At 56.5% G+C, this 57,075-nt stretch carries 57 protein-coding genes (2 of these 57 running past the window's edge); 36 read left to right on the top strand and 21 right to left on the bottom strand.

Features of this window, described 5'->3' with window-relative positions:
* Window positions 1-45, top strand: partial view of a methyl-accepting chemotaxis protein gene (locus tag ASF29_RS04435; protein WP_062449040.1) — the 3' portion only. Its footprint begins 2,037 nt before the window's first position; only the last 45 of its 2,082 coding nucleotides appear in the window; its start codon lies beyond the left edge, outside the window; the stop codon is at window positions 43-45.
* Window positions 46-280: 235 nt separating this feature from the next.
* Window positions 281-763: a DUF2938 domain-containing protein gene (locus ASF29_RS04430; protein ID WP_062448964.1), complete on the top strand. Its 483-nt coding sequence runs from the start codon at window positions 281-283 to the stop codon at window positions 761-763.
* Window positions 764-841: 78 nt separating this feature from the next.
* Here the strand turns inward: ASF29_RS04430 and ASF29_RS04425 are convergent, their stop codons facing one another.
* Both ASF29_RS04425 and ASF29_RS04420 read right to left on the bottom strand, forming a co-directional pair.
* Window positions 842-1,735 carry a neutral zinc metallopeptidase gene (locus ASF29_RS04425; protein WP_062448963.1) on the bottom strand — a complete coding sequence of 298 codons (894 nt, stop codon included), beginning with the start codon at window positions 1,733-1,735 and terminating at the stop codon, window positions 842-844.
* Between the two features lie 59 nt (window positions 1,736-1,794).
* The gene (locus ASF29_RS04420) at window positions 1,795-2,463 is read right to left on the bottom strand and encodes a glutathione S-transferase (RefSeq protein ID WP_062449038.1); all 669 of its coding nucleotides are present in this window, start codon (window positions 2,461-2,463) and stop codon (window positions 1,795-1,797) included.
* A gap of 258 nt (window positions 2,464-2,721) precedes the next feature.
* Here ASF29_RS04420 and carB point away from each other — a divergent pair, with 258 nt between their 5' ends.
* Both carB and ASF29_RS04410 read left to right on the top strand, forming a co-directional pair.
* Window positions 2,722-6,207 (top strand): carbamoyl-phosphate synthase large subunit, encoded by a 3,486-nt coding sequence (gene carB / locus ASF29_RS04415; RefSeq protein ID WP_062448961.1) that lies wholly within the window; start codon window positions 2,722-2,724, stop codon window positions 6,205-6,207.
* 102 nt (window positions 6,208-6,309) lie between these two features.
* Window positions 6,310-6,756 (top strand): SRPBCC domain-containing protein, encoded by a 447-nt coding sequence (locus ASF29_RS04410; protein WP_062448959.1) that lies wholly within the window; start codon window positions 6,310-6,312, stop codon window positions 6,754-6,756.
* Here ASF29_RS04410 and ASF29_RS04405 read toward each other — a convergent pair.
* Both ASF29_RS04405 and ASF29_RS04400 read right to left on the bottom strand, forming a co-directional pair.
* Entirely contained in the window at window positions 6,748-8,232 is a 1,485-nt protein-coding gene (locus tag ASF29_RS04405; RefSeq protein WP_062448957.1) for a UdgX family uracil-DNA binding protein, read from the bottom strand. The genes ASF29_RS04410 and ASF29_RS04405 overlap by 9 nt on opposite strands.
* Window positions 8,232-9,464, bottom strand: coding sequence for a putative DNA modification/repair radical SAM protein (locus tag ASF29_RS04400; RefSeq protein WP_062448955.1), 1,233 nt, complete (start codon window positions 9,462-9,464; stop codon window positions 8,232-8,234). Before ASF29_RS04400 ends, ASF29_RS04405 begins: the two co-directional genes overlap by 1 nt.
* 221 nt (window positions 9,465-9,685) lie before the next feature.
* Between ASF29_RS04400 and greA the strand changes: the two genes are divergently transcribed.
* The gene (gene greA / locus ASF29_RS04395) at window positions 9,686-10,162 is read left to right on the top strand and encodes a transcription elongation factor GreA (protein ID WP_062448953.1); all 477 of its coding nucleotides are present in this window, start codon (window positions 9,686-9,688) and stop codon (window positions 10,160-10,162) included.
* Window positions 10,163-10,193: 31 nt separating this feature from the next.
* A complete protein-coding gene (locus tag ASF29_RS04390) occupies window positions 10,194-11,252 on the top strand; it encodes a glycosyltransferase family 4 protein (RefSeq protein WP_244473484.1) in 1,059 nt (352 codons plus the stop codon).
* Here the strand turns inward: ASF29_RS04390 and ASF29_RS04385 are convergent.
* Together ASF29_RS04385 and ASF29_RS04380 are read right to left on the bottom strand one after the other, a co-directional pair.
* Entirely contained in the window at window positions 11,236-12,258 is a 1,023-nt protein-coding gene (locus ASF29_RS04385) for a glycosyltransferase (protein WP_062448951.1), read from the bottom strand. The genes ASF29_RS04390 and ASF29_RS04385 overlap by 17 nt on opposite strands.
* Window positions 12,255-13,076 (bottom strand): glycosyltransferase family 2 protein, encoded by an 822-nt coding sequence (locus tag ASF29_RS04380; protein WP_062448949.1) that lies wholly within the window; start codon window positions 13,074-13,076, stop codon window positions 12,255-12,257. Before ASF29_RS04380 ends, ASF29_RS04385 begins: the two co-directional genes overlap by 4 nt.
* A 286-nt stretch (window positions 13,077-13,362) precedes the next feature.
* Here ASF29_RS04380 and gmd point away from each other — a divergent pair, with 286 nt between their 5' ends.
* From gmd to ASF29_RS04355, 5 genes are all read left to right on the top strand, one after another.
* Window positions 13,363-14,415 carry a GDP-mannose 4,6-dehydratase gene (gene gmd, locus ASF29_RS04375; protein ID WP_062448947.1) on the top strand — a complete coding sequence of 351 codons (1,053 nt, stop codon included), beginning with the start codon at window positions 13,363-13,365 and terminating at the stop codon, window positions 14,413-14,415.
* Window positions 14,416-14,455: 40 nt separating this feature from the next.
* Window positions 14,456-15,376, top strand: a complete 921-nt coding sequence (locus ASF29_RS04370) for a GDP-L-fucose synthase (RefSeq protein WP_062448946.1) — start codon at window positions 14,456-14,458, stop codon at window positions 15,374-15,376.
* A gap of 1 nt (window position 15,377) precedes the next feature.
* Window positions 15,378-16,562: a DegT/DnrJ/EryC1/StrS family aminotransferase gene (locus ASF29_RS04365; RefSeq protein ID WP_062448944.1), complete on the top strand. Its 1,185-nt coding sequence runs from the start codon at window positions 15,378-15,380 to the stop codon at window positions 16,560-16,562.
* A gap of 70 nt (window positions 16,563-16,632) precedes the next feature.
* Window positions 16,633-17,580: a hypothetical protein gene (locus tag ASF29_RS04360; protein ID WP_062448942.1), complete on the top strand. Its 948-nt coding sequence runs from the start codon at window positions 16,633-16,635 to the stop codon at window positions 17,578-17,580.
* A gap of 26 nt (window positions 17,581-17,606) precedes the next feature.
* Complete coding sequence (locus tag ASF29_RS04355) at window positions 17,607-18,395, top strand: FkbM family methyltransferase (protein ID WP_082453374.1); 789 nt, start codon at window positions 17,607-17,609, stop codon at window positions 18,393-18,395.
* Window positions 18,396-18,438: 43 nt separating this feature from the next.
* On the opposite strand, the gene ASF29_RS04350 is transcribed toward ASF29_RS04355, so the two are convergent.
* On the bottom strand, window positions 18,439-18,906 hold the full coding sequence (locus ASF29_RS04350) for an Lrp/AsnC family transcriptional regulator (RefSeq protein WP_062448939.1): 468 nt from the start codon (window positions 18,904-18,906) through the stop codon (window positions 18,439-18,441).
* Between the two features lie 241 nt (window positions 18,907-19,147).
* On the opposite strand from ASF29_RS04350, the gene trxB reads away from it, so the two are divergent.
* Window positions 19,148-20,122 (top strand): thioredoxin-disulfide reductase, encoded by a 975-nt coding sequence (gene trxB, locus ASF29_RS04345; RefSeq protein ID WP_062448937.1) that lies wholly within the window; start codon window positions 19,148-19,150, stop codon window positions 20,120-20,122.
* A 23-nt stretch (window positions 20,123-20,145) separates the two neighbouring features.
* Complete coding sequence (locus ASF29_RS04340) at window positions 20,146-21,042, top strand: LysR family transcriptional regulator VtlR (protein WP_062448936.1); 897 nt, start codon at window positions 20,146-20,148, stop codon at window positions 21,040-21,042.
* A 28-nt stretch (window positions 21,043-21,070) separates the two neighbouring features.
* On the opposite strand, the gene ASF29_RS04335 is transcribed toward ASF29_RS04340, so the two are convergent.
* Window positions 21,071-21,490 (bottom strand): hypothetical protein, encoded by a 420-nt coding sequence (locus ASF29_RS04335; protein ID WP_062448934.1) that lies wholly within the window; start codon window positions 21,488-21,490, stop codon window positions 21,071-21,073.
* A gap of 130 nt (window positions 21,491-21,620) precedes the next feature.
* Between ASF29_RS04335 and ASF29_RS04330 the strand changes: the two genes are divergently transcribed.
* Entirely contained in the window at window positions 21,621-21,911 is a 291-nt protein-coding gene (locus tag ASF29_RS04330) for a metalloregulator ArsR/SmtB family transcription factor (protein WP_062448933.1), read from the top strand.
* 45 nt (window positions 21,912-21,956) lie between these two features.
* On the top strand, window positions 21,957-23,069 hold the full coding sequence (locus ASF29_RS04325; protein ID WP_062448931.1) for an alkene reductase: 1,113 nt from the start codon (window positions 21,957-21,959) through the stop codon (window positions 23,067-23,069).
* A 51-nt stretch (window positions 23,070-23,120) separates the two neighbouring features.
* Here ASF29_RS04325 and ASF29_RS04320 read toward each other — a convergent pair whose 3' ends face one another.
* A complete protein-coding gene (locus ASF29_RS04320; RefSeq protein WP_062448929.1) occupies window positions 23,121-24,131 on the bottom strand; it encodes an NAD(P)H-binding protein in 1,011 nt (336 codons plus the stop codon).
* 95 nt (window positions 24,132-24,226) lie between these two features.
* Between ASF29_RS04320 and ASF29_RS04315 the strand changes: the two genes are divergently transcribed.
* A complete protein-coding gene (locus ASF29_RS04315; RefSeq protein ID WP_062448928.1) occupies window positions 24,227-25,171 on the top strand; it encodes a LysR family transcriptional regulator in 945 nt (314 codons plus the stop codon).
* 12 nt (window positions 25,172-25,183) lie between these two features.
* Here the strand turns inward: ASF29_RS04315 and ASF29_RS04310 are convergent, their stop codons facing one another.
* A complete protein-coding gene (locus ASF29_RS04310) occupies window positions 25,184-25,459 on the bottom strand; it encodes a DUF2188 domain-containing protein (protein ID WP_062448926.1) in 276 nt (91 codons plus the stop codon).
* 188 nt (window positions 25,460-25,647) lie between these two features.
* Between ASF29_RS04310 and ASF29_RS04305 the strand changes: the two genes are divergently transcribed.
* On the top strand, window positions 25,648-26,763 hold the full coding sequence (locus ASF29_RS04305) for a calcium:proton antiporter (RefSeq protein WP_062448924.1): 1,116 nt from the start codon (window positions 25,648-25,650) through the stop codon (window positions 26,761-26,763).
* Window positions 26,764-26,814: 51 nt separating this feature from the next.
* On the opposite strand, the gene ASF29_RS04300 is transcribed toward ASF29_RS04305, so the two are convergent.
* Window positions 26,815-28,017: a pyridoxal phosphate-dependent aminotransferase gene (locus ASF29_RS04300; protein ID WP_062448923.1), complete on the bottom strand. Its 1,203-nt coding sequence runs from the start codon at window positions 28,015-28,017 to the stop codon at window positions 26,815-26,817.
* 269 nt (window positions 28,018-28,286) lie between these two features.
* On the opposite strand from ASF29_RS04300, the gene ASF29_RS04295 reads away from it, so the two are divergent.
* Complete coding sequence (locus ASF29_RS04295; protein ID WP_062448921.1) at window positions 28,287-29,204, top strand: EAL domain-containing protein; 918 nt, start codon at window positions 28,287-28,289, stop codon at window positions 29,202-29,204.
* Window positions 29,205-29,434: 230 nt separating this feature from the next.
* Window positions 29,435-29,698: a hypothetical protein gene (locus tag ASF29_RS04290; protein WP_244473483.1), complete on the top strand. Its 264-nt coding sequence runs from the start codon at window positions 29,435-29,437 to the stop codon at window positions 29,696-29,698.
* 35 nt (window positions 29,699-29,733) lie between these two features.
* Here ASF29_RS04290 and ASF29_RS04285 read toward each other — a convergent pair whose 3' ends face one another.
* Entirely contained in the window at window positions 29,734-30,747 is a 1,014-nt protein-coding gene (locus ASF29_RS04285; RefSeq protein ID WP_062448917.1) for a flagellin, read from the bottom strand.
* A gap of 335 nt (window positions 30,748-31,082) precedes the next feature.
* Here ASF29_RS04285 and ASF29_RS04280 point away from each other — a divergent pair, with 335 nt between their 5' ends.
* Both ASF29_RS04280 and ASF29_RS04275 read left to right on the top strand, forming a co-directional pair.
* The gene (locus ASF29_RS04280; RefSeq protein WP_062448915.1) at window positions 31,083-31,985 is read left to right on the top strand and encodes a DMT family transporter; all 903 of its coding nucleotides are present in this window, start codon (window positions 31,083-31,085) and stop codon (window positions 31,983-31,985) included.
* A 439-nt stretch (window positions 31,986-32,424) separates the two neighbouring features.
* Window positions 32,425-32,640: a cold-shock protein gene (locus ASF29_RS04275; protein WP_042617292.1), complete on the top strand. Its 216-nt coding sequence runs from the start codon at window positions 32,425-32,427 to the stop codon at window positions 32,638-32,640.
* Here the strand turns inward: ASF29_RS04275 and ASF29_RS24790 are convergent.
* A complete protein-coding gene (locus tag ASF29_RS24790) occupies window positions 32,618-33,082 on the bottom strand; it encodes a hypothetical protein (RefSeq protein ID WP_156462525.1) in 465 nt (154 codons plus the stop codon). The two genes, ASF29_RS04275 and ASF29_RS24790, sit on opposite strands and share 23 nt — an antisense overlap.
* An 87-nt stretch (window positions 33,083-33,169) precedes the next feature.
* The gene (locus ASF29_RS04265) at window positions 33,170-33,829 is read right to left on the bottom strand and encodes an MBL fold metallo-hydrolase (protein ID WP_062448912.1); all 660 of its coding nucleotides are present in this window, start codon (window positions 33,827-33,829) and stop codon (window positions 33,170-33,172) included.
* A 212-nt stretch (window positions 33,830-34,041) separates the two neighbouring features.
* Between ASF29_RS04265 and ASF29_RS04260 the strand changes: the two genes are divergently transcribed.
* The 4 genes from ASF29_RS04260 to ASF29_RS04245 all read left to right on the top strand — a co-directional run bounded on the left by ASF29_RS04260 (window position 34,042) and on the right by ASF29_RS04245 (window position 37,602).
* Window positions 34,042-34,641, top strand: a complete 600-nt coding sequence (locus ASF29_RS04260) for a DUF1236 domain-containing protein (RefSeq protein ID WP_062448910.1) — start codon at window positions 34,042-34,044, stop codon at window positions 34,639-34,641.
* Between the two features lie 296 nt (window positions 34,642-34,937).
* Complete coding sequence (locus ASF29_RS04255) at window positions 34,938-35,465, top strand: MarR family transcriptional regulator (protein WP_156462524.1); 528 nt, start codon at window positions 34,938-34,940, stop codon at window positions 35,463-35,465.
* Between the two features lie 2 nt (window positions 35,466-35,467).
* Entirely contained in the window at window positions 35,468-36,181 is a 714-nt protein-coding gene (locus ASF29_RS04250; RefSeq protein WP_062448906.1) for a response regulator transcription factor, read from the top strand.
* 41 nt (window positions 36,182-36,222) lie between these two features.
* Window positions 36,223-37,602 carry an ATP-binding protein gene (locus ASF29_RS04245; RefSeq protein WP_062448905.1) on the top strand — a complete coding sequence of 460 codons (1,380 nt, stop codon included), beginning with the start codon at window positions 36,223-36,225 and terminating at the stop codon, window positions 37,600-37,602.
* Window positions 37,603-37,631: 29 nt separating this feature from the next.
* Here ASF29_RS04245 and ASF29_RS04240 read toward each other — a convergent pair whose 3' ends face one another.
* From ASF29_RS04240 to ASF29_RS04225, 4 genes are all read right to left on the bottom strand, one after another.
* On the bottom strand, window positions 37,632-37,973 hold the full coding sequence (locus tag ASF29_RS04240) for a tRNA-binding protein (RefSeq protein ID WP_062449035.1): 342 nt from the start codon (window positions 37,971-37,973) through the stop codon (window positions 37,632-37,634).
* A gap of 12 nt (window positions 37,974-37,985) precedes the next feature.
* On the bottom strand, window positions 37,986-38,804 hold the full coding sequence (proC, locus tag ASF29_RS04235; protein ID WP_062448903.1) for a pyrroline-5-carboxylate reductase: 819 nt from the start codon (window positions 38,802-38,804) through the stop codon (window positions 37,986-37,988).
* A 4-nt stretch (window positions 38,805-38,808) separates the two neighbouring features.
* Complete coding sequence (locus ASF29_RS04230) at window positions 38,809-39,309, bottom strand: YbjN domain-containing protein (RefSeq protein ID WP_062448901.1); 501 nt, start codon at window positions 39,307-39,309, stop codon at window positions 38,809-38,811.
* A 450-nt stretch (window positions 39,310-39,759) separates the two neighbouring features.
* Window positions 39,760-40,023, bottom strand: a complete 264-nt coding sequence (locus tag ASF29_RS04225; RefSeq protein ID WP_062448900.1) for an accessory factor UbiK family protein — start codon at window positions 40,021-40,023, stop codon at window positions 39,760-39,762.
* Between the two features lie 307 nt (window positions 40,024-40,330).
* On the opposite strand from ASF29_RS04225, the gene lgt reads away from it, so the two are divergent.
* The 6 genes from lgt (at window position 40,331) to ASF29_RS04195 (ending at window position 46,314) form a co-directional block, all read left to right on the top strand.
* The gene (gene lgt / locus ASF29_RS04220; RefSeq protein WP_062449033.1) at window positions 40,331-41,140 is read left to right on the top strand and encodes a prolipoprotein diacylglyceryl transferase; all 810 of its coding nucleotides are present in this window, start codon (window positions 40,331-40,333) and stop codon (window positions 41,138-41,140) included.
* A 15-nt stretch (window positions 41,141-41,155) separates the two neighbouring features.
* Window positions 41,156-42,256 carry a class I SAM-dependent methyltransferase gene (locus tag ASF29_RS04215; RefSeq protein WP_062448898.1) on the top strand — a complete coding sequence of 367 codons (1,101 nt, stop codon included), beginning with the start codon at window positions 41,156-41,158 and terminating at the stop codon, window positions 42,254-42,256.
* A 146-nt stretch (window positions 42,257-42,402) separates the two neighbouring features.
* Window positions 42,403-43,197: a peptidoglycan editing factor PgeF gene (gene pgeF / locus ASF29_RS04210; RefSeq protein ID WP_062448896.1), complete on the top strand. Its 795-nt coding sequence runs from the start codon at window positions 42,403-42,405 to the stop codon at window positions 43,195-43,197.
* A gap of 1 nt (window position 43,198) precedes the next feature.
* Window positions 43,199-44,350: a Xaa-Pro peptidase family protein gene (locus tag ASF29_RS04205; RefSeq protein ID WP_062448895.1), complete on the top strand. Its 1,152-nt coding sequence runs from the start codon at window positions 43,199-43,201 to the stop codon at window positions 44,348-44,350.
* 84 nt (window positions 44,351-44,434) lie between these two features.
* Window positions 44,435-45,139, top strand: a complete 705-nt coding sequence (locus ASF29_RS04200) for a hypothetical protein (RefSeq protein ID WP_062448893.1) — start codon at window positions 44,435-44,437, stop codon at window positions 45,137-45,139.
* Window positions 45,140-45,381: 242 nt separating this feature from the next.
* Window positions 45,382-46,314, top strand: coding sequence for a ribose-phosphate pyrophosphokinase (locus ASF29_RS04195; RefSeq protein ID WP_062448891.1), 933 nt, complete (start codon window positions 45,382-45,384; stop codon window positions 46,312-46,314).
* 90 nt (window positions 46,315-46,404) lie between these two features.
* Here the strand turns inward: ASF29_RS04195 and adh are convergent, their stop codons facing one another.
* The 3 genes from adh to ASF29_RS04180 form a co-directional block, all read right to left on the bottom strand.
* Window positions 46,405-47,922, bottom strand: coding sequence for an aldehyde dehydrogenase (gene adh / locus ASF29_RS04190; RefSeq protein WP_062448890.1), 1,518 nt, complete (start codon window positions 47,920-47,922; stop codon window positions 46,405-46,407).
* A gap of 221 nt (window positions 47,923-48,143) precedes the next feature.
* A complete protein-coding gene (locus ASF29_RS04185) occupies window positions 48,144-49,103 on the bottom strand; it encodes a helix-turn-helix domain-containing protein (RefSeq protein WP_062448888.1) in 960 nt (319 codons plus the stop codon).
* 83 nt (window positions 49,104-49,186) lie between these two features.
* On the bottom strand, window positions 49,187-51,259 hold the full coding sequence (locus ASF29_RS04180; RefSeq protein ID WP_062448886.1) for an EAL domain-containing protein: 2,073 nt from the start codon (window positions 51,257-51,259) through the stop codon (window positions 49,187-49,189).
* Window positions 51,260-51,580: 321 nt separating this feature from the next.
* Here ASF29_RS04180 and ASF29_RS04175 point away from each other — a divergent pair, with 321 nt between their 5' ends.
* The 5 genes from ASF29_RS04175 to ASF29_RS04155 all read left to right on the top strand — a co-directional run.
* Complete coding sequence (locus tag ASF29_RS04175) at window positions 51,581-52,204, top strand: 50S ribosomal protein L25/general stress protein Ctc (RefSeq protein WP_062448884.1); 624 nt, start codon at window positions 51,581-51,583, stop codon at window positions 52,202-52,204.
* A gap of 305 nt (window positions 52,205-52,509) precedes the next feature.
* The gene (locus ASF29_RS04170) at window positions 52,510-54,900 is read left to right on the top strand and encodes an EAL domain-containing protein (RefSeq protein ID WP_062448883.1); all 2,391 of its coding nucleotides are present in this window, start codon (window positions 52,510-52,512) and stop codon (window positions 54,898-54,900) included.
* A 23-nt stretch (window positions 54,901-54,923) separates the two neighbouring features.
* A complete protein-coding gene (locus ASF29_RS04165; protein ID WP_244473482.1) occupies window positions 54,924-55,640 on the top strand; it encodes a transporter substrate-binding domain-containing protein in 717 nt (238 codons plus the stop codon).
* Between the two features lie 86 nt (window positions 55,641-55,726).
* On the top strand, window positions 55,727-56,440 hold the full coding sequence (gene pth / locus ASF29_RS04160) for an aminoacyl-tRNA hydrolase (protein ID WP_062449031.1): 714 nt from the start codon (window positions 55,727-55,729) through the stop codon (window positions 56,438-56,440).
* A gap of 118 nt (window positions 56,441-56,558) precedes the next feature.
* A protein-coding gene (locus ASF29_RS04155; protein WP_082453373.1) for an exopolysaccharide biosynthesis protein crosses the window boundary here: on the top strand, window positions 56,559-57,075 show its 5' portion. It continues 110 nt past the right edge of the window; only the first 517 of its 627 coding nucleotides appear in the window; the start codon lies at window positions 56,559-56,561; its stop codon lies beyond the right edge, outside the window.

Genomic DNA, 57,075 nt, shown 5'->3' with positions numbered 1-57,075 from the left:
AAGCTGGCCAATGAACAGGCGCAACGCTATAGCCGCGCTGCCTGATCTGGCGACATTATGAAAAGCCCAGAGGCGTGACCGGGATAACGGTCACGCCTTTTTTGTTTGGAGGCGTGCGTGGCGGTTATGGCCTGGCGACAGCACCACACCCACTATCGTCATCCTTGGGCTTGTCCCAAGGATGACGGCGGCGAGTTTGCGGCCCTCAAAGCCATCTTGTAGACACGATCAAAAGCCGACACCTTACCGGGAAGCAATTGTGAGTCGGATGGAGAACGTCATGCTTTGGGAAATCGTTTGGCGTGGGACGGTGATGGGCATTGGCGGCACCGTGTTCATGGATATCTGGGCGATCATCCTGCACCGCCTTTTCCGGCAGCCCGCGCCAAACTGGGGGCCGGTCGGGCGCTGGTTCTGGCATCTGCCCAAGGGAAAGGTCTTCCACGACAGCATCGCGACCGCCAGCCCTTACGAACATGAGGTGGCACTCGGCTGGATCTCGCACTATGCCGTGGGCATTCTCTATGGGATCATTCTGGCGATGATCGTACCGCAAGGCTGGTTTGCCGCGCCGTCGTTCATTCTGCCCTGGATCGTCGGCATTGTCACGGTCGGCGCAGGCTGGTTCCTGCTCCAACCCGGTCTCGGCATCGGATGGGCTGCATCCAGAACGCCAAACCCGACAAAGGTGCGGGTGCTCAATCTTGTTGCGCACACGATATTTGCGTTGGGGATGTTCGTGGCGGCGCTGGTCATTCGTTAAGAACTGTCACGCCGAGCACCTCCGACGATCACTCAAGCAAGGGGAGAGGCCATCTCCCCTCACTGCGTTCGGACTGCCTCAAATGTCCGCAGAAAACGTATCGCAATCTTCGATACGACCGCTCTCGAAGCCGCGGCGGAACCATTCGGCGCGTTGTGCCGAGGTGCCGTGGTTGAAGCTGTCAGGCACGACGTAGCCCTGCGTCTGCTTCTGGAGCGTGTCGTCGCCGATCTGGTGCGCCGCATTCAGCGCTTCTTCCAGATCACCCGCTTCCAGTATGCCCTTCTGCTGTGTGGACTTGCCCCAGATGCCGGCATAACAATCCGCCTGCAACTCGACGCGAACCGACATCTTGTTGGCATCCGTCTCGCTCATGCCCTGACGCTGACGGTTGAACTCCGGCAGGACGCCGGTGAGATTCTGAATGTGATGACCCACTTCATGCGCGATCACGTATGCCTGGGCGAAATCGCCCGATGCGCCGAAGCGTTGATCGAGTTCGCGGAAGAAGTTGGTATCCAGATAGACCTTGCGATCCTGCGGGCAATAAAACGGCCCGCTGGCCGAAGAGGCTGTGCCGCATCCCGACCGAACCTGACCGGCAAAGAGGACCAGCGTCGGCTTTTCGTAGGTTTCATTGGAAGCGGCGAAAATCTTGCCCCAGGTATCTTCCGTTTCGGCAAGCACGGTGCGGACGAAAGCTGTGGTCTCGTCGCTCGATTGGCCCTGAGGACGCGTGCCTGTGGTCTGCTGGGACCCGCCATCCATGGACACGTCGCCGCCTGACAGAAGTGTTAGGGGGTTGATGCCCAGCGCCCAGCTGATCAGCAGGATAACGACGAGGCCGCCAATACCGATGCCGCCGCCACGACCGCCACCGGTGGGCAGGCGAAAGCCGCCGCCACCGCCGCCCGCTGACATGCCACGTCTGTCTTCAATATTGTCGGATTGTCGCCGTCCACGCCACTGCATGCCATTCTCCCCATAAATGCGATGCTATAACGCAAACGAGAGCAGTCCGTTCCGCCTCATCAACTTTGCGAGAACACATAGGCGCCGCCTTTTTCAAGCGCGCGCTGATAGGCAGGTCTCGCGCGAATGGTTTCGAGGAAGCGGCGAATGGCCGGCCGATCCGCTGCACCTGCCGCGCGGCTCATCGCCGCCTCGACCGGAAAGCTCATGGCGATATCTGCGCCCGTCAACTCAGGTCCGGCAAAAAGCCCGTCCCTGGCAAGTTCGGCCTCCCAATAGGCTGAATGGTCTTTCAGTTGCGGATCAACCAGCTTGCCCAGCACACCCTTGGAAATCATCTGCGCCACAGGCCGCAGGAAAAACGGAACCTGTTCGGGAATGCGCGAAAACAGAAGCTTCAACAGCAGAAGCGGCATGGCCGACCCTTCGGCATAATGCAGCCAGTAGACATAACGCCTGTAGGCATCCGCCCCCTGCTCCGGCCTGAAGCCTCCTTTTCCATAAGTATCGAGCAAGTATTCAATGATCGCACCGCTTTCGGCGTAAATCTTCCCGCCATCTTCGATGACAGGCGATTTGCCGAGCGGATGCACGGCCTTGAGCTCTTTTGGCGCACGCATGTCCGGTCCGCGCTTATAGGTCTTCACCTGATAATCGAGGCCGAGTTCTTCGAGCAGCCAGAGAATGCGGTGAGCGCGGGAATTTTCGAGATAATGGACGGTGATCATAATGCCCTGTTCTGTCGTTTTGAGAACGACCATAATTCATTCAAATATCACTACGTTTCTGCGAGACGAAAGGATCAGCCTGCAACACAGTTATATATGCCGCCAACTTTCCTGTCGGAAAGCGAAGATTCGGGGTTCCGTTATCAAAAACATTTGCCTATAAGCCGCTTCTAGCCTGAAAAGATTGAAATTGCGCCCGCGGCCGGTGAGTTTCACCATGGCCGTTTTTTGCGCAACACGAAAAGCGGAACGAGAGCCATGCCGAAGCGCCAAGATATCAAGTCCATCCTTATCATCGGCGCTGGACCGATTGTCATCGGTCAGGCATGTGAATTTGATTACTCCGGCACGCAGGCCTGCAAGGCGCTGAAAGAGGAAGGCTACCGCGTCATCCTTGTCAACTCCAATCCGGCAACCATCATGACCGACCCCGGTCTGGCCGACGCGACCTATGTCGAGCCGATCACCCCGGAAGTCGTCGCCAAGATCATCGCCAAGGAGCGTCCGAACGCACTGCTGCCCACCATGGGCGGCCAGACGGCACTGAACACTGCCCTTTCGCTCAAGCGCATGGGCGTGCTGGATCGCTACAATGTCGAGATGATCGGCGCAAAGCCCGAGGCCATCGACATGGCCGAAGACCGCGCCCTGTTCCGCGAAGCCATGAAGCGCATTGGCCTGGAAACTCCGAAGTCGATGCTGGCCAACGCCACCGACATCAAGGACGCCGACCGCAAGACGCATGAAGCCGCCCGTGCAGACCTTAAGTCGAAGCTTTCGGGTGCTGAACTCGACAAGGCGCTCGACAACCTCGAAAACCAGTGGAACCTCGGCGAGACGGACCGCAAGCAGCGCTACATCAGCCACGCCATGGCCATTGCCGCACAGGCCATCGATGTCGTCGGCCTGCCCGCCATCATTCGCCCGTCCTTCACCATGGGCGGCACCGGCGGCGGCATTGCTTACAATCGCTCGGAATTCTTCGAAATCATCGGCGGCGGTCTCGACGCATCGCCCACCACCGAAGTGCTGATCGAAGAATCGGTTCTCGGCTGGAAGGAATATGAAATGGAAGTGGTCCGCGACAAGGCGGACAACTGCATCATCATCTGCTCCATCGAAAACATCGATCCGATGGGCGTGCACACCGGCGACTCGATCACCGTTGCCCCTGCCCTGACGCTGACCGACAAAGAATACCAGATGATGCGCAACGCATCGATTGCGGTTCTGCGTGAAATCGGCGTCGAGACCGGCGGCTCGAACGTTCAGTTCGCCGTCAACCCGAAGGATGGCCGTCTGGTCGTCATCGAAATGAACCCACGCGTGTCGCGCTCATCAGCGCTCGCTTCCAAGGCCACCGGCTTTCCGATTGCCAAGGTCGCGGCCAAGCTCGCCGTCGGCTACACGCTGGACGAACTGGACAACGACATCACCGGCGGTGCAACACCTGCGTCCTTCGAACCGTCCATCGACTACGTGGTCACGAAGATCCCGCGTTTCGCCTTCGAGAAGTTCCCCGGCGCATCGCCAATCCTCACCACGGCCATGAAGTCGGTCGGTGAAGTCATGGCGATTGGCCGTACCTTTGCTGAATCACTCCAGAAGGCGCTGCGTGGTCTCGAAACCGGCCTCACCGGTCTCGATGAGATCGAAATCCCCGGTTACGAAGAGGGCGAAGGCTCCAAGAACGCCATCCGCGCCGCTATCGGCACACCGACGCCGGATCGTCTGCGCATGGTCGCACAGGCGCTGCGCATGGGCATGTCCGAAGCCGAAGTGCACGAGAACAGCAAGATCGATCCATGGTTCATCGCCCAGTTCAAGGCCATCGTGGACATGGAAGCCCGCGTGCGCGAACACGGCCTGCCGCAGGATGCTGAAAACCTGCGCTCGCTGAAGGCCATGGGCTTCTCCGACGCCCGCCTTGCGAGCCTCACCAAGAAGCGTCCGAAGGAAGTGGCGGAGCTGCGCAACAGCCTCAACGTTCGCCCCGTCTTCAAGCGCATCGACACCTGCGCTGCCGAATTCGCTTCGCCAACCGCTTACATGTACTCCACCTACGAGACGCCATTCGTCGGCCAGCTGCGCTCGGAAGCGCAGGTATCCGACCGCAAGAAGGTCGTCATTCTGGGCGGTGGCCCGAACCGTATCGGCCAGGGCATCGAGTTCGACTATTGCTGCTGCCACGCCGCCTTCGCGTTGAAGGATGCGGGCTTTGAAGCCATCATGATCAACTGCAACCCGGAAACCGTCTCCACCGACTACGACACGTCCGACCGCCTCTATTTCGAGCCGCTGACGGCGGAAGACGTGATCGAGATCATGCGTGCGGAGCAGGAAAAGGGCGAACTGGTCGGCGTTATCGTGCAGTTCGGCGGCCAGACACCGCTGAAGCTCGCCGAAGCCTTGGAAAAGAACGGTATCCCGATCCTCGGCACAGCACCCGATATGATCGACCTTGCCGAAGACCGCGACCGGTTCCAGAAGCTGTTGATGAAGCTCGACCTGAACCAGCCGAACAACGGCATCGCCTATTCCGTCGAACAGGCTCGCCTCGTGGCCTCCGAAATCGGTTTCCCGCTGGTCGTTCGCCCGTCCTATGTTCTGGGTGGCCGCGCCATGCAGATCATTCATTCCGAAGGACAGTTGCAGACCTACTTGCTGGATACAGTTCCGGGCCTCGTGCCCGAAGACATCAAGCAGCGTTACCCCAACGACAAGACCGGCCAGATCAACACGTTGCTGGGCAAGAACCCGCTGCTGTTCGATAGCTACCTGACCAACGCCGTCGAAGTGGACGTGGATGCGCTGTGCGATGGCGAAAACGTCTTCGTCTCCGGCATCATGGAACACATCGAAGAAGCCGGCATTCACTCTGGCGACAGCGCCTGCTCGCTGCCATCCCGTTCGCTTTCCAAGGACGTTCTGGACGAGCTGGAACGCCAGACGACGGCCATGGCCAAGGCGCTCAACGTTGGCGGCCTGATGAACGTGCAATATGCCATCAAGGACGGCACGATCTACGTTCTGGAAGTCAACCCGCGCGCCTCGCGTACTGTGCCCTTCGTGGCCAAGACCATCGGCGCGCCGATTGCCAAGATCGCAGCCCGTATCATGACCGGCGAAAAGCTGGATGCAGCGATTGCCGCTTACGGCGAAAAGCCCGATCCGCGCAACCTCAAGCACATCGCCGTCAAGGAAGCCGTGTTCCCGTTTGCCCGCTTCCCCGGCGTCGATATTCTGCTGGGACCAGAAATGCGCTCTACAGGCGAGGTCATCGGCCTCGACAGCGATTTCGCTCTGGCCTTCGCCAAGTCGCAGCTGGGTGCTGGCGTCGATCTGCCCCGCTCCGGCGCGGTGTTCGTTTCCGTGCGCGATGAAGACAAGGAACGCGTTCTGCCCGCCATCCGCCATCTGGTCGAAATCGGCTTCAAGGTTCTGGCAACCGGCGGAACCCAGCGCTTCCTTGCCGAACAGGGCATCAACGCCGAAAAGATCAACAAGGTACAGGAAGGCCGTCCGCACATCGAAGACGCCATCCGCAACCGTCAGGTCCAGTTGGTCATCAACACCACGGATAGCAACAAGGCGATCTCGGACTCCAAATCGCTGCGCCGCGCCACGCTGATGCAGAAGGTGCCATACTACACCACCATGTCCGGCGCAGAATCTGCAGCACTCGCCATCAAGGCGCTGAAGGCGGGCAGCCTGGATGTGAAGCCGCTGCAGAGTTATTTCTGATCCCAGCAGACCATAGGCAACCCAATAAACCGGCCTGCAAACTTGCAGGCCGGTTTTGCTTTATCTGGACGTCATCATTCGGCACAGTGCATGGAGGGGAACATGACGGAAAAAATGAAAGTCTTTAACGAGCGGCTGTTCTCAGTCGATCGCGAAACGCTGTTCCAGGCATTTGCCGATCCGAAAACATTGGAACAATGGTGGGGACCGCACGGCTTTACCAACACGATCACCGCATTCGACTTTCGCCCCGGTGGCACATGGAACATCACCATGACGGCCTCGGATGGCACCGACTTCCACAATGTCTCGACGTTTCGCCATATCACAGCACCGGAAACCATTGTTTTCGAGCACCATGAGCCGATGCACGTCTACACGATGGACATGAACTTCGTCCGGGATCCTGCCGGTACGACGTTGCGCTGGCGCATGGTGTTTGATGCAACGGAGGAAAATCTGCATCTCAAGAAATTCATCGCCGCCGCCAACGAGCAGAACTTCGACCGTCTTGACGCCGTTTTGAATGAGCTGGCGAAATCAAGCTGATACGGCGGAAGCGGACGCAGGTGCCACCTCCATCAGCTTGCGAACCGCCTGCATATCCTCGCGAAACCGCTGAAACTCCTCTACCTTTCTTTGCTCATCCGGTATGCGCAGCAAATAAGATGGATGCACCGTTACGAAGAGCATTCTGTCACCATCCATGGGCATGGGCCTGCCGCGCAGCTCCGACAGCTTTTCCTTCAAGCCCGTCAACGCAAACATTGCCGTCGCGCCCATCGCAACGATGAGCTTGGGCTGGACCAGGTCGATTTCCCGCGTCAGCCACCAGCGGCAGCGCTGCACCTCGCCTGCGTCAGGCCGCTGGTGGATGCGCTTCTTGCCGCGCGATTCATATTTGAAATGTTTGACGGCATTGGTGACATAGAGCTTCTGGCGCTCCATGCCGGTTTCACCCAAGACCTGATCGAACACCTTGCCCGCCGGACCGACAAAGGGACGCCCTGCCAGGTCCTCGAAGTCGCCGGGCTGTTCGCCAACAATCATCACATCCGCATTGTCCGGCCCCTCACCGAACACCGTTTGCGTGGCCTTGCAGTGCAGAGGACAGAGCGTGCAGTCTTTCGCCTCATGTCTCAACCCTTCCAAAGTATCGGCATAGGGCAGCGCAGGCGCTGGCCTGCTTTCCGCCGCGGCCTGAATACGGTGGTGGAAAAGCTGCGGTTCGGTCGCCGCCTTCGCGCCCATCTCCAGCACCCGTCGCTCGGCGTTGAGAATGAGGTCTGGAATAAGATCGGCCTCGGGGAGGTTCTTCCAGTATTTCTTCGGCATCTCCGCCGTCATCGCCTTGATCTTCAAACGAGCGGGATTGAAAATATTGGCATAATAGGTGCGCCAAAGCTCATCCGTCTCATCGGATAAATCCGGCTGTTCTGCCGCCAGCCGAGATGTTTCGAGCGCCTCACCATCCCAGCGAGCCGAGCCTTTCGGCGTCAGAATCAGCCAGTCCATATCCGTAAAACGCCGCTGGAAAAACGCAGCCTTTCGCTCCACGATGAAATGATCCGGCTCGAACCAAGCGATGAACCGCCGCCGACCCGCCTCACCCGTGGCCAGCGGCATTTCCTTGAACCGCACGAAAGCCGTCATCTTGTGGCTATCGCGACGCACGGATTTCTCCAGTTTGCGCGCCTCCGCCACATCGGGATCGGACTTGAATTGCAGCAGAGCCCTGTCCTGCCCCAAACGCCACAAGAGACGATAAAGCAGTGCAAACCGCTTCGGATCACTATGACAGATAATGGTCTGCGCCAGCGGCATAAAGGCCGAGGGCACGTGCACGCCGGTGGCATTATCTACGGCAGCGGGAAGGTTCTCCTCCTCAAAACCAAGCAGACCGGCCTCTTCGCCGCGGCACCGCCACTCGATCTCATGCGGAGAGACATTGGCGGAAAGAAACGTGCGGGCAGCATCCCGCCACTCGGTAAAATCGCCCCGTCCCTCCAGCGACACCCTGTACATCACAGCAACGATAGTTGTTCAGGCTGAGGTGCGAACATGGCGCGCAAATCCGGTCGCTCCGTCAGCTTGCCCGGTGACCACCCGCCCGCCACGACGAAGGCCTTGACCTTTTTCAGCGACACGCCGAAGCGGGCCAAATCCTCCAGCCGCAACTGCCTGAACCGGCGCGATGACAGGATGGAGTTGACCGTTTTCGTACCGAACCCTGGAACCCGCAGCAAGGTTTCACGCTCGGCCTTGTTCACATCGACAGGAAAGCTCTGCCGGTTCGCCAGCGCCCAAGCCAGCTTCGGATCGATATCCAGATCCAGCATGCCGTCCTTCTGGGTGGAGGCGATTTCTGCAATATCGAAGCCATAGAATCGATAGAGCCAATCGGCCTGATAAAGCCGATGCTCCCGCATCAACGGCGGCTTGATGAGCGGCAGGTTTTTGGACGAATCAGGAATGGGGCTGAAAGCGGAATAATAGACACGCCGCAAACCGTAGCTGCCATAAAGGCGCGCACTGGTGTTGAGGATGGTGCTGTCATTGGCGCCATCCGCACCCACGATCATCTGCGTGCTTTGGCCCGCAGGCGCAAACTTCCTGACCCGCTTCGTCTGAACCGTCGGCTCGCCCGCCTCTTCGATCTTCAGCCGAATATCAGCCATGGATTTGCGGATGTTTCCCGGCTGCTTTTCCGGTGCGAACTGTCCGATACCGCTATCCGTCGGCAACTCTATGTTGATCGACAGGCGGTCCGCATAAAGCCCCGCCTCCTCCACCAGCCGCGCCGAAGCTTCGGGAATCGACTTGAGGTGAATATAGCCCCGAAAGCCGTGGGTGACGCGCAACTCCCTCGCCACCCGCACCAATTCTTCCATCGTATGATCCGACGAGCGAATGATGCCGGAAGATAGAAACAGGCCCTCGATATAATTGCGCCGGTAAAACTCCAGCGTCAGCCACACCACTTCTTCCACCGTAAAACGCGCCCGCTCCACATTGCTGGAGGACCGGTTGATGCAGTAGGCGCAGTCATAAATGCAGAAATTGGTGAGCAAGATTTTCAAAAGCGAAATGCACCGGCCATCCGGTGCATAGGCGTGGCAAATGCCCGAACCTTCCGTCGAACCCAGCCCTCCCGATGCGGACGAATTACGTTTCGTCGTGCCACTGGAGGCGCAGGACGCATCATACTTCGCCGCATCGGAAAGGACTGCCAAACGCTCTTTTATTGACTTTTTCATAGGTATGTTCACTATATGTTCTTGCAATTAAAGTCAATCTTGGAATATGATGATCAGGTAATTTTACGAGAAGTTGAGTGCTTCAAATTCTCTGGCAATTCACTTGTGTCTTCTGATATAGTGACGGAAATTGTGATTTTGACTGGTTCCGTAGTTTTGCTCCGGAACCTGTTTCTTTTTGTGTCTGCGGGTACCGCGGTTAGAATGCGAAGGAAGAAAAAATGGTAGAAAAAGTACCGATGACTCAGGGCGGATTCGTCAAGCTACAGGAAGAACTTCGCTGGCGCCAGCAGGAAGAGCGCCCCCGCATCATCGAGGCCATTTCGGAAGCGCGCGCCCATGGCGACCTCTCCGAAAACGCCGAGTACCATGCCGCCAAGGAAGCACAGAGCCACAATGAAGGCCGCGTTGCCGAGCTGGAAGACCTGACGGCGCGTGCCGAGGTCATCGACCTCTCGAAAATGTCCGGCACCACCATCAAGTTCGGCGCCACCATCAAGCTCGTGGATGAAGATTCCAACGAGGAAAAGACTTACCAGATCGTTGGCGATCAGGAAGCCGACGTCAAGCAGGGCCGCATTTCCATCTCCTCGCCCATCGCCCGTGCGCTGATCGGCAAGGAAGTCGGCGACAGCATCGAAGTGAACGCCCCTGGCGGTTCGCGCGGTTACGAGATTCTCTCCGTCAACTGGGGCTGATTGCCAGCACCTCTCTCACGAGATCCCGATTTTGCCCCATATCGACTTGGCTGATGTCCGGGTGCTTGCGCCGAATTTCAAGCGCAGGCTTTCCGGCGTGACATCCACGATCATCCAGCTCGTGCCGGTCCAAAATCGGCTCGGGCAAAAGGTTGCCGTTATAGGGCCGGGTTTGCCGCAAAGCCTGCCACATGTCCGCTTTCGTGACCTGTGGCGGCTGTGGCAATTGGGACCGGATAAAAGGCCGCGCGTCTGGCACGCGCGCCGCAATATCGAAATGCTGCCCGCCATCATCCTGCGCGATATCCTGCGCATGAAGCTGAAGCTCGTCTTCACTTCCGCCTCGCAGCGAAAACACAGCGGCTGGACGAAATTCCTGATTTCCCGCATGGATGCGATCATCGCAACCAGCGCCAAGACGGCCTCCTATATGGATGTGCCGAGTACCGTCATCATGCACGGCATCGATACCGAACGCTTTTCCCCGCCCGCCGATAAGGCTGAGGCAAAACGTGCGGTTGGTCTCGACCCGAACCAAAAATACGCCGGCTGCTTCGGTAGAGTGCGCCATCAGAAAGGCACGGACCTCTTCGTCGATGCCATGATCGCCGTGCTGCCGCAGAACCCCGACTGGTCAGCCATCATCGCCGGCCGCGCCACCGGGCCGCATGTGGAATTTGAAAACGGCCTGAAGGAAAAGGTCCGTGCTGCTGGCCTTGCAGACCGCATCATCTTCGTCGGCGAACACACCAACATCAACGAATGGTACCGCACCCTCGACCTCTTCATCGCCCCGCAGCGTTGGGAGGGCTTCGGCCTGACACCACTCGAAGCAATGGCAACAGCTGTGCCGGTCATCGCGACAGATGTAGGGGCGTTTCCAGAGTTGGTTGAGGGGGAGACCGGGGAGGTTATGGCTCGAGGTGATCTGCAAGCCATGAGCGATTCTGCCTCGAAATGGCTGAAAAACGATGGGAAGCGTTTGGAAGCGGCAATGGCCGCTCGCCAACACGTGGCCGAGAACTTCACCATCGCGGGTGAAGCGGAAAATCTCGGCAGGGTTTATGACGCGGTCAAGGCTTCCGCTTGAAAAGGTCGATATAGGCAGAGGCGACGGCCTCTTCAGAGAACTGGCCCATCAGCGTTTCATGTCCGCCTGCGGCTACACGCTGCGATAGCGCCTGATCGCTCAGCAGATTGCCGATGGCAGCAGCAAAGCTCTCCGCTTCGCCGATCTCTGCCAGAAGGCCGTTCTCTCCATCTCGCATGAACCACATCGGCCCCTCGGATTTGGAGGAAACCACTGGTTTCTTTTGCGCCCAAGCTTCGAGGATGACATTGCCTAGCGGTTCATGACTGGATGGCATGACGAAGATGTCGGCAGCCGACACGTAAGGTCGCGTCTCATCTTTCCAGCCAATGAAGCGAACCCGGTCCCGCATGCCACGCGCATCGACCTGCACCTCCAGACTTTCCCGTTCTTCCCCATCGCCCGCCAGCCACAGATAAACACCCGGCAAGCCAGCGACGGCATCGATCAGGGTATGAAACCCCTTCCGCTTCACAAAACGCCCCATGGACATGACCACCGACGCATCCTGCGGAGTATCCAGCTCAGCCCTCGCGATCGGCGCAATCGCCTGCGTGCTGGTGAAGTTGGAAATGACCTCGACACCACGCGTCCAACCGATGGCTTTGACATGCTCGGCAATGCCAGGCGTATTGCAGACCAGAATATCCGTATTCTTGAAGTAATCCAGCTTGGTGGGGTAATCGCCAAGACGCGAAAGCTTGATGCAGCCTTTGTAATTCGGCATCAGCCGGCTGGGCCTCGTTGCCCAGGACATCAAGGCGTCTGGCTTTTCCTGACGCGCCATGCTCATTACTTTGAGGGGAAGCAGCAGCCTGTCAGGCGAAAGATTGCGAAAATTGCTTTCGATGATGCCGCAAACGCCGTCGATATTCTTCTTCCAAAGGCGGTTGGGCCGGATGACGGCCTTCTGTTCAACACCTCTGCGCGCAAGCGCATTGACGAGATGCACGAAAAACCGCTCGGCCCCACCATCCTTGCCGAGATGATAATGCATGACTTTCATAGATGTTTCCTTCCACGCTCCATATCATCGACATTGGGCCGACGTTTCAGCGCGTGACGCTGATGGATTTTCGCCTGGGTGAGAAATGCGTAAATGCTGCCTGTTGCCGCTTCGATAAAGCCGGGCATACCGCAGCGCCACAGACCGTTTTTGAAATAGAGCCGCAGAAAATAGAGCCAGGGCGACAACAGAAGTTTTGAGAGCTTGGCTTTGCGGCCTTCCGCAAATTGCTGATCAGCCTTCAGGGTGGAATATTTGTTTTCTTTCAGAATTTGCTCATCGATGATGAGCGGCCGATAGTGCAAGAAGCTGCCCTTTTCAGATGACCTCACCTCACCAGTCGGGACGATGCCTTCATGCACCTTCTGCGCAAGATCATAGCCACCCTTGCCGTTCCGGATGAGCCGAAGATTCTTCCGCTCACGCACGTTTTCCGGCGTATAGCCGTAGCCAATAAGATAAGGCCTGCGCGCCACTTTCCAGCCGACAACACTCTCCGGCGCAGAAAGCAACTCAGGCAAAGCCGCGCGCAAAGCCGCATCCAGCCGCTCATCGGCATCGATATTCAGGCACCAAGCCTGGCTGCACTGCTCCAGCGCAAACTGTTTCTGCCCGGCGTACCCGCGCCAAGTCTCATGCATGAACCGGATCGGCCAGCCCTTCTCTATGTATGATTGCACCAAAGCAGGCGTCCCATCCACGGAGCCGGAATCGACAATCACGATCTCGGCAAAACCTTCAAGGCTTTCAATGCAGTTGCCAAGATAGGCCTCTTCATTGAGGCAGATGATGAATGCGGAGGCGCCAAGTTTCGTCATTCGTTCTCTTACACAAAAAAGTCCGACACCATACCCGTGTCCACCGTTGCAGCCATTAGTCTATAGGGTTGCGCCGCACGCAAATGCAAGCATTTGAGATGGCTTTACAGTGAATGGACGCTTGATAGACCGTGAGCCACGCAAATCGGAGGTTTATTTTGAATCTCACTTGAGATATCGCACAATGAACCAACGCACCCTGACAGTTACCGCATTCATCTTCGATAATCTGTTCGAAGCCAGTGCAGAGTTTTCAGGCGCGAGAGCAAGATGAAAGCGGATCAAAATGGCAGACAAAGCGAAAGTGGCTCTCATTACCGGCGTAACCGGTCAGGATGGAGCCTATTTGGCCCAATTGTTGCTTGATAAGGGCTATATCGTCCACGGCATCAAGCGCCGCTCGTCGTCTTTCAATACTGGCCGTATCGAAAACATCTACCAGGACCCGCATGAGGAAAACGCGCGATTTTTCCTGCATTATGGCGACATGACCGATGCCACCAATCTCATCCGCATCGTTCAGGAAACGCAGCCGGACGAGATTTATAACCTCGCGGCGCAGAGCCATGTGCAGGTTTCGTTCGAAACGCCGGAATATACGGCAAACGCAGACGGCATCGGCACGCTTCGCCTGCTGGAAGCCATCCGCATCCTTGGCCTTGAGAAGAAAACCCGCTTCTACCAAGCCTCGACATCGGAGCTTTATGGATTGGTGCAGGAAGTCCCGCAGCGCGAAACGACACCTTTCTACCCGCGCAGTCCATACGCGGCGGCGAAGCTCTACGCCTACTGGATCGTCGTAAACTACCGTGAAGCTTACGGCCTTCACGCCTCGAACGGCATTCTCTTCAACCACGAAAGCCCGTTGCGTGGCGAAACCTTCGTTACGCGCAAGATTACCCGTGCGGCAGCCGCCATCAGACTCGGGCGGCAGGATAAGCTTTATCTCGGCAATCTGGATGCCAAACGCGACTGGGGCCACGCCAGGGAATATGTGCGTGGTATGTGGCTGATACTGCAGCAGGATGAGGCGGAAGACTACGTGCTGGCAACAGGCCAAACGACGCCGGTGCGAACCTTCGTGGAATGGGCTTTTGCCGATGTCGGCTTCACCCTGAAATGGGAAGGCCATGGCGTGGACGAAAAAGGCATCGACACCACTACCGGCAAGGTTCTGGTCGAAGTCGACCCCCGCTATTTCCGACCAACCGAAGTTGACCTCCTCATCGGCGACCCCTCGAAAGCGCACCAGAAACTTGGCTGGAAGCACGAGACGAGCGTGCGGGAACTTGTACGCGAAATGGTAAAGAGTGATCTTAGCGTCATGGCTGAAGAATAATGCCATCCCAATTCACGATATTACTGGTGAAGGTAACCCAATGAAGATTCTACTGACCGGCGGACGTGGAATGGTGGGACGCAACATAGTGTCCCACGCAAAGACGTTACAGCTTGAGATCATTGCGCCCGCCAGCCATGACGTTAATCTGCTTGATGCAGAGCGGACAGAAGCCTTCGTTAAAGAAACTAAGCCTGACCTCATCATTCACGCAGCGGGTCGCGTCGGCGGAATACAGGCGAACATAAGGGAACCGGTTAAATTTCTTTCTGAAAACTGGATGATGGGTCAGAATGTTGTATCTGCCGCGAAATCAGCGGGAGTAAAACAGCTCATCAATCTGGGTAGTTCTTGCATGTATCCGCGCGATCAAGAAGAACCGCTCCGCGAAGAGCAGGTTTTAGGCGGCATGCTCGAGCCCACGAATGAGGGATATGCGATCGCGAAATGTGCAATCGCCCGTCTATGCGAGTACGTTTCCCGCGAAGATTCCGCGTATCAATATAAAACCATCATTCCTTGTAATTTATATGGTCGCTTTGACAAATTCGACCCTTCAGTTTCTCACATGATTCCAGCCGTTATCCAAAAGCTTCATGTCGCGCGTGCAGATAACGCCCCTTTTGTGGACATCTGGGGCGACGGCACTGCACGTCGGGAGTTCATGTTCGCAGAAGATCTGGCAGAGGCCATTTTCTTCGCAATTGACCGTTTTGACGCTATGCCATCACTCATCAATATGGGCCTGGGATACGATTACAGCATCAACGAATATTACGGAGCGGCGGCAGAGGTCATTGGTTATGCTGGTCAGTTCAAGCACGATCTTTCCAAGCCAGTTGGTATGAAGCGAAAGCTTCTGGATGTCACGAGACAGACCGAATTTGGCTGGCGCGCCAAGACCAACCTTAAAGACGGCATTCGCGCCACCTATGAATATTATCTCTCGAAGGAAGCATGACATGTCCTATCCTCTCGCCAATTCTGCTTGGGACCACGAGGAATATGAGGCTCTTCAGTCTGTTATTCAGTCTGGAATGTTTACGATGGGGCAGAAAGTTGCCGAATTCGAAAAAGCATTCGCCGAATATCTTGGCAGCAAATACTGTGTCATGGTCAACTCCGGCTCGTCAGCCAACCTCATCATGATCGCCGCGTTGCGTTACAAATCGCAATCTCCGCTGCTGCCGGGTGCAGAAGTTATTGTCCCTGCTGTTTCGTGGAGCACAACCTATTACCCCCTCTATCAGTATGGGCTGAAGCTCCGATTCGTTGATATCGACCGTGACACCTTGAACTATGATCTGGAAAAGCTGCGCGAAGCGATAACGCCAGAAACCAAAGCCATTATGGCCGTTAATCTTCTTGGAAATCCAAATGATTTCAAAAAGATAAATGAAATTATTGGTGAGCGGGATATCTTGCTTCTGGAAGATAATTGCGAATCGATGGGCGCGACTTACGAAGGGCAACAGACAGGTACCTTTGGCCTCATGGGAACCTTCAGTTCATTTTTCAGCCACCATATTTCGACGATGGAGGGCGGAATGGTGTCAACAGATGACGAGGAAATCTATCACATTCTCTTGGCTTTGCGTGCTCACGGATGGACCCGTAATCTTCCCAAAAAAAACCGCATAACTTCCGAAAAAAGCGACGATCCATTTACAGAAGCATTCCGCTTTATCTTACCGGGATATAATCTTCGTCCGCTGGAAATGAGCGGAGCACTTGGATTGGCTCAACTTCGAAAATTACCAATGATTGTAGAAGAGCGCCGTAAAAACGCTGAACGTTTTCTGGATTTGATGCAGAAATATCCATATCTGCGAACACAAAAAGAGATCGGTAAAAGTAGCTGGTTCGGGTTTAGCCTTATCTTGGAGCCAGACGCCGGGATAACTCGTGCTAGCCTAGTCGCGGCACTCAGCGATGCAAAAATCGATACCCGTCCAGTCGTTGCTGGAAACTTCGCCAAAAACGAAGTGTTGAAATGGTTTGACTATTCAATCGCCGGGAGCATTGAGAATGCTGAAATGATTGATACTGATGGATTTTTTATAGGAAATCATCACTTCCCACTCGATCAAGAGTTTGCTCTATTGTCTACCAAGTTAACTCAACACCAGAATAAACGATGCGAATAGGGTGTCTGACACTTAGCCGATCTCCAAAACCCATCATGAAGTTATAAAATGTAATACTTGGATACAATACATGAACCCATGCTTGCGTATAGAGCCCCGTGGCGGGACTGCAAATCAGTTGTTGCAGTTTTTTTTTGCAGCTAATATCCAGCGACTTTGTGAAAATCTTGAGGTCACTGGTTACGACGTGCCCGAGTGGGGGCTTATTTCAAAAAAAATGGATGGCAAGCCTAAGCAGGAACTTGTTCTTAAAGGAAACTACTTATTCTGTGACGATATAGTCAAAATAATAAAAAGAAAACTATCCAAAAACATAGTGCTAAAAGGGCAAGCATTTCGCTTATCTAATTACGCGCAACCAGAATTTTATCGCCCTCTCATAAAAAGTAATATCAGAACAGTTCCGGTATACGGTGAAGGACACGTCGTTTTCCATATTCGTGGTGGCGATATTTTACAGCCCGCGCATAGAGACTACTACCCCATCCCATTCTCCTATATCGATGCTGTACTGAAAAAATCAGACGCATTGCCAGTTTTTTTGGGTCAGATGGGTGAAAGTTACTACACAGAAAAGCTGCGACAACGTTACCCTGAAGCCGTTTTTTCTCCACCAAAGACAGCGATTGAAGACTTTGAAACTCTGCGGCATTCCCGTCAAATAGCAGTTTCAATTAGTTCATTCTCTTGGACAGCAGCTTGGTTATCGCACGCGAAGACCATCCATCTACCGGTGGCTGGCTTTTTACATCCTATTCAAAGACCTGATATCGATCTCCTTCCAGTTAATGATGCTCGCTACAAATTCTACCAATTTGAGCCGTTCAAATGGAATGCGACACAATCCGATATAAATAGCCTTTGGCAAGAACGAGAGCACGTAGTGTGGGACACAAAAGCTTTGCTAGACTTGAAAAAAATAGCTAACGAAAAAATAAAAATAAATGCTCAGTTCGCTCGCACCAAGCTACATGCCCAAGCTTACCTACGCGCAACAGCTGACAAGTTCTTCCTCTAGCACAACATCCTTTTTGAGAGCGACACATGCAAGACATTACGGATATTTTCCCCCCCAGTATTTATTGCGCATTAATCAATGCCAGAAATTGGGCTCGCGGAAAAAAACATCGAATTCGCCCAACTCTTGAACAAAATATTTATCGTGTCACGGATGGCGAAAATGAGCTTTTTATATGTCGCCGAAAAAGACACAATCGCTCAAAAAATGGTATTGTAGCTGGTGTAGAAGCTTTAGCAAAACAATACAGTTTGGAGCACATACCATTATCACCCGGTGATTGGTTCATTGATTGCGGGGCAAATATCGGGGAACTAGGTGTCTGGGCTAAACACCGCGATCTGCATTATATCGCTTTCGAACCAGAAACGCTTGAGGCGCGTTGCGTTAACCTGAATGCATACGGAGGCGAAAACAACGTAAATCGTTTGGCACTTTGGTCAGAAGACGCGGTTCTTGATTTCTTCAGCAAGCCCGGCACTGCGGACAGCTCGGCAATCGAAATTAGTGACTTCGACGCAGTCCACAAAGTTCAGGCTAGACGACTTGATGCTATCATAACCAACATACCAACAAATAGTAAGGTCGTATTGAAGATCGAGGCTGAGGGTGCCGAGCCAGAAGTTCTAGCTGGGTCAGAGGGCATTCTTTCTAAAGTCGACTACATAGCGATTGATTGCGGATTTGAGCGAGGAAAAGAAGGCGCTCACACATTCACCGAAACCAATAGCTTTTTGGTCGACAGAGGTTTTCGAGTGGAAATCGCAAAATTTCCTCGAATGACCATGATATACAAAAACATTAAAAATATTTAGACTCATCGCCCGCGTACCCTCCCCAATGGCTTGGTCGAAGGTCTCACACCCCGACCAGCCCTGCCCGCTTCACCTGACGGATCGTCAGCATGGTTCGCACAGTGTCGACATGCTCGTCAGCGGTCAGCACTTCGATGACGAAGTCCTGGAACTGGGTGAGGTTTTCGGCCACGCAGTGGAGCAGGAAGTCGCTGTCGCCGGAGACCATCCAGGCTTGGCGTACCAGCGGCCAGCGGTCTGTGGCGGCGGCGAAGGCTTTTAGGTTGGTTTCGGACTGACGCTTCAGGCCCACCATGCAGAAGGCCACGAGGTCAAAGCCGAGTTTGGGGGCGTTGAGCATGGCGTGGTAGCCTTCGATGATACCAGCCTCTTCCAGCTTGCGCACGCGGCGCAGGCAGGGTGGCGCGGAGATGCCGACGCGGTCGGCGAGGTCTACATTGGTCATGCGACCGTCGCGCTGCAATTCGCGCAGTATTTTTAGATCGATGGCATCGAGTTCGACGCTGGCCAAGAGGCTTTTCCTTGTTGAGCGAGTTGCATCCTTCTACTCTTTGCGGCGGGATTCGCAATAATCCTACACCGGCGGGACACAAAATTACGTGTACATGCCGGATGCCCTGTTGGTAACGCAAGGCTGCCCTTGAATATCGACACTGGACACTCTTAAATACCGGACAACGAAGGGGTGTATCGCGCAGGAGCCTGGCGCACGGCTCTCATATCAGCCACCCCTGTTTTGAAAGGAACGTTCCATGTCCGCCCGCCACGCAAAGGTTTTGATCATCGGCTCCGGCCCAGCTGGCTATACGGCTGCGATTTATGCAGCACGCGCAATGCTCGAACCGGTTCTCATCGCCGGTATGGAACAGGGCGGCCAGTTGATGATCACCACCGATGTGGAAAACTATCCCGGCTATGCCGACCCCATCCAGGGACCGTTCCTGATGGATCAGATGCTGAAGCAGGCTGTGCATGTGGGTGCAGAAATCGTCAACGATCTGGTGACCGAGGTCGAGACGACCCGCCGCCCGTTCACGGTCAAGACAGATTCCGGAGCAGTCTGGACCGCTGATACGCTGATCATCTGCACCGGTGCCAAGGCGAAATGGCTGGGCATTGAAAGCGAACAGCATTTCCAGGGGTTCGGTGTTTCAGCCTGCGCGACCTGCGATGGCTTCTTCTACCGCAACAGGGATGTGATCGTCGTCGGGGGCGGAAACTCTGCCGTCGAAGAAGCGCTCTACCTTGCCAATATCGCCAAGTCGGTCACGGTCGTGCACCGTCGAGATAGTTTCCGCTCGGAAAAAATCCTGCAGGAGCGTCTATTTGCCAAGCAGAACGTCAATATTCTCTGGAACAGCGAGATTGCCGAAATCGTCGGTACGCCCGCCAAGCCGCCCATGCCGCCATCCGTGACCGGCGCGAAAATTCGCAACACGAAGACCGGCGAGATCACCGAAATGCCTGTCCACGGCGTCTTTGTCGCCATCGGACACGCGCCAGCAGTCGAACTATTCGAAGGCAAGCTGAAGCTGAAGCCGAATGGCTACATGTGGACGGCGCCAGATTCCACGGCGACGGATGTCGAAGGCATCTTCGCGGCGGGCGACGTGACCGACGACACCTATCGCCAAGCCATAACCGCTGCGGGCATGGGCTGCATGGCCGCGCTCGAGGCCGAACGTTTTCTCGCAGCGCAAGCGCCGCTTGCCGTTGCTGCTGAATAAGAAAGGCTAAAAACCGCATGCCTATGCCGTTGGACTGGGACAAACTGCGCATATTTCATGCGGCCGCCGAAGCTGGCTCCTTCACTCACGCAGCAGACAAGCTGCACCTCTCCCAGTCGGCGATCAGCCGACAGGTCAGCGCTCTGGAGCAGGATGTTGGCGTCAAGCTCTTCCACCGTCACGCTCGTGGCCTCATTCTGACCGAACAGGGTGAATTGCTTTACCGAACGGCGCATGACGTGCTGCTGAAGCTTGAAACCGTCAAAATGCAATTGACGGAAACGACCGAAAAGCCGAGCGGCAAGCTGCGCGTCACGACCACGGTGGGTTTGGGTCAGGGCTGGCTGACGGACAAGGTACAGGAATTTCTGCAGCTCTACCCGGAAATGGCAATCCAGCTTATCCTCGACAACGAGGAGTTGGACGTGAACATGCGCCATGCGGACTGCGCCATTCGCCTGCGCCAGCCGCAGCAGTCAGACCTCATTCAGCGCAAGCTGTTTACCGTGCACATGCATGTCTACGCCGCGCCCTCCTATATCAACCGGTATGGAGAGCCGCAGTCGATCGAGGATCTGGACAACCACAAGGTCATTTCCTTCGGAGAGCCTGCGCCGAATTATCTGCTGGACGTGAACTGGCTGGAAAACGCCGGGCGCTCCTCGGATAACACGCGGCTGGCGCATTTGCAGATCAACAGCCAGACGTCGATCAAACGCGCCTGCCTGCTGGGAATCGGTATCGCCTGTCTGCCTGACTATATCGTCGGACGCGACCCAGGGCTCATTCAGCTCTCCTTGCCGGCAGATATTCCGTCCTTCGATACCTATTTCTGTTATCCGGACGAGTTGAAAAATGCAGCCAAGCTGAAAGTCTTTAGAGATTTCATTGTCGCAAAAGCGCGCAATTGGAATTTCTGACGTTAGACTTTCTCTAAAAACGCTGCGATTACAAACACTTGATAGCTGACAAAGACGACTCTCCGTGGCTGGAGAGGTCGCTGATTTGCGAAATAAATATGACAGGCAATAGCAGTGATGCGCCCAACGCAGGGCTGGCCTGCACAAAAAAGAGTTGAATGCTGCCCAAGAAAGCATCATATCGCACATAGCTGATGCACACGGCGGCTTTTCCTCCCAGTTCCGCCGCGTCAGCTGTTCCCCTCTGGAGGTTTTTGACCTTCACACTTACAAGGGCCCTGGAGTGATCCGGTGGCCCTCTTTTTTTACCCGCAAAAATTTTCTCCACTATCTGCGTTTGTGGAACGGATTGCCCTTGTTCTTCGCCGGTAGCGCTTCCATATTCAATGCAGCTGTTGCGGATGCTTGCATCGGGCGGCTGTTCCCCTCTGGAGGTTTCGACCTTCAAACTGTCAGGCCGCGGAGTGATCCAGCGGCCTTTTTTTTGAGATGTGGCGAGCCAAAGAAGTTTTGCGCGAGCCCTTGATATCGATTTTTCTCGATATAAATATCGCTATGTACAGATATACGGAAGCGATATGAACCACGAAGACGCCCTCAAAGCGATTGCACATCCAGTGCGACTGAAATTTCTGGAATGGCTGAAACAGCCAGAACAGCATTTCAATCAAGCACATCCCTTTACCATGGGTGTGTGTGCGCATCAGTTCGAAATTTCCGGCCTTTCACAATCGACGGTCTCCTCCCACCTGGCGGCTCTTCAGTCCGCCGGGCTGATCCGGTCGCGCAAGGTTGGTCAATGGAACTTTTATGAGCGTGACGAGGACAATATCGCGGCCTTTCTCCGCTATCTGAACCAGAAGCTTTAAGCGCGCCTCAGGCGCTCTCTATCAACCAGAAGAGAAAGCACTTTCATGACTAAACTGTTCGAACCCGCTCAGGCAGGCGATATTTCTCTCGCAAACCGCATTGTCATGGCCCCCTTGACCCGCAATCGGTCTCCAGGCGCGATCCCCAACAATCTTAACGCAACCTATTACGAACAGCGCGCCACGGCTGGCCTTATCGTGACCGAAGGCACGCCGGTTTCGCAGCAAGGCCAAGGCTATGCCGACGTACCAGGGCTTTACAAGCAGGAAGCAATCAATGGATGGAAGGCTGTAACCCAGGCCGTTCATAAGGCAGGCGGCAAGATCGTCGCCCAGATCTGGCATGTTGGCCGTATCTCACACACCTCTCTGCAGCCGCATGGCGGCCAACCGGTTGCGCCCTCTCCCATCAAGGCCAATTCCAAAACCTACATCATCAATGACGATGGTACCGGCAGCTTTGCCGAAACATCCGAGCCGCGCGAACTGGGCTTGGGCGAAATCCCGGTCGTTCTTGAAGATTACCGCACCGGCGCCCGCGCTGCCATCGATGCCGGATTTGACGGCGTAGAAATTCATGCGGCCAATGGCTACCTGATCGACCAGTTTCTGAAATCAGGCACCAACAAGCGCACGGATGATTACGGCGGCTCCATCGAAAACCGCGCCCGGTTCCTGCTGGAAGTCGTTGATACTGTGACAAAGGAAATCGGCGCAGGTCGCACTGGCATCCGCCTTTCCCCGGTAACGCCTGCCAATGACATTTTCGAAGCAGACCCACAGCCATTGTTCGACTATGTCGTGCGCGAACTCGGCAGCCGTGGCCTCGCCTTCATCCACGTCATCGAAGGTGCAACCGGCGGCCCGCGTGATTTCAAGCAGGGCGACAAGCCTTTCGATTACGATGCTCTCAAGGCCGCATACACCAATGCCGGTGGCAAGGGCCTGTGGATCGCCAACAACGGTTATGACCGCGACAGCGCGATTGCCGCGACAGAAAGCGGCAAAGCCGATGCCATCGCCTTCGGCAAGGCCTTCATCTCCAACCCGGACCTCGTCCGTCGCCTGAAGGAGAATGCCGCGCTGAACGAACCGAACCAGCCGACCTTCTATGGCGGTGGTGCGGAAGGTTACACGGACTATCCTGCTCTGGCATAAAGACCCAAAAAGCCGCGCACCCACTCAGGTGCGCGGCTTTTCTATCATGTATCACGCGTGCGATATGGCTCTCGGAGCTTCCATGTCCGCTTCCGGGTCCAGGCATTTCAGCGAGATAAGCGAGGCACGCACGGCCTCGTCGATGGGCGTCTGGGGTTCTGCACCCAGAAAGCGGGTGAGTTTTCCATTGCTCATTCTGATCGGCGTCTTCCAGAGATAGCGCATTTCCATGACTTCCCGAAACATCGGCACGAAGGGCGAGGCCAGCTTCAACAGCCACCACGGCGTTTGCTTGACCGAAATTTTATGACCCACCACCCGCTCTATCGCAGACGACATTCCCTTGCCATCGGCGTCCCAAAACCCATCCATGTGATAGGTGGCGAATGGTTCAAGTTCGCCGGCACGATCCAGCAACTGACCCATGGTTTCAGCCACATCAGGCAGATAGGCCCATTGATGGCCGACGCCCGGCGATCCGGGGTTGGTAACGTGGGTGATCTTTTTGCCCGGCGTGACAAGACCCTGGCTAAACCAGTTGTTGTTCGCACCCGGCCCGAAGAAGTCACCTGCGCGAACGATCAGCACCGGCGTTTCCGGTGTCGCGGCGGAACGCAGACGGCGCTCCATCTCCACGCGAATGCCGCCCTTGCGGGTTAACGCGTTTTGCGGGCTGTCCTCGGTTGGAGCGGTAAATGCATCCGGCCCGAAATTATAGACCGTTCCCGGTAGCAAAATCCGGGCTCCCACCGCCTTTGCAGCGGCAATGGTGCTATCCAGCATAGGAAGAACCAGTGTCTCCCAATTCCTATACCCTGCCGGGTTAACTGCGTGAACAATGAGGGTCGCGCCCTCGGCTGCCTTCGCCACATCGGCTGCGTTCATCACATCACCGCGCACCCACTCCTGCGAGGGATTGGCTGAGGTCGGCATATTTCCCCGCACCAGTGCACGCACGCGCCAGCCCCGGCGCAGCAGCATATCCATGACATGTCCGCCAATGCCGCCGCGCGCTCCCAGAACCAGTGCCAATGGCTTGGATGTATCTCTATTGCTGGTCACTGCTAAAACTCCAATCTGAATTGATGGCTGGAGTATGAGCCCGATATCAGCTATACGAAATTGTCTAAAACCGTTGAACCACTATACGAAAATCCATGATCAAAGACCGTGAGATCAACTGGGATTATTACCGCACCTTTCTCAACGTGCTGCGTGACGGATCGCTCTCCGCCGCCGCCCGTGAACTCGGCATTACCCAGCCGACAGTAGGCCGCCATATTGACGCGCTGGAGGAGAGCATGGGGTTCCAGCTCTTCATCCGCTCGCCCCATGGGTTGGTGCCGACGGATGCGGCAATTGCCTTGAAACCCTATGCCGAAAACCTTGCAGCCACCGCATCGGCCCTCATGCGCGCGGCTTCGGGCGAAGTGGGGAAGATCGAAGGGGCCGTGCGCATCAGCGCCTCCGATATCATCGGTGTAGAAATCCTCCCGCCGATCATCGCATCGCTTCAGGAACTGCATCCGAAGCTGGAAATCGAGCTGTCGCTTTCCGATACGCTGGAGGATTTGTTGCGCCGGGAAGCCGATATCGCCATCCGCATGACCAAGCCGGTGCAGGATGCGATCGTCATGCGCTACATCGGCAATTTCCGGGTGGGCTTTCATGCCAATAACGACTACCTGAGGAGAATGGGCACACCGCTGTCCAAGGACGACCTCATCGACCACCGCCTCATCGGCTTCGACCGAAAGACCCCTTTCATAAGGGCCATCCTTCAGCGAATACGAAACGACAATCCCAGCATTCCTGACGCCGAAAACATTCCCTTTTCCATTCGTGCCGACAGCAATCTCGCACAGCTTTCCATGATACGGGCCGGTGCAGGTGTCGGCCTATGCCAAGTGGGCCTCGCCAGCCGCGACGCCACCCTCACCCATCTTCTGCCGGAATTGGAAATACCACTGCATGCATGGGTCGCCATGCACGAGAACCTGCGAACATCGCCACGCTGCCGTGCAGTGTTCAACGCGCTGGTCGATGGGTTGAAGGGATTTTTAAGAGCAACGGACCCGCACGCACTGACCAGCAAGACGTGATAACTGCCCGGCTCAGATGGCGTTGCGGGTCTGCTGCGGTTCCTCGAAACCATCCACCACCTCGGCCTCCGGCCTGTCGCCACCTTGACTGTGTTCCTCGTGCCAGCGACCGCGTTCGTCCTGATAATAGATTTCCTCGTCCTCGCCACCGACCTGCTGTTCGGCTGCGGCGATGCGTGCGGCCTGGACGGCATCGGAATGGGTGGGGAAGGCTTCCGAATAGGCACCGTTCATCCGGTAAGCCCAGCCGCCATCATGCTCTACAATCTCATATACAACCTTGGTCATGCACACTTCCTCCTTGCAGATTGAAGGGGCGTGGCAACCTTTGCCGCAAACGCGCATTTGAAGGACGAGATCGCGGCATTGTCGCCATGTCCTTGAAACGCACTATCCTACCAAATTGCCCAATGTGCAAATCCCGCATGTTGCCGCAGCCTTGATTGTCATCAGTTCAGAAAAACGAAAGGGCGAAAATGTCGATTGCGACGACGCTGAAACAGGAGCGCATGCTGTTGGCAGCGTTACCGTGCGCGGTGGCTGCTTATCTTGCCGAACACATGGTCATGGAACAGGGCAAGGTGCTGTCCTTCGTCGTGGCGGCAGCGCTGATCGGCGTCATCATTCTGGTGTCGATGCGGGTGGCGCATCACGCCGAAATTCTGGCGGCCAAAGTCGGTGATCCCTATGGCACGATGATCCTCACGCTTTCCGCCGTTGCCGTGGAAGTGCTGATCCTCGCCATTATCATGCAGGAATCCACCTCACCCACGTTGGTACGCGACACCATCTATTCCGCGGTCATGATCGACATAAACGGCATCTTGGGCATCGCCGCCCTGCTGGGAGGCCTCCGCCACGGCGAGCAACCCTACAACGACGATTCCGCCCGCACCTATGTCGTGATGATCCTGACCGCCATGGGTATCTCGATGATCGTGCCGGAATTCATTCCAGAGGCGAAGTGGCATTATTATTCCATTTTCACCATCGGCGCCATGATTGCTCTCTATGCCCTGTTCCTGAAAATGCAGGTCGGGCCGCACAGCTACTTTTTCAGCTATCGCTACCCTCGTACCGAACGCAAGAAGAGCGCCGCCGAGCAGCAGACCGAGGCGGCGGAAGAAGAGGATGAAGGCCCGGCATCCTATTCGATTGCCATCATCCTCATCGGCGTCGTCATCATAGGCGCGCTGGCGGAATTCATGTCGGCATTTCTGAGCAATGGGCTGGAAGGCAGCGGCGCGCCCGTTGCGCTGATGGCCGTCGTCGTAGCCACCATCTCCGCCGCACCTGAGATCATGACCGCCATGCGCTCGGCACTGCGCAACCGCATGCAGTCGGTGGTCAACATCGCCATGGGTGCATCGCTCTCCACCGTCATCCTCACCGTGCCGGTCATGGAGGCCATTGCGCTCTACACCGGCCAACCATTCATCATGGCCATGACCCCGGTGCAGACGGTGATGGTCTTCATCACGCTCTTTGCAGCGGCGATCAACCTGAATGATGGTGAAACGAATGCCATTGAGGGGATGACGCATTTCATCCTGTTCGCGACATTCGTCATGCTGCTGTTTTTGGGACTTTGAAACGAAAAAGCCCGGCAGCGATGCCGGGCTTTTTCTCAAAACAAACAATGCTTAACGGCAGTTTGCGCAGAAACGCTGGATGCGGTTGCAGGCTTCTTCAAGCAACTTCTCAGACGTCGCATAGGAAATGCGGAAGTTCGGGCCGAGGCCAAAGGCCGAACCGTGAACGACGGCGACGCCTTCCGTTTCCAGAAGCTCGGTTACGAAGTCCTCATCGGTTTCGATGACCTTGCCCGAAGGTGCGGTCTTGCCGATCAGGCCTGCGCAGGACGGGTAAACGTAGAACGCACCCTCCGGCATCGGGCAATTGATACCCTTGGCCTGGTTCAGCATCGACACGACGAGGTCTCGACGGCCTTCGAAAATCTTCTTGTTTGCAGGAATGAAGTCCTGCGTGCCGTTCAGCGCTTCCACAGCCGCCCACTGCGCGATGGAGGTCGCGCCAGACGTCTGCTGACCCTGAATCATGTCCATGGCCTTGATGAGCTGCAATGGGCCGGCGGCGTAGCCGATGCGCCAGCCGGTCATGGCATAGGCCTTGGAAACGCCATTCATGGTCAGCGTGCGGTCGTAGAGCGATGGCTCCACTTCGACAGGCGTCACGAACTTGAAGTCGCCATAGGTCAGGTGCTCATACATGTCGTCGGTCAGAACCCAGACATGCGGGTGCTTGACCAGAACGTCGGTCAGCGCCTTCAACTCGTCGTGGCTGTAAGCCGCGCCCGATGGGTTGGACGGCGAGTTGAACAGGAACCACTTGGTCTTTGGCGTGATCGCCTTTTCCAATGCTTCTGCCGTCAGCTTGAACTTGCCTTCCAGCGTGGTGTGAACGAAGACGGGCGTACCGCCGCAGATCGACACCATTTCCGGGTAGCTGACCCAGTAAGGCGTTGGAATGATCACTTCGTCGCCGGGGTTAAGCGTTGCCATGAAGGCGTTGAAAAGAATCTGCTTTCCACCGGTGCCGACAATCGTCTGCTCCGGCTTGTAGTCCAGACCATTCTCGCGCTTGAACTTTTCGGCAATCGCCTTGCGCAGTTCGGGAATGCCCGAAATCGGCGTGTATTTCGTTTTGCCAGCGTTAATGGCGGCAATGGCGGCTTCCTTGATGTTTGCAGGAGTATCGAAATCCGGCTCGCCTGCGCCAAGGCCAATCACATCGCGACCCTGGGCCTGCAATTCACGGGCTTTCTGGGAAACGGCGATGGTGGCGGACGGCTTTACGCGGGAGAGAATGTCGGCAAGGAAGGCCATTTTTATCGGTCCTATTGAAGTTGACATCGGCAGAAGTTTGCGACGGTCGCCCTCTGCGGCAAGTGGTATGTCGAAAGACGAACGTTGTTTCAAGAGCAAAAGCCGGCAAAACGTTACACCCGCAGCAATTACAGCCAAACTATGTACGGTTTGCCTCTATCAACAACGGAAACAAACGGCTTCAGGGTATTTCAAATTTTGCTTAACTGGCGCGTAACGCTTTTCATGTTATGATCGCACGGTTGAAATGATTTTCCGGATAAAACGCCGTGGCACCGAAAAGCATTTTCTCAAATCTCGCGCGCGAAACCGATGGTTCCTGGTCCACGACCTATGCGCCCTTCACCCTCAAATCCGCGCTTCAGCCGATTTTCCGACGCCTGTCGGATGGGCGTTTCGATATCGATTCCTTCGAGGGCCTCGTACGCCCCTATCAGGGCACGGAACTGGTGCCACCGGCGCAGCTCTTCAAGCAGGTGCATCCCGACGATATCGAAGCCATCGACAGCATCTTGCGCACCATCCACATTCTCAACACCGGCAAGTTGGAACGCTCCCGCGCACGCATCTTCGTCAACTTCCACCCCGGTCTGTTTGGCACCCCGGCCAAGATGCGGCAGGAAGTGGAGCGCATGCGCCTGTCTGCGCATGAAGCGGGCATGTCACCGGATCGTATCGTCTGCGAAGTCGCCGACAATCAGGGCTCGGAAACTCGTCTCGTGGCAGATTTCGCCGAGCATATGCGCGCCATGGGCTTTCGCGTCGCCATTGCCGATTACGGCGCGGGCGATTCCGATATAGAGCGCGTGAAGCTGATCAAGCCCGATTACGTCAAGTTCGAAGCGGCATGGGTGCGGCACTTCATGCGCAACTCCGCCGGTGCCGCCCTGCTGCGCGTCATCGTCAAGCAATTCGCCAGCGAAGGGATCGAACCGATCTTCGAAGCGCTGGAGGATGAGCGGGAAATCGAGCTGTGCCTCGACCTCGGCGTCTCGCTGATGCAGGGCTATGCGTTGGCACGCCCGGAACTGGCGCCGACCACCTTCAACGAACGCTTTCCAGAACTGCTGGGCTCCACCCGCTCCTCCCTTTTCAGCGCGCCATCTGCCAGCGCCTCACACCTTAATGCAGGGCCTGAACCGCGTGGCCCAAAGCCCGTGCGCACCTTCGGAAAACGCGGAATTTGACCGCCGTTTAACAGCTGTTAACCGCTGCCTTGATATCGCCGCAATAAATACGCCGGACTGTCTGAATTCGGTCCACAAGCCGTCCACTTCAAAGCCAATTTTAAAGCATGTCGCGAAAATTGCAGCGTTGCGTTGCTTTGCCGACATGAGACGCGAAAAGACGTGGACAAGGGACCGGAACAATGTTTCTCAATGATCGGAAATCGGTAGACCGGCTGAGAGCACAAAGAATGCTTTTTTCGCTGTGGATGGCGCTCGCCGCTATCGTTGTTATTGTCACCATGGCAGCAGGACTTGCCACGACGTCCCACGCTGCGGAAATGGTCGACCCGATGACGACCTCGTCTATCGCCGCTGCCCCGATCTCCAAAGCGTCCGACCGCGTTTTCGTCATCGTGCTGCTGACGATGGGCTTCTTCACGCTCGCCGCAGGTGGCGTCGTTCTGACGATGACCACAATCCGTGAAAGCGCCAACCGAAAAAGGGTGCGTTGAAGCGAGGCAACCTCAGATATGGGACGCCACTCAAATCACGAACGAAACAGGGTGAGCAAAGTCTGGGAATTGTTATTCGCAATCGAAAGCGATTGAGCGCCAAGCTGCCGCTGGCTTTGCAGAGCACTCAGGCGGCTTGACTCCTCCTCCAAGTCGGCGTCGACCAAACGACTGACACCGCTTTTCAGGGAATCGCGAAGACTGCCGACGAAATCGTTCTGAAGGTCGATGCGCATGCCCAGCGCGCCAATCTTAGCCGCGCTGTCCTGCATATCGCTCAGCATGTATTCTACCACAGACATCATATCGTCGATCTCTTGCTGGGTCGTCGTTTCGGTGAGACCGATCTCGACCTGTGGCAATGCTGGCGATCCCGTGTGGGTGGTCCCACTGCCCTTCCCCTGAATCAGCATATACCCCGTGGAAAGTCCGAGATTCCAAGCGTACGTATCCGTAGTAAGGATACCGAATTCGCCATGGGTGTCCGATGAATCATCGATCAGCGCATCAGAGTAAGGCCAGGCAGGAAAATCGATCTTATCGTACGTCATCGTCTGTAAGAACACCGAGCCGTCATCGCCGCGCACAAATGAGCTCACGACCTTCGGATTACCAATCTGTATAGGATCTTCGTCCGTATCGAATTTAAGCCAGTTTTCGCCGTTGAAACTTGCCCCACCGGCAACGGCGCGAAGCTGCTCCTTGAGTTTGGTCAGCTCGTCATTGATCTTGAGCTTGTCCGCGCTGGGCTCCGATGCCAGAACGAGTTTGGCCTTGAATTCCGACACGAGCTCAATGGCAGACTCCATCCCCGCATAGGCAACATCGGTTTTTGCCGCACCGACGCCCATCGCGTCCTGTACCGCTGAAAGTGCTTTTTCGTCGGAGCGCATGGTTGTGGCAATCGACCAGTATGCCACGTCATCAGACGCCTGCTGAACACGATAGCCCGTTGAAATATTTGTCTGCGTGGTCGCGAGATCGGCGTTAATCTTTCGCAACGTCGAAAGGGCAGCCATCGCTGATGAATTGGTTAAAATACTCGTCATAACAGCCCTGCACGCACAAAAAATACAAGTAAATACTGCCGGGGAATGCTGAATGGAGGGTTAAAAATTCTACTATAGAAATAGGTATGATAAGATTCTCTCGTTATAATTTTAATACTCGCTTTAATAGGAATCTATCTATTGGTAGAAATTCGAAACAGGACATAATGTGCAGCGCTAAGGGGAAAATATTTATGAATGGATCGCTACGGTCCCATTAGGACCACGCCTTGCTGCTTGAGTGCTTAATTGGTAGAGCACCGCCAAACCCGGCATCAAGCCAACGTCAAAACATCGACATTCACGGTGGCGGGGTCCTTCTTTTTTGGTGACCCATGACGCGTATTCAGGCCAATCTCGTTCTCTTGCTCGCCGCAGCTATCTGGGGTGGTGGCTTCGTGGCGCAATCGACCGCCATGGCAAGCATTGGCCCGTTCTGGTTCGTCGGCCTGCGCTTTGCAATCGCCGCGCTGGCTGTCCTGCCCTTCGCCATGATGGAAAGCCGCCGGATGACGTCAGCCCCTACCCCTGCCGAGATGAAGACCTTCGTCTGGGTCGGACTTGCCCTTTTCATGGGGGCCACCACACAGCAGGTGGGACTGCTGACGACGACGGTGACCAATTCCAGCTTTCTGACCGCCCTCTACGTCATTTTCGTGCCAGTCATCGCCGTGATCGTCTATCGTCGCCATCCGCACTGGATCGTGTGGCCGGGCGCACTGATGATGCTGTGCGGCATCTTCCTGCTGTCGGGTGGAGCCGTGACGCGGCTCACGACAGGCGATCTGTTGAGCATAAGCTGCGCCTTTTTCTGGGCCATCCAGATCACGCTTGCTGGCCGTTTCGTCATGCAGAGCAACCGGCCACTGGCCTTGTCCTGCACGCAATTTGCGGTCTGCGCGGTGCTGAGCATGTTGATCGGCATTTTCATGGAGCCAATCAACACCACGGCGATCGCTTCCTCCATGAAGGAAATTCTCTATGTCGGCCTGGTGTCTTCAGGGCTTGCCTTCGTCTTGCAGGTCATCGGCCAGCGCTACACCACCGCACCCCAGGCCGCGATCTTCCTGTCTTCGGAAGCACTTTTCGGCGCACTATTTGCAGCAATCTTCCTGCACGAAACAATTCCGGCGGTCGGTTACGTCGGCTGCGGTATCATTTTTGTAGCGATTTTGCTCGTCGAACTCGTGCCGGAGCTTTCCAAACGACGAAACAGCCGTATAATCGCCGAAACATAAGCACTTTGTGACATTCTACATTCAGAGAAGTTTTACTTTTTTCACGCGAAAATGGGTCGTAAATCCCATCGTCAGCGATGTTTTCGTTTCACAACTGCGAAAGCGCGAGAAAAAATCTGCCAGACCAGACGTTTGCCACTTTGACCGTGGTAGATGAGCGTTGTGCTTGTCCGAAAAGTTTCGCTTGCCAATTTTAAATAAACACAGCAATCTGTTGCGGTTCGGGCAAGTTGCGAGCATGGGAAGGCCTACAAAACAAGTGCTCCGGAGATAAAAAACTCCGGGCGGCGGGGACAAAATAACGTTGATCAGAACGTCAAAAGCTTTCCACGCGAAGGTCCACATTCTCAATTATCAAACTGCCTGCCGTACGCCCTCACGGGCAAAACTGTAATGCTGCCTGGAGCTGAACACGGGCAGAGCGAAAAGGACCTGATGCATGGCCGAGACTGGCACCGTTAAATTCTTCAATACCGACAAGGGCTTCGGCTTCATCAAGCCAGACAATGGTGGCGCCGATATCTTTGTTCACATCTCTGCCGTACAGGCTTCTGGCCTGTCCGCCCTTTCAGAAAACCAGAAAGTAAGCTTCGACACTGAACCGGATCGTCGTGGCAAGGGACCAAAAGCAGTCAATCTGCAGATTGATGGCTGATCCCTAACGATTTTCTTTTCTCGTTGAAGCCCGGCAGGAATGCCGGGTTTTTTTGATTTGGCTGGAGCGTATGACGGCGAACGACGAACTGCCTCATCTTCTGGAGAGAGTTGGTGAGTTCGCGCTTCGAAACGGTCTGAGCCCCATCTCTGACGCAATTATACAGGCGCAAGACGTAACCCAGTTCGGTCCAACAGTTGATATCAAAGTCGGCGATATGAGCTTTTGGGCGATCAGGCTGAACCACTTGAAAGATCGAAATATAGAGTGTCCGGGCCTGGCAGAGTTCGTTGAAAAAGTGAAAACTACGGCGAAGGACACCCCAATAAAACAAACAGTGATCGTGCTTAGCCAGAACTACTATTTGCATACATACAGTCAAAACACCGAGGTTTTCGCTGCATTCCTGACTGAAATCTCCACGATCAGACGGCGTAGCCAATCAGAGTCCACGTAACTACACACCTGTCAAAGACAGGCGCTGAAGCGGTAAAGCATCAGGACGACGTGTTATATCGGTTTTGACGACCTATTTCTGATCCGCATAAATCCCCTGCAAATAAGGGTTTGTCCGGCGCTCTTCGCCAATACGTCCGCCCGGGCCATGGCCGCAGATAAAGCCGATTTCATCGCCCAGTGGCAGGACCTTGTCTCGGATAGAGGCCAACAACTGTGCATGGTTGCCGCCCGGAAGATCGGTGCGCCCAATGGATCCGGAAAACAGCACGTCGCCGACATGGGCAAACGCCTGTTCGCGGTTGTAATAAATGACATGGCCGGGCGCGTGGCCGGGGCAATGGTAGACTTCGAAGTGGTGATCGCCGAAGGAAACCGTATCACCATCCTTCAACCAGCGATCCGGCAGCACGTTTTGCAGGCCGGGAAGGCCGTAGGTTTGCGCCTGAATTTCTATACGCTCGAGAAGCGGCTTATCATCCTCATGCGGACCGATGATGGGCAGCGACAGTTTTTCCTTCAACTCCTTGGCGCCGCCCGCATGGTCGAGATGACCGTGCGTCAACCAGATTTCCTTCAGCGTAACGCCGTTTTCGGTCACGGTCTGGACGATGACATCCACATCCCCGCCGGGGTCGACGACAACACCTTCCTTGGTGTCTTCATCGAAGAGAATGGTGCAGTTCTGCTGAAATGGCGTCACGGGAATGATGCCTGCCTGTAACTTGCCCATGGTCTCTCCTTTGCACTAGAACAGGGCCTTTCTATAGACCGGCAGATCGGGCCGCACAATAAAACCCGAGAGAATATCGGGCATTGTAAAGTCCATAAAAGTTCAGAGCTTTGGCAATCGAAACAGACGAGCGGAAACTTTAGACATCACAAAAACGGGAACAGACCGGTAACTTGTGCGTTCTTGCCCCAGTCTTCAAAGGAGTAAGGCAAATGAACAAGAAGCTGAAACTTATGATCGCCGGTGGTGCGCTGACACTGCTTGCTGGATATGCAAATGCGGCGATGGTTGCCACGACGGCTTCCGACATCTCTGTGCGCTCTGGCCCAGGCGAAGATTACCCCGAACTCGGTCTGGCAACACGCGGCAGCGACGCCGTTCTGGATGGTTGCCTCGATGGCAGCGCTTGGTGCCGCATTGAGGTGAACGGCCTTCGCGGTTGGGCCAATGCCGATTATCTGAATGTGATGTACGAAGGTTCGCCAGTGATCCTGCGTGAACGCCGGTCCGAGATCAACGTACCTGTCGTCACCTATGAAAAGACGTCCAGTGTTCAGGCTGAACCAAATCCGGGCGATCCGAACCTCGGTCGCGTTGGCGAAGTCAACCCGCCAGAAAACGTCATCACCTATATCGATAAGCACCCTGCACAAGCAGTGCGTTACGACGGCTCTGTCGCCATTGGTGAAACGCTTCCAGCAAGCGCCGAACTGGTCACGATTCCCGACTATGAATACAGCTATGTGCGCGTCAACGACCGCCGTGTTCTGGTCGAGCCAAGCACACGCCGGATCGTTTACGTTTACGAGTAATCGTTGCGACCAATGGACATGACAAGAGCGCGGCCAGCCCGCGCTCTTTTTGCGTTTGTGGTCTGCGCCATCATAATATCGTTGATGTTCAACCAGCGGCATATTATCGAACGCAACAGAAAATGATTGCGGGCATCCTCCCTGCGTCACACATTTTCAGATAGTCTGCACCGGCGTCACCGCAGGCTAGGATTATTTTCTGCGACGTGACGTTCGAAAGAGGAAAATTCGCCGTCATGGCAGGTCCCGAGACCAGCCCGCGCGGCGGAGGTTGATAACGATAAGAAGGAACGACAGTGCCTGTCCAGTCGATGAAAAAGACTGCCGTCAAACAAACTCCAGCACTTCCGCATGTCGATGACGGCAAGATCGACTTCGATACGATCGAGGCGTTTTTCTTTGCCTATCGCGATTTCGTGTCGGACCCTGATGTCATTCTATCCAAGCTGGATTATGGGCGGGCACACCACCGCGTGGTTTATTTCGTCTGCCGCCAACCGGGCATGACCGTGGCCGATTTGCTGGACACGTTGCAAATCACCAAGCAAAGCCTTGCACGAGTGCTCAAGCAATTGATCGATGACGGATATATTCGCCAGATGGCAGGGCCGGAAGACCGCCGCCAGCGCAGGCTCTACCCTACACTGACGGGCCGCGAACTGGCGCTGGCGCTGAGCGAACCGCAATCGCGACGAATCGACCGCGCGCTGGAGGATATGCAGCCGGAGGCCCGCGCCTGCGTTCGGGCGTTTCTCGCCCGCATGCGCGACCCGGTTACGGACAAGGCCATGACCGAGATATCCTCGAACGAGGGGAAGGAATAACCATGCCGAGCGGTGCACCTAAACAGCCACTGGCGGAAGACGACGCCCCTCACCTGTTGATCGTCGACGACGACGCGCGTATCCGCGATCTGCTGCAACGGTTTCTGGGTGACAAGGGTTACCGTATTACCGCTGCTGCCGATGCCGCCGAAGCCCGCCGCAAGATGCTCGGCATCCGTTTCGACCTGCTCATTCTCGATGTGATGATGCCTGGCGAAAACGGCCTGTCGCTGACACGCTCGCTCAACGAAAACAAATCCGTTCCGGTCATTCTGCTGACAGCCCGCTCTGAAGCGGACGCCCGCATTGCTGGCCTGGAGGCTGGTGCGGATGATTATCTGCCCAAGCCCTTCGATCCGCGGGAACTGGTGCTGCGTATCAACAACATTCTGCGGCGCAATGCATCGCCCGATACGCCGAAGATCGAGCAGATCATTTTCGGGCCTTATAATTTCTCCGTGCCCCGCAAGGAACTGCGGCGTGGCGCAGAGGTCATTCGCCTGACGGATCGCGAACAGGAGATCATGCTGCTGTTTGCATTGCGCGCCGGTGACACGATACCGCGCCACGAACTGGTCGATGCCGAGGCCGATGTCGGGGAGCGCACCATCGATGTGCAGATCAACCGGCTTCGTCGCAAGATCGAGGACGATCCGGCCAATCCTGTTTACTTGCAGACCGTGCGCGGCATCGGATACCGTCTGAGCGTCGATTAAAGACCTGCGTCTGTTGCGGGCCAAAGCGAATAGGCGGGACCATGGCGAGCCTCGACTTCAGGAATGTTGCGAAAAACAACGCGGTTGCCCGCGCCTGGCGATTTTCCGTCCGCTGGCTTCGCCACTGGCTACCGACCGGCCTCTATACCCGCTCGCTGCTCATCATCATTCTGCCGATGGTGCTTTTGCAGGTCGTCGTCGCCGCCGTTTTCATGGAACGCCACTGGCAGATGGTGACGGAACGCCTTTCCGCCGCCGTGACCCGCGATATCGCCGCCATCATCGAACTGCTGGAAACCGACCCTGAAGAGGACGATTATCAGCGGGTCATCCGCATCGCCCGCGAACGCCTTGACCTCAGTATCTATATCGAACCCAAGCAGGATTTGCCGGAGCCGCGCGCCCAACCCTTCTTCTCCATTCTCGACACGATCCTGGCCGACCAGATCCAGCAGCAGATTGGCAAGCCCTTCTGGCTGGATACGTTCGGCAATGGCTCCCTCGTTGAAATCCGCATTCAGCTGGACGACAAGACCCTGCGCGTCTTCACCCGCCGCAACCAGGCCTATGCTTCCAATACCCACATCTTCCTCGTCTGGATGGGCGGTGCGTCGCTGGTCCTGCTTGGAATATCCATTCTATTCCTTCGCGGTCAGATCAGGCCCATTCTGGCGCTGGCGAAAGCCGCTGAAAGCTTCGGTCGCGGCCAGAAGAGCACCGCCTATTCGCCAAGAGGCGCGGATGAGGTCCGTCGCGCCGGTCTCGCCTTCATTCTGATGCGGGAACGCATAGAGCGACAGATGGAACAACGAACCGCCATGCTGAATGGCGTCAGCCACGATCTGCGCACCATTCTCACCCGATTCAAGCTTCAGCTTGCGCTGGCCGGAGACAACCCGGATTTGGAAGGGCTGGACAAGGACGTGGACGACATGCAGTCCATGCTGGAAGCCTATCTTGCCTTCGCGCGCGACGACGCCGAGGAAAGCATGGGCACTCTGGAGCTGGCTCCGCTCTTCGACCGCTTTAAAAACGATTTCCTGATGTGCGGCAAAAGCTTCAGTTATGCCTTGAACGGTGTAACGGAATTGCCCGTGCGGCCCAACGCTTTTGCGCGGCTGATCGGTAATCTGGCCGCCAACGCCCATCGCTATGCCAGCACGCTCAACGTCGAAGCGCACCGTGCGCCAAGGTCGATCACGCTGACATTCGATGACGACGGCCCGGGCATACCGGAACAGTCCCGCGAAGACGTGTTCAAGCCGTTTTACCGTCTGGACGAAGCCCGCAATCTCAACGCGTCAGGCACGGGGCTTGGCCTGTCCATCGTACGCGACATCGCAAGAAGCCATGGCGGCGACGTGACGCTGGATGACAGCCCATTAGGCGGCTTGCGTGTGATCGTGAAAATTCCCGCTTAACTGACGGGCGCGTGCTGGTGAAATTCGTGTCAGCACATCTTTTCCCCATTGGGAACAGCCTGCTCCACAGCGGCGAGAACGATGGCGCCGTCCTTGTCGGCAAAGCCGAGCGTCAGGACTTCGGAGCGGAACGGGCCGATCTGGCGGGGTGGAAAGTTGACGACGCCAAGGACCTGTCGTCCGACCAGAGTTTCCAGCGTATAATGCACGGTGATCTGGGCGGAAGATTTCTTGATACCGATCTCGGGGCCGAAATCGATCTTGATCTTGAATGCCGGCTTGCGCGCTTCCGGAAAAGGCTCGGCCTCGATGATGGTGCCGACACGAATATCGACCTTTTCGAAATCGGCGTAGCTGATCTCTTCGCTCATCATCCAGCCTCCTTAGACTGCCAGTTCTTCCGCACGCTTTTTCGCGGCAGCAATAGCCTTGTCGAACAGCGGCTGCATGCCTTCGTCTGCCATCAGAACGGACAGCGCCGCTGCGGTGGTGCCGCCGGGCGAGGTCACATTCTTGCGCAGGCGCGAGGCCTCTTCGGGGGACTGGTGAAGCAATTCACCAGCCCCCGCGACGGTTTCCCGAGCAAGACGCATGGCGAGGTCCGCCGGCAGACCGGCTTTACGGCCTGCCTCCGCCATGCACTCCACGAGATAAAAGACGTAAGCCGGGCCGCTGCCGGAAACGGCGGTCACCGCATCGATATCCGCTTCTGTGGCAACCCATTCAACCGGGCCGCTGACTTTCAAAAGGGTTTCCACCAGCGAGCGCTGCTGCTCGGTGACGACTTCGTTCGCATAGGCCCCTGTGACACCGCGCCCCACCATGGCAGGCGTATTCGGCATGGCACGAATGGCGGCTGATTTTCCGAGAAGTGCCTCGATGCCGGAGAGCGTTTTGCCCGCCGCAATCGAGACGACCACGGTCTGAGGCCCAACGATGGGCTTTAATGGCGGCAGCACGGCATCCATCAATTGTGGCTTGATGGCCAGAAACAGGATGCCGGCTGTCTTATCCGTCGGCGCTTGCGTCAGATGCGTCGCGCCGGACTCGCAGATCAGGCTCATCATCGCATCGGAGGGGCCGGGATCGACAACGATAATCGAAGACCCCGCAACACCCTTCTTCAACCAGCCCGAAAGCAGAGCGCCACCCATATTGCCGGCGCCGATGAGAACGACTGGACCCGATGCAAGCGATACCATGGCTTCAGGCTTCTCCCACTGTTTCGAACAGAGCCGCGTCCATTGCGGACTTGGCATCCATTCCCGACCAGACGACGAACTGGAAAGCCTGGAAATACTGCTCGCAAGCTTCGAGTGCACTCGACAGGAGAACCTCGACCTGCTGGTTGGTTGGTTCTGCACCGCCCGCCAGCAACAAGGACTGGCGGAAGATGATGACGTCTTCCTGACGCCACAGATCGAAGTGACCCATCAGCGTCTGGCCATTGACCTGCGCCAGAAGACGGATGACTTCGTTGACCCTGTGATCGGCAATCTTGATATCGAAAGCGCAGGCAAGATGCAGCGCTTCGAACTGTTCCATCCATGAAAACGAAACATGATAATCCGCCCAACGGCCTTCGACCGTCATGGCAATCTCATCTTCGCCGGAGCGTTCGAACGACCAGTCGTTGGACGCAGCAACGAACTCGATCATATCGACCGGGTTGGAGTGACGTTCGACTTCAAATTCCATTAGGCTCATACGGCACCTTCTCAGCCGGAAATGAATGTTTTGTCTCGCACGCAAAGGCACAAAAACGCACACGCAAATGCCGGGTTACAACAGTTGGGATGATGCCCGACCCCGCCAGAATAACGCAGTTAACCTGTCTGGAGCTTACCGAGTTCGTTTCGAATCATCATGTAAAATCAGTGTATAACGAGCGAGTCCCCGCGCCACCCCCAGGTCTCTGTTTTTGCAACGAGAACTGTGTATATCTCCTCGTACGACACCTCAGTTGTGAGTCATAACTGACTCTGCCAATTGTGTTTTTCGGGTGTTTCCACAGACGTTAAAAAAAACTGAATGAAATCGCTTGCTTGGCCGGAGCGAATCCCCACTGCGGCGCAAACTGCTTCGAAATGACACAAAAACGAAAAATGCCGGACCTTGGGGAAGGCCCGGCATCAGAATCAAAAGGTTGTCGGCTTCTTACGAAGCGGTCGTAGAAAGCTTGGCTTCCAGCGCATCGAGACGAGCGCGCAGCGCATCATTCTCGTCGCGTGCCTGAATGGCCATTTCACGCACGACTTCGAATTCTTCTCGCTTGACCAGATCGAGGCTATTCAGCCACCGTTCCGCCTGCGCATGAAACGCCTGCTCAACTTCCTTGCGCATGCCTTGGGCCGCGCCCGCTGCATCCGTCATCAGCTTTGCGAATTCATCGAAAATACGGTTGGTTCCTGTCGTAGTCATGGGGCGATGTCCTCGTCAGTATCTGGAAAGGTCAACCGCCTTTCCGGTCCATGACTTTCAGGTAGGCACTCCCCCGCCGCGTTGCAAGCAAAATCAGGAATCGTTGCATTCGACATTCTGTCTCGCCGCGCCATGATGACGCCGAAGAATCGCCTTGACCGCACCCTTTTCAGTCGCCATTTTCCCGCTCCGGGAAAAGAATGATTGAGATATCCAATTCTTAAGTGAGCACTCTTAAGTTCCTTGCCCTCAACGCAATGACAATGGATGACCCGATTTGTTTGGACCCCTCGCCCAGTTTTCGATCATGCCCTTCCCCAACATCGACCCGGTGGCGTTCAACCTCGGGCCATTGCCGATACACTGGTATGGCATAGCCTATGTCATCGGCATCATGCTGGGCTGGTATTACGCCCGCAAGCTGAGCCTGACGGACCGCCTGTGGCCCGGCGACAAATCGCCTGTCACGCCCGTCCATCTCGATGACTTTATTGTCTGGGCAGCCGTGGGTATCATTCTGGGCGGGCGCATCGGCTACATCCTTTTTTATGATCTGGGTGCCGTGATCGACAACCCGGTGAGAGCCCTTCAAATATGGAATGGCGGCATGTCGTTCCACGGCGGACTGATCGGCACCACCGTTGCCATGTTGCTGTTTGCGCGCCGCAACGGCATTCCAGTCTGGAGCATGTTCGACATCATTGCAGCCGTCGCGCCTCTCGGCCTGTTTTTCGGACGCATCGCCAATTTCATCAATGGCGAATTGTGGGGCCGATTGACGGATGTTCCCTGGGCCGTGGTTTTCCCCACCGGCGGTCCGTTTCCGCGTCACCCGAGCCAGCTTTACGAAGCCGGACTTGAAGGGATCGTCCTTGTCATCGTTCTCGCCGTTCTTATCTACAGCTTCAAGGCACTGAAAAGCCCCGGTGTCGTGACGGGCGTTTTCGTCTGCGGTTATGCGCTGTCACGTATCTTCGTCGAGTTTTTCCGCGAGCCGGATGCACAGATCGGTTATCTGGTCGGGAACTGGCTGACCATGGGCATGGTTCTATCGACACCCATGTTCCTTCTTGGCCTATGGGCTGTCGTCCGCGCACGCCGCGCTGCGTCTTCATAAGGAACCGGATTGATCATGCCGACACCGCTTGCTCGCCGCATCAAGTCCATCATACGTCTCAACGGCCCGATGAGCGTGACCGACTTTTTCTCGCTGTGTCTGGCAGATCCCGAACACGGGTATTACAAGACCCGCCAGCCCTTCGGTCGCACGGGTGATTTCGTTACCGCACCTGAAGTCAGCCAACTTTTCGGCGAAATGCTCGGCGTCTTCATGGTTCATGCATGGCAGCGCCTGGGCACACTTGCCAATGCGCGCCTCGTGGAAATCGGTCCGGGACGGGGTACGATGATGGCTGATATGCTGCGCGTCATCCAGCGCATCGCCCCCCCGCTTTACGAGAGCATGAGCGTTCACCTTGTGGAAACCAGCCCAAGACTGACCGAAACCCAGAAGCAGACGCTGGCCAGCCACGGCGACAAGATTTCCTGGCATGAAAGCTTCGAGGACGTGCCGCCGGGCCTTCTGCTGATTGCCGCCAACGAACTCTTCGATGCCATTCCCATCCGCCAGTTCGTCAAGACGCCTCACGGCTTCCGTGAAAGGGTTGTGGCGCTGGATACGGCAGACGAGCTCATTTTCACCGCCGGCCTCGCCAGCATCGATCCCGACCTGCTGCCGCCCTTCCCCGAACGGCAGCCCATCGGCACGATCTTTGAATATTCTCCAGCCCGCGAGGCTGTGATGGCGGCGTTGTCACGACGTCTGAAAAGCAATGGCGGCACAGCTCTCATCATCGATTATGGCCACACTGTTTCGGGTTATGGCGATACGTTGCAGGCATTGCGGATGCATGAATTCGACCCCGTTCTCGCTCACCCCGGCGAGGCTGATCTGACCAGCCACGTGGACTTCGAAAATCTTTCGAGAATGGCTGAAGCAAACGGAATCCATATCAATGGATGCCTGCCGCAAGGTGACTTTCTCTACGGGCTGGGCCTGAAGGAGCGCGCCGACACGCTGGCGGCAAAAGCAACGCCGGAACAGACGCTGCAAATCGCCGAGGCCGTCAACCGGCTGGCAGGCGAAGGCGTGGGCAAAATGGGTGCCCTGTTCAAGGTGCTCGCCGTATCCGGCGCGTCCGTCCATCTGCTGCCGTTCCGTCCGCTGGATTGACAGCGGCACCAGCCTTGGGCCAACATCGCGCCAATTCGAAGCAGTGACAAACTGCCGACTGCATCCCAAGTGATGCGCTTCACCGGAAACACTCGCTCGCGAATATTCGTTTCAAATCAGCGACATCGCCAAGGATTGACACCGTAATGCAGGACGAAACTCTGCCGCTTCCCCTTCAAAGCACCTTGCTTGCCTCCGCGACTGGAAGGCATATCCGCCACGGCTTCTTCACCCGTCATGGAGGTGTCTCAGGGGGCATCTATCGTGGGCTCAATGTCGGCATAGGTTCCAACGACGATCGTGATGCGGTTCTGGAAAACAGAACGCGCGTGGCGCAATGGTTTGACCTGCCGTTGGAAAAACTCGCAACCGTGCATCAAATCCACTCGCCCGATGTCGTGGTTGTGGATGGCACCTATGATGGTGATCGCCCGCAGGCCGACGCCATGGTCACGGCAACACCCGGCGTCGTCATCGGCGTACTGAGCGCAGATTGCGGCCCTATCCTGTTTGCAGATGCGCAGGCGGGTGTGGTGGGTGCAGCCCACGCAGGCTGGAAGGGTGCAGTATCAGGCGTGCTGGAAAACACCATCGAAGCTATGATTGCACTCGGCGCAAAGCGTGAGCGGATCGTGGCGGCTCTCGGCCCTTCCATCTGCCAGGAAAATTATGAGGTTGGGCCGGAGCGGGTGGAAAGCCTGAAGGAAATGAACCCTGCCCATGCGGCCTATTTCTCACCATCACCGAATGCGGGCCATGCCTTTTTCGATCTCAAGCAACTGACCGTAGACCGCTTGGTCGCCGCTGGCGTGCAGGCCGAAAATCTCGGACTTTGCACCTATCCCGACGACGACCGTTTCTTTTCTTTCCGCCGCACGACCCATCTTCAGGAACCGGATTACGGGCGGCAGATTTCAGCAATAGCAATTCTGGAGACCTGACATGGCCTTGCACTTCGACGCCGCCGAATTCGAGGCACGCCGCACCCGCCTCACCGAAAAAATGGCAGAGGAAAAGCTGGATGCCATTTTGCTGTTTGCGCAGGAAAGCATGTATTGGCTGACCGGCTACGACACGTTCGGTTACTGCTTTTTCCAGACGCTGATCGTCAAAGCCGATGGCACCATGACGCTTCTGACCCGATCTGCGGATCTGCGTCAAGCCCGACAGACTTCCATCATCGAAGACATCGTCATCTGGGTAGACCGCCTCAATGCCGACCCGACGCTCGACCTTAAAAACCTCCTGAGCGAGATGGATTTGCTCGGCTGCCGAATCGGCGTGGAGTTCGATACGCACGGCATGACCGGTCGCGTCGCCCGCCTTCTCGACCACCAGCTGGCCAGTTTCGGTCAGATTATCGATGCATCCGGCCTCGTAGGCGAGTTGCGGCTGATCAAGAGCCCGGCCGAAATCGCCTACGCCAAGCGCGCAGGCGAGTTGGCGGATGATGCACTGGATGCGGCGCTGAAAATCGTAGGGCCAGGCGCTGATGAGGCCGATATTCTTGCCGCCATGCAGGGTGCCATCTTTGCAGGTGGCGGTGACTATCCCGCAAATGAATTCATCATCGGGTCAGGACCGGATGCGCTGCTCTGCCGCTATAAGGCCGGTCGCCGCAAACTGGACGAGAAGGATCAGTTGACGCTGGAATGGGCTGGTGTCAGCGCCCATTATCATGCTGCCATGATGCGGACCATCGTTATCGGCGAACCGGAGTTCCGTCACAAGGAGCTCTACAATGCCTGCGCTGAAAACATCCGCGCCATCGAAGAGGTTCTGCGCCCCGGCAACACATTCGGAGACGTGTTCGACGTTCACGCCCGCATCATGGACGAGCGCGGACTGACCCGCCACCGCCTCAATGCCTGCGGCTATTCGCTCGGCGCGCGCTTCTCGCCTTCATGGATGGAGCAGCAGATGTTCTATGCAGGCAATACGCAGGAAATCCTGCCCAACATGACGCTGTTCGTCCACATGATCATCATGGACAGCGACTCAGGGGTCGCGATGACGCTGGGCCAGACTTATCTCACGACGGAGGGTGCCCCGGAATCGCTCTCGCGCCACGGTCTGGATTTGCTGACGGTTTAATCTGGATTTGACTCCCATCGAAGTCGAACCGTACATTGCCGGAAATGACGGTTCGGCGGGAGACATCATGAAGGGACATCTGGTATGCGGCGGCTAGGGCGGGTTATTGCAATCCCAAGCCTTGCGCTCACCCTATCGGCCTGCAACACGACGGATACTCTGACGCCGCTGGTGGATGTCGGACATGGCAACACGCAGTCGACGCCCGTAACGCAAGGCGATCTCGACCAGATGGCAGCGGCTGCGGACAGGTCTCCGACGGGCGTTTCCTCGCAGGTTCCAGCCTATGCGCCGCAAAACACCCGGCAAGCTCAAGCGCAGGCGATCACCAGCGGCGCACAGTACGGCCAGCCGGTCGCCCCGCAGCAAACCGCGCCCGTACAGCCGCAGACCCAGACGGCCTCCCTGCCCCCAGGCTCCGCCGCGAGCACGATCCGCTTTCTCCCCATCATCGGCGCACCGGTTCAGGCGGTCACTCCACTTTCGCGCCAACTGGGTGCAGAAGCCAGGGCCAAAGGTCTGACCATTCGTCCATCGAGCGACGCGACCGCCGAACATATCCTGAAAGGATATCTTTCCGCCTTTGCCGATGGCCCCAACGTGACCATCGTCTACGTCTGGGATGTGCTGGATGCCAATGGCGCCCGCCTCCACCGCCTGCAAGGGCAGGAAACGGTGCCGGCCCGAGGCAGCGACCCATGGGCAGCGGCGTCTGACGGCACCATGCAGAAGATCGCAGCCAAAACACTCAATGAGTACCAGTCGTGGAAACAGGCGCAACGGGGATAGGCCCGACGAAACCTGTGGGAAAACCTGTCGCTTTGCGCGAAGTCACAAAGTTTTCATGAAAATTAAGGGTAACACCTTCTGACCTCTTGCATTCACGGGCAACCCCGCTATTAAGGCGCCCATGGCAAAACGGCGTGTCCGGCACCCTTCGGGTCGGGTATTCCTCCCCGTTGAACGACGCAGGGACCACAGAGATCATCTCTGTCGGATCTCGGGCGATGGCATGGAAACAGGCGGCAACAATGAAGGTTTTCGCAGGCAATTCGAACCGGCATCTGGCCGAAGCGATCTGCAAGTATCTTAATGTTCCCTTGGGAAATGCCACTGTAAAGCGGTTTGCGGACCAGGAAATATTCGTAGAAATCGGTGAGAACGTACGTGGCGAGGACGTTTTCGTCGTTCAGTCCACCTCCTTCCCTGCCAACGACCACCTGATGGAACTGCTGATCATGATCGACGCCATGCGTCGTTCCTCGGCAAAGCGCATCACGGCGGTTCTCCCCTATTTCGGCTACGCCCGTCAGGACCGTAAAGCCGGTCCCCGCACACCGATTTCCGCCAAGCTCGTCGCCAATCTGATTACCGAAGCCGGTGCCGACCGCGTCATGACGCTCGATCTGCACGCCGGACAGATTCAGGGCTTCTTCGATATTCCGACCGACAACCTGATCGCCGCACCAATTCTCGCTCGCGACGTGAAGGAACATTACGACACCAAGAACGTCATGGTCGTTTCACCAGACGTCGGCGGCGTGGTGCGCGCCCGCTCGTTGGCCAAGCGTCTGGACTGTCTGCTGGCCATCGTCGACAAGCGCCGCGATCGTCCCGGTGAATCCGAAGTCATGAACGTCATTGGTGACGTGACGGGCAAGGACTGCCTGCTGATCGACGACATCGTCGATTCCGGCGGCACGCTCTGCAATGCGGCTGAAGCGCTTCTAAAGAACGGCGCGACCAGCGTGACGGCCTATATCACCCACGGCGTGCTTTCCGGCGGTGCCGTTGCGCGTGTGGCCTCGTCCAAGCTGCGCGAGCTTGTCATTACCGACAGCATTCAGCCGACGACAGCGGTCCAATCCGCCCACAACATCCGCGTCATCACCACGGCCACGCTTCTTGGCGAAGCGATCAATCGCACGTCGATGGAACAGTCCGTCTCGGGTCTTTTCGACTGAAATTCCGTTTCGGAACGCAAACAGAATAAAAGCCGGAGCATCTGCCCCGGCTTTTTTGTTCAGTGCATGTCCTAAAGACGCATGGTCGGCTCAGAAGAAGCCCAGCTTGTTGGGGCTGTAGGACACCAGCAGGTTTTTGGTCTGCTGATAATGATCCAGCATCATCTTGTGGGTTTCGCGACCGATGCCGGATTGCTTGTATCCACCAAACGCAGCGCCTGCCGGATAGGCATGGTAGCAATTGGTCCAGACACGACCGGCTTCGATGCCGCGCCCTGCCCTGTAGGCCGTGTTGGTGTCACGGCTCCACACGCCTGCACCCAGACCGTAGACTGTGTCGTTTGCGATCTCTATGGCCTCTTCCAGCGTCTTGAAGGTGGTGACGGAAACAACTGGACCGAAGATTTCCTCCTGGAATACCCGCATCTTGTTGTTGCCTTCAAAGACCGTCGGCTGAATGTAGAAACCGTCCTTGAGGTTGCCCGAGAGCGATTTCTTGTCGCCGCCGGTCAGCACTTTCGCACCTTCCTTTTTGCCGATTTCAAGATAGCTCATGATTTTGTCGAACTGTTCCTGCGACGCCTGCGCGCCGATCATGGTTGCAGAGTTCAGCGGATCATCCTGGCTGATGGCCTCGACGCGTTTGATGGCTTTTTCCATGAAGCGGTCATAGATCGACTCGTGAACGAGGGCGCGCGATGGGCATGTGCAGACTTCGCCCTGGTTAAGCGCGAACATCGCAAAGCCTTCGAGCGCCTTATCGAGGAAGGCGTCGTCTTCGTCCATCACATCGGCAAAGAAGATGTTGGGCGATTTGCCACCCAGTTCCAGTGTGATGTTGGTGACGTTATCGGCAGCATAGCGCATGATTTCCTTGCCGACAGATGTGGAGCCGGTGAAGGCGATCTTGGCGATGCGGTTGCTCTGCGCAAGCGGCTTGCCCGCTTCGGTGCCGAGGCCATTGACGATGTTGACGACGCCCGGTGGCAGCAAATCCTCGATTAGCTCCATGACGAGCAGGATGGAGGCAGGCGTCTGCTCGGCGGGCTTGAGAACCACGCAGTTACCGGCGGCCAGCGCCGGTGCCAGCTTCCATGTGGCCATGAGGATGGGGAAGTTCCACGGAATGATCTGGCCGACGACGCCCAGCGGTTCATGGAAATGATAGGCGACGGTGTCGTTGTCGATCTGGCCGATGGAGCCTTCCTGCGCACGCACGCAACCTGCGAAATAGCGGAAGTGATCGATGACGAGCGGAATGTCGGCATTCGTCGTTTCGCGCAACGGCTTTCCGTTATCCCAGGTTTCGGCGCGCGCAATGAGGTCGAGATTGTCTTCGATCCGCTGAGCTATTTTCAGCAGGATGTTGGAGCGTTCGGTGACACTTGTACGGCCCCAGGCGGCTCGGGCCTTATGTGCGGCATCGATTGCGAACTCGATATCGCTGGCATCCGAGCGCGGAACCTCGCAAATCTTCTGGCCGGTGACCGGGGAAAGATTGTCCATGTAGCGACCGGATTTGGGCTCTACCCACTGACCACCGATGTAATTGCCGTATTTGAGCTTGAACGGCGTTTCACCGGCCTTTTGCTGGACCTGAATATTCATGAGTTCATCCTCCCTGATGAATGCGACCCTTTGGTCGCGTGACAGGAAGGTGAGCGCAGAGCGGCTGGATTGATAGGGCCGACCCGATATTCCGCACCGCACAGTGTTTCACATCTGCGACAGCGCAATCTATGAATGTATGTCTAAGGGCACGCATCTCTCGGGATTCTCAGACCTTCCTCATTCCTGTGCTTGTCACAGGAATGAGGAAGACGGCTCTTCTAGTGAACCGAAAGCTTCTTCATCTTGCGGTGAAGCGTCGCGCGGCTGATGCCCAGCAAGGCCGCCGCCTGTGTGATGTTGCCATTGGCGCGCAGCAACACGCGGCGCAGCGCTGCTCGCTCCGCATCGGCCAGATCGGCATGTTTGTCGTGTCGGTCCTCGCGAAGGGCGTCGGACGCTGGAATGCCCGCAGCGAGATGCGAATCGTCAAGCCGCAAGGCAAGCCGCGCTGCCCGCGTCGCCCCCAGAATGATGTCGTCCTGATCCACCGCCAACAGCGATAGCGCCGCTACATTTCCCGATGGCAGCATGAGAATGCGCGCGCCCGGAAACGCGCGGCGAAACAGATTGCCCTCTATGCGCTGGGCAGCATCACGCACCGCCTGCGTCAGCATCGAAAAGGTCAGTTCGTTGACATCGTCACGGCAGGTCGAGATATCGAGCGCACCGGTAACCTGCCCCCGATGGTCGCGAATGGGTGCCGTTGTGCAGCACAGGCTGATATTGGACGAAAAGAAATGCTGATCACGGTAGACGGTCACCGAACGCTCATCTGCCAGCGCCGTGCCGATACCATTGGTGCCGACGCTCGCCTCGCTCCAGACGGCGCCAGACCACAGGCCAAGCCGACGAAAATCGCGATCGTCGGTCGCCGCACCGCGCCGCTCCAGCGCCACGCCATCCGCATCCGTCAGCAACAGGCAACAGCCAGACTTTCCGACAGCGGTAAAGATGCGGTCGAGTTCATCGGCACTTTCGGCAATCAGGCCAGCGGAAAACTCACGCGCCCTTCGAAACTCGGCTTCGGCGAGAAAGATCGGCTCGCTGCTTTTCTCAGGCGCCAGGTGATGCATCGTCATGCATCGACGCCAGGACGCGATAATGGGTGAACTCGCCGCAGCCGATGGCTGACTGGCGCTTTGGTACACATGATCCGCATGTGCCGTGCCGTTTGACATATGCTCCTCCCGATTTTTGCCGGGATGGTGCGCCTGATACGCCGCGCTTTCAATCAAAAAAAGCGTGACGGTGCGAGAGCCGATCAGCTGGCCAGTGGCAGCATCTCGGCTTCAGAGGGGTCGCCTGCCAATGCGGGAAGGTTGACGATCGCGTCGATGGTGGTGGCCGGTCCCGGACGCCCATAATAATAGCCCTGCACATGCTGGCAGCCTTCCCGGCGCAAAAATTCCAGATGCGCCTGCGTTTCCACACCTTCGGCGAGCACGGGGATGTTGAGGCTGTTAGCAAGGATGAGGGTGGAGCGGACGATGGCCTGCGACTGTACATTGGTACCCAACCCCTCGACAAAACCGCGGTCGATCTTGATCTTGTCGAATGGGAAGCTCTGCAAGGTCGAGAGCGAAGAATATCCCGTGCCGTAATCATCCATGGCGATGCGCACGCCAAGCGCCTTCAGGCGACGAATTGTTACCAGCGCGTGGCGGTGATCGACGATGATGCCACTTTCGGTGATCTCCAGTTCCAGCCGCCTCGGCTCCAGTCCACTTTCGAGAAGAATTCGCTGCACCTTGTCGACAAAGTCGGAATCCGAGAGTTGCAGCGGCGCGACGTTGACGGCGATGCTCAGCGGATTTCTCCACCGCACCGCTTGGAAGCAGGCCTCGCGCAGCACCCACTCACCCATCTCGATGATGAAGCCAGTCTGCTCGGCTATGGGAATGAATTCGGCGGGTGAAATCATGCCGCGCTCTGGATGGTTCCAGCGCAGCAACACCTCAAAGCCTACGATCGCCTCGGTCGCCGTATCGTTCTGCTGCTGAAAATAGAGCTCGAAAGCACCGTTGCCGAGGCCGCTGCGCATACTGATGGCCAGAGCATTGCGGGTGCGTGACGCTTCGTCCATCGACTTGTCGTAAAAACAAATCGTACCGGTCACGTCCGACTTGGCGCGGTACATCGCCACATCCGCCTGCGAAACCAGGACATCCACATCCCTGATGCCAGAGTTTGCCACCGCGATGCCGATGCTGGCACCCACGGAAAGAACGGTCTCGTTCCACTCGACGGGCTGCGTCACCTCAGCCAGAAGCCGATTGGCAAATTCCAGACCGTCGGAACGGGAATAATAGCGGGAAAGGACGGCAGCAAATTCATCGCCGCCGACACGGGCTATGAACTCGCCGGGGCGAAGAATCGAACTCATACGGTCCGCAAGTGCGCGCAGAACGGCGTCCCCTGCCGCATGACCGTGCACATCGTTGATTTCCTTGAAACGATTGAGATCGAAGGACAGAAGCGCAACCCGCGTCGTCGGATCGCTGCTGCGCTTCAGAAGGTTTTGAAGATGTTCCTGAAATGCCGCCCGGTTGGGAATGCCGGTCAGTGCGTCGTGCAGCGACAGGTGGCGATAACGCGCCACCGCCTGAAGGCTGGATTCCGAATCGATCACATAGGTGGAAAAGCCGAATGCCAAGAGAACGAAGGTAATGATGATGGCGCTGCCGCCCATCAGGCTCGGAGAGACCAGCGAAGGCGCGATAACGAGCGTGGGATCGAACGAAACGGAAAACGCGGCCATGGCCGTGAAGTGGGTCAAGGCAATGGCCAGCACGAGAAACGTCATGCCGCTATATTTGCAAAACCAGTTGACGGGCCGCACGACCCGGTTGGTGGCAAGCATGCCGAACAGCGCTCCGAACACCATGGACGTCACGACATAGGCCGGCTCCCAAACAAGCGAGCCCTGCACGCTGTAAGCCGCCATGCCGGTATAGTGCATGCAGGCAATACCGAGCCCGACGACCAGGCCGCCGCCTTCCGCGAGCGGGCTATCGCCGCCATAGGTAGCAATCGCAAAACCTGCCGTGGTGGCCGCAACAGAGATGATGAAGGACAGGCCGGTAAAGCCCGGAAGAAAACCGACGCTGCCCGGGGCCTGATAACCCAGCATGGCGACGAAATGCGTGGTCCAGATGGTTGTGCCGCCGATCATACCCGCAAGAAACAGCCAGTTTGCCCGCTGAAGCGATTTCGACTGACGAGCACGCGCAAAGAGCCGCATCGTCAGGAAACAACCCATGACGCAGATCGCCACAGCAGCGATGGTATAGCGGGGATCGTGGTCTACGGTCAGGCAGGTCAGGATTTGATACATCGGCATCACGCATCTGTTGAATTGTTTCACAGCATAATGGTGATCTCGTTTTCACAGCGTTTACCGACATAGATAAGCAGAGATTAAATTACTCCCTCGAAAAGAGCGCGAGGCGAAGTCGATTAAATCACGGCGAGAACGGCATTGACGGGCGGAATGCCCCGGTCACCCTTGCCTTTCCTTTATCTTTCGACTATAGCGCCCGCATCCGTGTAGACACCCTTGGAGGCAACGCGGGCGAGACGGCTTTTTCGAAGGCCCTCTCCAGTTCAGTCCGACATGTCGGATTGGGCTCTCCAGACAACCTAAAAGGATTATGCCATGAGCAAAGAATCTTATGAGCTCAAGGCCGAAGCGCGCGAACGAGTTGGTAAGGGGTCCTCTCGTGAACTACGTCGCAACGGTTTGATTCCTGCTGTCATCTATGGTGACAAGCAAACCCCAATTTCCATCGCGATTTCGACCAACGAAGTCACGAAGCGCGTTCAGGCCGGTGGTTTCATGACAACCATCGCAACGATCGACGTTGACGGCAAGAAGTACAAGGTTCTGCCGAAGGACTACCAGCGCGATCCAGTCCGCGATTTCATGATGCACGTAGACTTCCTGCGCGTATCTGGCAATTCGCAGGTTACCGTCGAAATTCCGGTTCACTTCATCAACGAAGACAAGTCGGACATCAAGAAGGGTGGCGTTCTCAACATCGTTCGTCACACTGTCGAAGCCCACGTACCGGCCAACGACATTCCTGAAGCGATCACCGTTGATCTCGACGGCCTGAAGGTTGGCGACAGCGTTCATATTTCGCAGGTCAAGCTGCCGAAGAACGTTGCTCCTGTCATCACCGACCGCGATTTCACCATCGCAACCATCGTACCGCCAGTCGTTGCGATCGTTGACGAAACCGAAGAAGCACCGGCAGAAGACAACAACGCTTCCGAGTAATCGATCTGCGCTCAGGCGCCGTATCTCGGTCTTATTGAATGCCCCGCCTCGAAAGAGGCGGGGCATTTTTTATGCCTTCGCTTTCGCATCCTTCAGTGTGTTTTAATGTGTTTTTTTAGCAAGGATTAATCATTCCCGGAAACGATAAGTCAAAACTTTAGGTTTAGGTCTTTTTGCATTCGCACGTTCGGAGCATTGCTCGGTTCCGCTCAGCATCTCGATATTGTGGAAGAGGCTTTATTATCGCGTGGGCTGGGAATTCTGCGCGGCAAAAGTTTAGAGGCAAAGGACGATAGTTGCTGCAGATGACGCATTCCGTAGAAAGCCGCTTCATCACGATCGTTTCCGGGGCAGTTCTGGCGCTGATCGTTCCGCTTTTCACCATCCTGCTCATGTTGTCTCATCATGAGTCCGTCGCCAACCAGAAAGATCGTCTGGAAATCCTGCTCGTTGCCAATTCGCAGGCGCTGGGTCGCCCGCTGTGGGATCTGGACGACGACAGCATCAACCAGATCACCGGTACCCTGGTAACCGATCCCGCAGTCTACATGGTCAAGGTGCGCGATACGCTCGGCCATCTCGACATCACCCAGACCGCAGGCTCCAATGTTTCAGGCGACACCTCGTCCATAACCCGCGACATCACCTATAAAAATCTGGATGGAGAGACCAAGGTCGGAGCCATCACCGTATTCTTCCAGAATGTCAGCCTGTTCAATTCCCTGAGCAACATCGAACTGGCATTCATTTCCATCTTCATTCTCGCCATCCTGACTATTTTCGCCACCGCCATCATCGGCAACCGCCTGATGGTGATGAAACCGTTGCTGCGCCTGACCGCCGCCATCGAAGCCACGCGTCGGCTCGGCTCGCGTCACCATGTCGACTGGCGCTCCACGGACGAAATGGGCCGGCTGGCACAGAGCTTCAACGAGATGCAAATCCAGCTGGAGCGGGAAGAGCAGGAAATCAAGAAAGCGCATCGGCGCACGACCGAGATTTACAACCGCACCCCGGCCATGCTGTTTTCCCTTGATCCGGCAGATCGCATTGCCGCCGTCAGCGACTATTGGGTGGAAGCGACGGGCTACCAGCGTGCCGATGTTCTGGGCCGCAGTTTTGCCGACCTCATCGTTCCCGAGGACCGGGCTCGCTTCATACTGCGCAAACACCACGAAGCCACAGCAGACGCGACGGGAGCCAGCTCCGAACTGACCCTGCATTTCCAGTGCGCTGATGGCCGTTTCATGGACGTGCTGATTGCGGAAAAAACACTGGACCTTGGCGACGGCCAACATCGCTCCGAAGGATTGAGCGTCATGACCGACGTGACGGAACTGCGCCAGTCCGAGCAGAGAAACCGCCTTCAGGCCATTTCCGACCATCTGACCGGCCTTTTCAACCGCCAGGGTTTCGAAGCCATACTGGACGAAAAAATCCTGGAAGCCGATGAAAACGGAACCGAACTGGCCTGCCTCTTCGTCGATCTGGACCGTTTCAAGATTATCAACGACAATCTCGGCCACGCCGCGGGCGATGCCGTTCTCAAAACATTCGTCGAACGGCTGAAAGGGCTGCTGACACCGCTCGACAGCGCATCGCGGCTGGGTGGCGATGAGTTCGCGGTGCTGCTGGCCGGGCCGATGACCGAGAGCCGGGCGGCCCGTATCTGTGATGAGATCTGCGCTATTTTCGATCTGCCCTTCGACGCCGCCGGACACAGCGTACGACTGAGCGCAAGCATCGGCCTTGCGCTCTACCCGACGCATGCGAAGACCGCCTCGGAGCTTCTGCAAAATTCCGACATGGCCATGTACAGCAGAAAGCGGGCAGGCAAGAACGGCGCACAGATGTTCGATCCCGCCATCATGAACGAGGCACGCGAGCGCGCGGAAATCGAACAGGACATCGAACAGGCGTTGGAGAAAAACTGGCTGGAGGCCCATTTCCAGCCGATCCGCGACCTCACCAGTGGAGAAACGGTTGGTTTCGAGGCGCTGATGCGGCTCAACCATCCGCACAAGGGCATTCTGTCACCTGCCGCAATCATCGGCGTAGCAGAAGAAAACGGCGCGATCACGCGTATCGGCAACGCCATCCTCGACCACTCGATCCGCAATCTTGCCCAGCTGTCACAAATGCCGGGGCTGGAAAATGCTTACGTCGCGGTGAATTTCTCCGCGCTTCAATTCGAGCCCGGTTTGCCCACACGCATCGCCGGTCTTCTGTATCGCCACCGCATCGTGCCCGACAGGCTGGTGGTGGAAATCACCGAAGCGGTGCTGATGCATGACGATCCGCAAATCCGTGCCGTGCTGGGTGCCATCCGCGAACTGGGGTGCCGGATTGCGCTCGATGACTTCGGCACCGGCTACTCTTCGCTCAGCTATCTCAACCGTTTCCCCATCGATATCGTCAAGATCGATCAATCCTTCACCCGCTCGATCCGCGACGAGGTCGCCGAGATCAGCCACAGAAGCCGCATGCTGGTCGAGGGTATCAGCGCGATTTCTCACAAGATGAACTGCATCGTGATCGCCGAGGGGATCGAGACACACGAGCAGGAAGCCATGCTGAAGGAGATTGGCGTGGATTGCGGGCAAGGCTATCTTTTCGCCAGGCCGCAGCCGATCAGCGCCTATATGGCTCAATACGAACAACAGGCCCCTCCAGCAATGGCGAAGGTCGGAACGTAACGTCATCGGGGAGGATGAACGGAGTGTGGCGGATTCTATCGGCATTGATCGTCTTTTGTGCGGCGCTTCCAGCCAGCGCGGAGCGGCTTCACATCACCACGGAAGAGTATCCGCCCTACAATACGCGCGACAGCCACGGTCGTCCTACGGGTGTCTACATGGACCAGTTGAAAATCGTCTTTGAAAGAACGGGAATCGATTACGAGGCAGCGGTCCTGCCTTGGGCAAGAGCCTTGGCGCTGGCAGAGACAGAACCAATGCACTGCGTTGTGGCGGCAGCGCGCATCCCAGAGCGCGAAAACAATTTCAAATGGGTGTCTCCAATCCATATCGACCGTAACGTGCTGGTTGCGCGCCGGGACGCGCACTTACATGTGGCAAGTCTCGATGAGGCAAAGGCCTATACGGTCGGGACCCAGCGAACGGATTATACCGAAACTGTTCTCCGATCGGCGGGATTTTCGAGGATCGACCTCAGTGCGGATTTCGATACGAGCCTCATGAAGCTGGTGGCCGGTCGTATTGACCTCATGCCCATGTCCGAAAGCGCGCTGAAGAAACTGCCGGAAGACGAATTCGTGGAAGCCATCGTTCTCACGCATCAGAGCCTCGGCATGGCCTGTAACAGGCAGGTGCCGGACCGTCTTATCAACACGATGCAGCATGCCCTTGACGCCATTATTGCCGATGGCACGCAGCGAAATATCTACGAAAAATACGGCCTGATCATTCATCCGTAGGATTGGCAGCGACAAAAACATTGACACTCGCCCGATTTTTCGGTGGTGAAGGAACGCTGTTAAACGAATATCGAGCGGACATTTCCATGATCATCATTGCAGGCCTTGGCAATCCCGGCACGCAATATGCCGGCAACCGGCATAATATCGGCTTCATGGCCGTCGATGCCCTGCAACGCCTGCCCTCCTTTTCGCCATGGTCGAAAAAATTCAAGGCCGAAATCTCCGAAGGAGAGATTGCCGGAGAGAAAGTTTTGTTGCTCAAGCCGCTGACCTTCATGAACCTGTCAGGCGAGTCCGTCGGCGAAGCGATGCGTTTTTACAAGATCAAGACAGGCGACATCATCGCCATTCATGACGAACTCGATCTGGTTGCCGGTCGCGCCCGTATCAAGACCGGCGGCGGTCATGGCGGCCATAATGGCCTGAAGTCGATCGACGCCCACTGCGGCAAGGACTATCGTCGCCTGCGTCTGGGGATCGGCCATCCCGGCGATAAGGAACGCGTTCACGGACATGTTCTGGGAGACTTCGCAAAGTCCGATAAAGTCTGGCTGGAGCCGCTTCTCGACGCCATCGCCGACAATGCCGACATGCTGGTGAAGGGCGAGGATTCGCAACTCATGAACAAGCTGGCGCTCGCGGTCGGCGTCAAATCCGAAGAAAAGAAGGTTGCCGCGGCAAAGCCGGCCGCTCAATCTCACATTCATCAGGCACGGAATTCAGCGCAACCGAAAAAGCTGCCGGAAACAGGCCCGATGGCCGAGATGTTGAAGCAGATGTTTTCCAAGAAGGATTAGGCAGCTGGAGCCTGACGGCGTTCCGGCGCTTGAAACACGTGCGCAGATCACCATCTCTGCGCTATGAAATCACGTTGCTTATCGATGGCCTTCTCTGGCCCCCTGGACTTCACCGCCGATGGATGATGACCCGCCACACCAGAGCATGGCGGCGGCGCTAAAGCGCCTTCCCGATGGCCTGCCGGAGCGCGTGTCGCTCGATCACCTTCTGGAACAGCTTGGCGACAAGGCGATCGCGTTCGTTTTGCTGGTTTTTGCCATTCCCGCCATCATCCCTACTCCCGGCATTCCGGCGGGCTTCATCTTTGGCACTGCACTGGCTATTCTTTCGCTGCAAATGATGTTTCGCGCATCCAAGCTGGTCCTGCCCGGCTTTCTCGGACGTCGCTCTGTTTCCCGGTCCCTGATACAGTTGACGGCCGACAAGGCGGCACCCCGTCTGGAAAGGCTGGAACGCTTGCTCAAGCCTCGCGGCCATGTTCTGGCGAAGTTCTTCGGTCCAGCCGCCATCGGCATCGTCATATTTCTGATGGCGGTTCTCATCGCCCTGCCCATTCCGTTCGGCAATACGCTTCCGGGCATCACGGTGCTCATCATCGCAATGGCCCTGGCGCAACGCGATGATCTGGCCCTGC

It is taken from the genome of Rhizobium sp. Leaf262, assembly GCF_001422245.1.
Classification (GTDB): domain Bacteria; phylum Pseudomonadota; class Alphaproteobacteria; order Rhizobiales; family Rhizobiaceae; genus Agrobacterium.
The sequence above is the reverse complement of the archived record's forward strand: the minus strand, read 5'-3'. Positions and strand labels throughout refer to the sequence as shown.

Coding starts and splice junctions, on each gene's coding strand:
- ASF29_RS04180 (WP_062448886.1), bottom strand. CDS start 51,259: ATGTATCAAATCCTGACCTGCCTGACCGTAGACCACGATCCCCGCTAT.
- ASF29_RS04325 (WP_062448931.1), top strand. CDS start 21,957: ATGACTAAACTGTTCGAACCCGCTCAGGCAGGCGATATTTCTCTCGCA.
- ASF29_RS04260 (WP_062448910.1), top strand. CDS start 34,042: ATGAACAAGAAGCTGAAACTTATGATCGCCGGTGGTGCGCTGACACTG.
- ASF29_RS04185 (WP_062448888.1), bottom strand. CDS start 49,103: ATGTCAAACGGCACGGCACATGCGGATCATGTGTACCAAAGCGCCAGT.
- ASF29_RS04200 (WP_062448893.1), top strand. CDS start 44,435: ATGCGGCGGCTAGGGCGGGTTATTGCAATCCCAAGCCTTGCGCTCACC.
- ASF29_RS04265 (WP_062448912.1), bottom strand. CDS start 33,829: ATGGGCAAGTTACAGGCAGGCATCATTCCCGTGACGCCATTTCAGCAG.
- ASF29_RS04430 (WP_062448964.1), top strand. CDS start 281: ATGCTTTGGGAAATCGTTTGGCGTGGGACGGTGATGGGCATTGGCGGC.
- proC (WP_062448903.1), bottom strand. CDS start 38,804: ATGGTATCGCTTGCATCGGGTCCAGTCGTTCTCATCGGCGCCGGCAAT.
- ASF29_RS04275 (WP_042617292.1), top strand. CDS start 32,425: ATGGCCGAGACTGGCACCGTTAAATTCTTCAATACCGACAAGGGCTTC.
- trxB (WP_062448937.1), top strand. CDS start 19,148: ATGTCCGCCCGCCACGCAAAGGTTTTGATCATCGGCTCCGGCCCAGCT.
- ASF29_RS04215 (WP_062448898.1), top strand. CDS start 41,156: ATGCCGACACCGCTTGCTCGCCGCATCAAGTCCATCATACGTCTCAAC.
- ASF29_RS04280 (WP_062448915.1), top strand. CDS start 31,083: ATGACGCGTATTCAGGCCAATCTCGTTCTCTTGCTCGCCGCAGCTATC.
- ASF29_RS04315 (WP_062448928.1), top strand. CDS start 24,227: ATGATCAAAGACCGTGAGATCAACTGGGATTATTACCGCACCTTTCTC.
- ASF29_RS04410 (WP_062448959.1), top strand. CDS start 6,310: ATGACGGAAAAAATGAAAGTCTTTAACGAGCGGCTGTTCTCAGTCGAT.
- ASF29_RS04170 (WP_062448883.1), top strand. CDS start 52,510: ATGACGCATTCCGTAGAAAGCCGCTTCATCACGATCGTTTCCGGGGCA.
- ASF29_RS04285 (WP_062448917.1), bottom strand. CDS start 30,747: ATGACGAGTATTTTAACCAATTCATCAGCGATGGCTGCCCTTTCGACG.
- lgt (WP_062449033.1), top strand. CDS start 40,331: ATGCCCTTCCCCAACATCGACCCGGTGGCGTTCAACCTCGGGCCATTG.
- pgeF (WP_062448896.1), top strand. CDS start 42,403: ATGCAGGACGAAACTCTGCCGCTTCCCCTTCAAAGCACCTTGCTTGCC.
- ASF29_RS04205 (WP_062448895.1), top strand. CDS start 43,199: ATGGCCTTGCACTTCGACGCCGCCGAATTCGAGGCACGCCGCACCCGC.
- pth (WP_062449031.1), top strand. CDS start 55,727: ATGATCATCATTGCAGGCCTTGGCAATCCCGGCACGCAATATGCCGGC.
- ASF29_RS04405 (WP_062448957.1), bottom strand. CDS start 8,232: ATGTACAGGGTGTCGCTGGAGGGACGGGGCGATTTTACCGAGTGGCGG.
- carB (WP_062448961.1), top strand. CDS start 2,722: ATGCCGAAGCGCCAAGATATCAAGTCCATCCTTATCATCGGCGCTGGA.
- ASF29_RS04365 (WP_062448944.1), top strand. CDS start 15,378: ATGTCCTATCCTCTCGCCAATTCTGCTTGGGACCACGAGGAATATGAG.
- ASF29_RS04300 (WP_062448923.1), bottom strand. CDS start 28,017: ATGGCCTTCCTTGCCGACATTCTCTCCCGCGTAAAGCCGTCCGCCACC.
- ASF29_RS04245 (WP_062448905.1), top strand. CDS start 36,223: ATGGCGAGCCTCGACTTCAGGAATGTTGCGAAAAACAACGCGGTTGCC.
- ASF29_RS04400 (WP_062448955.1), bottom strand. CDS start 9,464: ATGAAAAAGTCAATAAAAGAGCGTTTGGCAGTCCTTTCCGATGCGGCG.
- ASF29_RS04250 (WP_062448906.1), top strand. CDS start 35,468: ATGCCGAGCGGTGCACCTAAACAGCCACTGGCGGAAGACGACGCCCCT.
- ASF29_RS04225 (WP_062448900.1), bottom strand. CDS start 40,023: ATGACTACGACAGGAACCAACCGTATTTTCGATGAATTCGCAAAGCTG.
- adh (WP_062448890.1), bottom strand. CDS start 47,922: ATGAATATTCAGGTCCAGCAAAAGGCCGGTGAAACGCCGTTCAAGCTC.
- ASF29_RS04230 (WP_062448901.1), bottom strand. CDS start 39,309: ATGAGCCTAATGGAATTTGAAGTCGAACGTCACTCCAACCCGGTCGAT.
- ASF29_RS04310 (WP_062448926.1), bottom strand. CDS start 25,459: ATGACCAAGGTTGTATATGAGATTGTAGAGCATGATGGCGGCTGGGCT.
- ASF29_RS04240 (WP_062449035.1), bottom strand. CDS start 37,973: ATGAGCGAAGAGATCAGCTACGCCGATTTCGAAAAGGTCGATATTCGT.
- ASF29_RS04355 (WP_082453374.1), top strand. CDS start 17,607: ATGCAAGACATTACGGATATTTTCCCCCCCAGTATTTATTGCGCATTA.
- ASF29_RS04175 (WP_062448884.1), top strand. CDS start 51,581: ATGAGCAAAGAATCTTATGAGCTCAAGGCCGAAGCGCGCGAACGAGTT.
- ASF29_RS04370 (WP_062448946.1), top strand. CDS start 14,456: ATGAAGATTCTACTGACCGGCGGACGTGGAATGGTGGGACGCAACATA.
- ASF29_RS04305 (WP_062448924.1), top strand. CDS start 25,648: ATGTCGATTGCGACGACGCTGAAACAGGAGCGCATGCTGTTGGCAGCG.
- ASF29_RS04290 (WP_244473483.1), top strand. CDS start 29,435: ATGCTTTTTTCGCTGTGGATGGCGCTCGCCGCTATCGTTGTTATTGTC.
- ASF29_RS04420 (WP_062449038.1), bottom strand. CDS start 2,463: ATGATCACCGTCCATTATCTCGAAAATTCCCGCGCTCACCGCATTCTC.
- ASF29_RS04330 (WP_062448933.1), top strand. CDS start 21,621: ATGAACCACGAAGACGCCCTCAAAGCGATTGCACATCCAGTGCGACTG.
- ASF29_RS04385 (WP_062448951.1), bottom strand. CDS start 12,258: ATGAAAGTCATGCATTATCATCTCGGCAAGGATGGTGGGGCCGAGCGG.
- ASF29_RS04425 (WP_062448963.1), bottom strand. CDS start 1,735: ATGCAGTGGCGTGGACGGCGACAATCCGACAATATTGAAGACAGACGT.
- gmd (WP_062448947.1), top strand. CDS start 13,363: ATGGCAGACAAAGCGAAAGTGGCTCTCATTACCGGCGTAACCGGTCAG.
- greA (WP_062448953.1), top strand. CDS start 9,686: ATGGTAGAAAAAGTACCGATGACTCAGGGCGGATTCGTCAAGCTACAG.
- ASF29_RS04380 (WP_062448949.1), bottom strand. CDS start 13,076: ATGACGAAACTTGGCGCCTCCGCATTCATCATCTGCCTCAATGAAGAG.
- ASF29_RS04195 (WP_062448891.1), top strand. CDS start 45,382: ATGAAGGTTTTCGCAGGCAATTCGAACCGGCATCTGGCCGAAGCGATC.
- ASF29_RS04360 (WP_062448942.1), top strand. CDS start 16,633: ATGAACCCATGCTTGCGTATAGAGCCCCGTGGCGGGACTGCAAATCAG.
- ASF29_RS04340 (WP_062448936.1), top strand. CDS start 20,146: ATGCCGTTGGACTGGGACAAACTGCGCATATTTCATGCGGCCGCCGAA.